Source organism: Algibacter lectus, from assembly GCF_004368925.1.
GTDB classification, from domain to species: domain Bacteria; phylum Bacteroidota; class Bacteroidia; order Flavobacteriales; family Flavobacteriaceae; genus Algibacter; species Algibacter lectus.
Genome location: NZ_SORL01000008.1, coordinates 115,343 through 173,013, shown reverse-complemented (window position 1 = coordinate 173,013; position 57,671 = coordinate 115,343). Strand labels below are relative to the sequence as shown.

At 33.8% G+C, this 57,671-nt stretch carries 52 protein-coding genes and 2 tRNA genes (2 of these 54 running past the window's edge); 18 read left to right on the top strand and 36 right to left on the bottom strand.

Going from position 1 to position 57,671, the window contains the following annotated elements:
* The 3 genes from DFQ06_RS09230 to DFQ06_RS09220 all read right to left on the bottom strand — a co-directional run.
* Positions 1–675, bottom strand: partial view of a DUF7849 domain-containing protein gene (locus DFQ06_RS09230; RefSeq protein ID WP_133967372.1) — the start only. 1,278 nt of this gene lie to the left of the window's left edge; the window shows 675 of its 1,953 coding nt (coding positions 1–675); the start codon lies at positions 673–675; the stop codon falls past the left edge of the window.
* 324 nt (positions 676–999) lie between these two features.
* Complete coding sequence (locus DFQ06_RS09225) at positions 1,000–1,977, bottom strand: hypothetical protein (protein WP_133967370.1); 978 nt, start codon at positions 1,975–1,977, stop codon at positions 1,000–1,002.
* 83 nt (positions 1,978–2,060) lie between these two features.
* A complete protein-coding gene (locus tag DFQ06_RS09220) occupies positions 2,061–2,504 on the bottom strand; it encodes a hypothetical protein (protein WP_133967367.1) in 444 nt (147 codons plus the stop codon).
* A gap of 143 nt (positions 2,505–2,647) precedes the next feature.
* Here DFQ06_RS09220 and DFQ06_RS09215 point away from each other — a divergent pair, with 143 nt between their 5' ends.
* The 10 genes from DFQ06_RS09215 (at position 2,648) to DFQ06_RS09170 (ending at position 9,254) form a co-directional block, all read left to right on the top strand.
* Positions 2,648–3,229 carry an RNA polymerase sigma factor gene (locus DFQ06_RS09215; protein WP_133967365.1) on the top strand — a complete coding sequence of 194 codons (582 nt, stop codon included), beginning with the start codon at positions 2,648–2,650 and terminating at the stop codon, positions 3,227–3,229.
* 5 nt (positions 3,230–3,234) lie between these two features.
* The gene (locus DFQ06_RS09210; RefSeq protein ID WP_042502546.1) at positions 3,235–3,984 is read left to right on the top strand and encodes a tetratricopeptide repeat protein; all 750 of its coding nucleotides are present in this window, start codon (positions 3,235–3,237) and stop codon (positions 3,982–3,984) included.
* A gap of 123 nt (positions 3,985–4,107) precedes the next feature.
* On the top strand, positions 4,108–4,875 hold the full coding sequence (locus DFQ06_RS09205) for a TatD family hydrolase (RefSeq protein WP_042496538.1): 768 nt from the start codon (positions 4,108–4,110) through the stop codon (positions 4,873–4,875).
* A 4-nt stretch (positions 4,876–4,879) separates the two neighbouring features.
* Positions 4,880–5,902, top strand: coding sequence for an asparaginase (locus DFQ06_RS09200; RefSeq protein WP_133967363.1), 1,023 nt, complete (start codon positions 4,880–4,882; stop codon positions 5,900–5,902).
* A 75-nt stretch (positions 5,903–5,977) separates the two neighbouring features.
* A tRNA-Ser gene (locus DFQ06_RS09195) sits at positions 5,978–6,065 on the top strand.
* Positions 6,066–6,140: 75 nt separating this feature from the next.
* On the top strand, positions 6,141–6,914 hold the full coding sequence (locus DFQ06_RS09190; protein ID WP_042496544.1) for a MotA/TolQ/ExbB proton channel family protein: 774 nt from the start codon (positions 6,141–6,143) through the stop codon (positions 6,912–6,914).
* A gap of 21 nt (positions 6,915–6,935) precedes the next feature.
* Positions 6,936–7,355: a hypothetical protein gene (locus DFQ06_RS09185; protein WP_042496547.1), complete on the top strand. Its 420-nt coding sequence runs from the start codon at positions 6,936–6,938 to the stop codon at positions 7,353–7,355.
* A gap of 3 nt (positions 7,356–7,358) precedes the next feature.
* The gene (locus tag DFQ06_RS09180; RefSeq protein WP_042502548.1) at positions 7,359–7,949 is read left to right on the top strand and encodes an ExbD/TolR family protein; all 591 of its coding nucleotides are present in this window, start codon (positions 7,359–7,361) and stop codon (positions 7,947–7,949) included.
* A gap of 18 nt (positions 7,950–7,967) precedes the next feature.
* Positions 7,968–8,441: an ExbD/TolR family protein gene (locus DFQ06_RS09175; RefSeq protein ID WP_042502551.1), complete on the top strand. Its 474-nt coding sequence runs from the start codon at positions 7,968–7,970 to the stop codon at positions 8,439–8,441.
* Between the two features lie 108 nt (positions 8,442–8,549).
* Positions 8,550–9,254: a porin family protein gene (locus DFQ06_RS09170; protein WP_042502553.1), complete on the top strand. Its 705-nt coding sequence runs from the start codon at positions 8,550–8,552 to the stop codon at positions 9,252–9,254.
* Positions 9,255–9,410: 156 nt separating this feature from the next.
* Here DFQ06_RS09170 and DFQ06_RS09165 read toward each other — a convergent pair whose 3' ends face one another.
* The 12 genes from DFQ06_RS09165 to DFQ06_RS09110 form a co-directional block, all read right to left on the bottom strand.
* Positions 9,411–10,016, bottom strand: a complete 606-nt coding sequence (locus DFQ06_RS09165) for a hypothetical protein (protein WP_042502555.1) — start codon at positions 10,014–10,016, stop codon at positions 9,411–9,413.
* Positions 10,016–11,473: an RNA polymerase factor sigma-54 gene (rpoN, locus tag DFQ06_RS09160; protein ID WP_042496551.1), complete on the bottom strand. Its 1,458-nt coding sequence runs from the start codon at positions 11,471–11,473 to the stop codon at positions 10,016–10,018. The genes DFQ06_RS09165 and rpoN overlap by 1 nt, the downstream gene beginning before the upstream one ends.
* Before the next feature lie 144 nt (positions 11,474–11,617).
* A complete protein-coding gene (gene asnS / locus DFQ06_RS09155) occupies positions 11,618–13,051 on the bottom strand; it encodes an asparagine--tRNA ligase (RefSeq protein WP_074936953.1) in 1,434 nt (477 codons plus the stop codon).
* 114 nt (positions 13,052–13,165) lie between these two features.
* A complete protein-coding gene (locus DFQ06_RS09150) occupies positions 13,166–15,562 on the bottom strand; it encodes an efflux RND transporter permease subunit (protein WP_042502559.1) in 2,397 nt (798 codons plus the stop codon).
* A gap of 47 nt (positions 15,563–15,609) precedes the next feature.
* On the bottom strand, positions 15,610–16,878 hold the full coding sequence (locus tag DFQ06_RS09145) for a hypothetical protein (protein WP_133967361.1): 1,269 nt from the start codon (positions 16,876–16,878) through the stop codon (positions 15,610–15,612).
* A 79-nt stretch (positions 16,879–16,957) separates the two neighbouring features.
* Positions 16,958–17,512 (bottom strand): ribosome recycling factor, encoded by a 555-nt coding sequence (gene frr, locus DFQ06_RS09140; RefSeq protein ID WP_042496558.1) that lies wholly within the window; start codon positions 17,510–17,512, stop codon positions 16,958–16,960.
* 49 nt (positions 17,513–17,561) lie between these two features.
* The gene (gene pyrH, locus DFQ06_RS09135; protein WP_042502563.1) at positions 17,562–18,269 is read right to left on the bottom strand and encodes a UMP kinase; all 708 of its coding nucleotides are present in this window, start codon (positions 18,267–18,269) and stop codon (positions 17,562–17,564) included.
* A 599-nt stretch (positions 18,270–18,868) separates the two neighbouring features.
* Complete coding sequence (gene tsf, locus DFQ06_RS09130; protein ID WP_042496562.1) at positions 18,869–19,843, bottom strand: translation elongation factor Ts; 975 nt, start codon at positions 19,841–19,843, stop codon at positions 18,869–18,871.
* An 86-nt stretch (positions 19,844–19,929) separates the two neighbouring features.
* On the bottom strand, positions 19,930–20,706 hold the full coding sequence (gene rpsB / locus DFQ06_RS09125) for a 30S ribosomal protein S2 (protein ID WP_042496565.1): 777 nt from the start codon (positions 20,704–20,706) through the stop codon (positions 19,930–19,932).
* 190 nt (positions 20,707–20,896) lie between these two features.
* The gene (gene rpsI, locus DFQ06_RS09120; protein WP_042496568.1) at positions 20,897–21,283 is read right to left on the bottom strand and encodes a 30S ribosomal protein S9; all 387 of its coding nucleotides are present in this window, start codon (positions 21,281–21,283) and stop codon (positions 20,897–20,899) included.
* Position 21,284: 1 nt separating this feature from the next.
* The gene (gene rplM / locus DFQ06_RS09115; RefSeq protein WP_042496570.1) at positions 21,285–21,740 is read right to left on the bottom strand and encodes a 50S ribosomal protein L13; all 456 of its coding nucleotides are present in this window, start codon (positions 21,738–21,740) and stop codon (positions 21,285–21,287) included.
* 212 nt (positions 21,741–21,952) lie between these two features.
* Entirely contained in the window at positions 21,953–22,855 is a 903-nt protein-coding gene (locus DFQ06_RS09110; RefSeq protein WP_133967359.1) for a hypothetical protein, read from the bottom strand.
* A gap of 229 nt (positions 22,856–23,084) precedes the next feature.
* Between DFQ06_RS09110 and DFQ06_RS09105 the strand changes: the two genes are divergently transcribed.
* The 4 genes from DFQ06_RS09105 (at position 23,085) to DFQ06_RS09090 (ending at position 28,715) form a co-directional block, all read left to right on the top strand.
* Positions 23,085–24,716, top strand: a complete 1,632-nt coding sequence (locus DFQ06_RS09105; RefSeq protein WP_133967357.1) for an ABC-F family ATP-binding cassette domain-containing protein — start codon at positions 23,085–23,087, stop codon at positions 24,714–24,716.
* A gap of 299 nt (positions 24,717–25,015) precedes the next feature.
* Positions 25,016–25,705, top strand: coding sequence for a hypothetical protein (locus tag DFQ06_RS09100; protein WP_133967355.1), 690 nt, complete (start codon positions 25,016–25,018; stop codon positions 25,703–25,705).
* Positions 25,706–25,881: 176 nt separating this feature from the next.
* Entirely contained in the window at positions 25,882–27,834 is a 1,953-nt protein-coding gene (locus tag DFQ06_RS09095) for a YgiQ family radical SAM protein (RefSeq protein WP_074936967.1), read from the top strand.
* Positions 27,835–27,908: 74 nt separating this feature from the next.
* Positions 27,909–28,715, top strand: coding sequence for a tryptophan-rich sensory protein (locus DFQ06_RS09090; protein WP_133967353.1), 807 nt, complete (start codon positions 27,909–27,911; stop codon positions 28,713–28,715).
* An 11-nt stretch (positions 28,716–28,726) separates the two neighbouring features.
* Here DFQ06_RS09090 and DFQ06_RS19415 read toward each other — a convergent pair whose 3' ends face one another.
* The 4 genes from DFQ06_RS19415 to polA all read right to left on the bottom strand — a co-directional run bounded on the left by DFQ06_RS19415 (position 28,727) and on the right by polA (position 35,775).
* Positions 28,727–28,873: a hypothetical protein gene (locus DFQ06_RS19415; protein WP_159140056.1), complete on the bottom strand. Its 147-nt coding sequence runs from the start codon at positions 28,871–28,873 to the stop codon at positions 28,727–28,729.
* Positions 28,874–28,969: 96 nt separating this feature from the next.
* Positions 28,970–32,428 carry a DUF3427 domain-containing protein gene (locus DFQ06_RS09085; protein WP_133967351.1) on the bottom strand — a complete coding sequence of 1,153 codons (3,459 nt, stop codon included), beginning with the start codon at positions 32,426–32,428 and terminating at the stop codon, positions 28,970–28,972.
* The gene (locus DFQ06_RS09080) at positions 32,421–32,819 is read right to left on the bottom strand and encodes a (deoxy)nucleoside triphosphate pyrophosphohydrolase (RefSeq protein ID WP_133967349.1); all 399 of its coding nucleotides are present in this window, start codon (positions 32,817–32,819) and stop codon (positions 32,421–32,423) included. Before DFQ06_RS09080 ends, DFQ06_RS09085 begins: the two co-directional genes overlap by 8 nt.
* A 112-nt stretch (positions 32,820–32,931) precedes the next feature.
* Positions 32,932–35,775 carry a DNA polymerase I gene (polA, locus tag DFQ06_RS09075; RefSeq protein ID WP_133967347.1) on the bottom strand — a complete coding sequence of 948 codons (2,844 nt, stop codon included), beginning with the start codon at positions 35,773–35,775 and terminating at the stop codon, positions 32,932–32,934.
* Positions 35,776–36,054: 279 nt separating this feature from the next.
* Here polA and DFQ06_RS09070 point away from each other — a divergent pair, with 279 nt between their 5' ends.
* Both DFQ06_RS09070 and DFQ06_RS09065 read left to right on the top strand, forming a co-directional pair.
* Positions 36,055–37,290 (top strand): metallophosphoesterase, encoded by a 1,236-nt coding sequence (locus DFQ06_RS09070; RefSeq protein WP_133967992.1) that lies wholly within the window; start codon positions 36,055–36,057, stop codon positions 37,288–37,290.
* A gap of 121 nt (positions 37,291–37,411) precedes the next feature.
* Positions 37,412–37,708 carry a thioredoxin family protein gene (locus DFQ06_RS09065; protein WP_042496585.1) on the top strand — a complete coding sequence of 99 codons (297 nt, stop codon included), beginning with the start codon at positions 37,412–37,414 and terminating at the stop codon, positions 37,706–37,708.
* 33 nt (positions 37,709–37,741) lie between these two features.
* Here the strand turns inward: DFQ06_RS09065 and DFQ06_RS09060 are convergent, their stop codons facing one another.
* Positions 37,742–38,170 carry a YybH family protein gene (locus tag DFQ06_RS09060; RefSeq protein WP_042496588.1) on the bottom strand — a complete coding sequence of 143 codons (429 nt, stop codon included), beginning with the start codon at positions 38,168–38,170 and terminating at the stop codon, positions 37,742–37,744.
* A gap of 323 nt (positions 38,171–38,493) precedes the next feature.
* Here DFQ06_RS09060 and DFQ06_RS09055 point away from each other — a divergent pair, with 323 nt between their 5' ends.
* Positions 38,494–38,772, top strand: coding sequence for a hypothetical protein (locus tag DFQ06_RS09055; protein ID WP_042502581.1), 279 nt, complete (start codon positions 38,494–38,496; stop codon positions 38,770–38,772).
* A gap of 21 nt (positions 38,773–38,793) precedes the next feature.
* On the opposite strand, the gene DFQ06_RS09050 is transcribed toward DFQ06_RS09055, so the two are convergent.
* From DFQ06_RS09050 to DFQ06_RS09000, 11 genes are all read right to left on the bottom strand, one after another.
* Positions 38,794–39,894, bottom strand: coding sequence for a DUF4407 domain-containing protein (locus tag DFQ06_RS09050; RefSeq protein ID WP_133967345.1), 1,101 nt, complete (start codon positions 39,892–39,894; stop codon positions 38,794–38,796).
* Between the two features lie 127 nt (positions 39,895–40,021).
* Positions 40,022–40,549: a T9SS type A sorting domain-containing protein gene (locus tag DFQ06_RS09045; RefSeq protein WP_159140055.1), complete on the bottom strand. Its 528-nt coding sequence runs from the start codon at positions 40,547–40,549 to the stop codon at positions 40,022–40,024.
* Positions 40,515–41,549, bottom strand: coding sequence for a hypothetical protein (locus DFQ06_RS09040; protein WP_133967341.1), 1,035 nt, complete (start codon positions 41,547–41,549; stop codon positions 40,515–40,517). Before DFQ06_RS09040 ends, DFQ06_RS09045 begins: the two co-directional genes overlap by 35 nt.
* A gap of 27 nt (positions 41,550–41,576) precedes the next feature.
* Entirely contained in the window at positions 41,577–42,722 is a 1,146-nt protein-coding gene (locus tag DFQ06_RS09035) for a cytochrome-c peroxidase (RefSeq protein WP_133967339.1), read from the bottom strand.
* A gap of 2 nt (positions 42,723–42,724) precedes the next feature.
* Positions 42,725–44,203, bottom strand: coding sequence for a hypothetical protein (locus DFQ06_RS09030; protein ID WP_133967337.1), 1,479 nt, complete (start codon positions 44,201–44,203; stop codon positions 42,725–42,727).
* Positions 44,190–45,668: a RagB/SusD family nutrient uptake outer membrane protein gene (locus DFQ06_RS09025; protein WP_133967335.1), complete on the bottom strand. Its 1,479-nt coding sequence runs from the start codon at positions 45,666–45,668 to the stop codon at positions 44,190–44,192. The genes DFQ06_RS09030 and DFQ06_RS09025 overlap by 14 nt, the downstream gene beginning before the upstream one ends.
* Before the next feature lie 4 nt (positions 45,669–45,672).
* The gene (locus DFQ06_RS09020) at positions 45,673–49,032 is read right to left on the bottom strand and encodes a SusC/RagA family TonB-linked outer membrane protein (RefSeq protein ID WP_133967333.1); all 3,360 of its coding nucleotides are present in this window, start codon (positions 49,030–49,032) and stop codon (positions 45,673–45,675) included.
* Between the two features lie 3 nt (positions 49,033–49,035).
* Positions 49,036–50,145 carry a FecR domain-containing protein gene (locus DFQ06_RS09015; protein ID WP_133967331.1) on the bottom strand — a complete coding sequence of 370 codons (1,110 nt, stop codon included), beginning with the start codon at positions 50,143–50,145 and terminating at the stop codon, positions 49,036–49,038.
* A gap of 221 nt (positions 50,146–50,366) precedes the next feature.
* Positions 50,367–51,014: an RNA polymerase sigma-70 factor gene (locus DFQ06_RS09010; RefSeq protein WP_235833532.1), complete on the bottom strand. Its 648-nt coding sequence runs from the start codon at positions 51,012–51,014 to the stop codon at positions 50,367–50,369.
* Between the two features lie 57 nt (positions 51,015–51,071).
* On the bottom strand, positions 51,072–51,938 hold the full coding sequence (locus DFQ06_RS09005; RefSeq protein WP_133967329.1) for a DMT family transporter: 867 nt from the start codon (positions 51,936–51,938) through the stop codon (positions 51,072–51,074).
* 298 nt (positions 51,939–52,236) lie between these two features.
* On the bottom strand, positions 52,237–53,625 hold the full coding sequence (locus tag DFQ06_RS09000) for a dipeptidase (protein ID WP_133967327.1): 1,389 nt from the start codon (positions 53,623–53,625) through the stop codon (positions 52,237–52,239).
* A 103-nt stretch (positions 53,626–53,728) separates the two neighbouring features.
* On the opposite strand from DFQ06_RS09000, the gene DFQ06_RS08995 reads away from it, so the two are divergent.
* A tRNA-Leu gene (locus tag DFQ06_RS08995) sits at positions 53,729–53,810 on the top strand.
* Positions 53,811–54,596: 786 nt separating this feature from the next.
* Here DFQ06_RS08995 and DFQ06_RS19410 read toward each other — a convergent pair.
* The 5 genes from DFQ06_RS19410 to DFQ06_RS08980 all read right to left on the bottom strand — a co-directional run.
* Positions 54,597–54,737: a hypothetical protein gene (locus DFQ06_RS19410; RefSeq protein ID WP_159140054.1), complete on the bottom strand. Its 141-nt coding sequence runs from the start codon at positions 54,735–54,737 to the stop codon at positions 54,597–54,599.
* Positions 54,727–54,876 carry a hypothetical protein gene (locus tag DFQ06_RS19405; RefSeq protein ID WP_159140053.1) on the bottom strand — a complete coding sequence of 50 codons (150 nt, stop codon included), beginning with the start codon at positions 54,874–54,876 and terminating at the stop codon, positions 54,727–54,729. The genes DFQ06_RS19410 and DFQ06_RS19405 overlap by 11 nt, the downstream gene beginning before the upstream one ends.
* 1 nt (position 54,877) lies before the next feature.
* A complete protein-coding gene (locus DFQ06_RS08990) occupies positions 54,878–55,552 on the bottom strand; it encodes a hypothetical protein (RefSeq protein ID WP_133967325.1) in 675 nt (224 codons plus the stop codon).
* Positions 55,553–55,953: 401 nt separating this feature from the next.
* Positions 55,954–57,387, bottom strand: a complete 1,434-nt coding sequence (locus tag DFQ06_RS08985) for a hypothetical protein (RefSeq protein ID WP_133967323.1) — start codon at positions 57,385–57,387, stop codon at positions 55,954–55,956.
* Between the two features lie 10 nt (positions 57,388–57,397).
* Positions 57,398–57,671: the 3' portion of a helix-turn-helix domain-containing protein gene (locus DFQ06_RS08980; RefSeq protein WP_133967321.1), read on the bottom strand. It continues 14 nt past the right edge of the window; the window shows 274 of its 288 coding nt (coding positions 15–288); the start codon falls outside the window, past its right edge; it ends in the stop codon at positions 57,398–57,400.

Sequence of the window (57,671 nt, the reverse complement as noted above, 5' to 3'; positions counted from 1 at the left end):
ATCTTGTTCTACATTTCTAAAATTTGTGATTTCGCTATTTGAAGATGCTAAATAGGTGTTATTGTTTTCAACGTTTTTGGTGTAAGCAAAAGCATCGGTTGATATGTTTTTTTCGTTATGATGTAGTCTAGTTTCTGTTAACTCGAAATTATCAGCTTTGTATTTATGTTCATTATAAAACAGATATATTTTTCCGTTGGTAGTATAGTTTTTTATGTTTTTGTAGCTTAAAATAGTTACAATTTCTTCTTCAGGAACTGGCTCTCTATTTCTTTTAAGCGTGAAATCGTCTTCCATAGAAGCTTCATCTTGATAATCATCGGTAATAGAGGTGATGTTTATTTTTTTTGGACGTGTTGTTGGTGGTTTTCCGGTGTCGTAATTATTGGTTGCCCAAAGTTTTACTTCATATTCACCTTTCTTTTTATAGGTGTGCCTTGCTTCGGGATCTGTGCTGTATGTGCCATCTCCCATTTCCCAGTAATGGGTGTAAAAGGCTTTTGGAGCACCAGCTATTTGTGTTAAAGCAGGTGTTTCTGGTGTTAATAAAACGGAGTTGTTGGTAACGTTTGCTTTAATTGTAGCGGTTCTAGTAATGGTGTCGGTAATGTGTTGTTGACCAAGAATAAATAAAGGGAAGACTATTGTTAAAAGTAGGAAGCTGTATTTTTTCATAGTACCATTTAGTTAATATGCTTATAAATATACAAAAGAGAATGTCGATAAAAATTATAAAGTGTTTTTAAGGTCTTTTTTACTTAAAAAAGTGCGTGTAGATTACAACTAGGTTTGCCCAGAGTATAACTACAATACAGATTATTAATATTTTTAAAAAGAGATTCTTCTTCATACTATTATATCAAATAGAAATACTTTTTGTTACCCTATATAAGTGGCTTTTTTTCAAATTAAAAACCCAGAAACAAAAGTTTCTGGGTTAAAAATTAGGTTAGGTCTGTCTCGTTTTGAGTAGACGAGCACAGTGGGGCAAAAAAGGTGTTATGGTAGTGCGTTAATAATAGCTGCAAGTTGTGCTTGTGTTACGGTTGTAGTTTCACTTTCGGTAATAGTGATAATGCCATTTTCTACTATGGTTGCGGCTTGTACGGCGTATTTCCAGTTGCCAGCATCTTCGCTTACAAAAATAACATGACATTCTAATCCAACAGGAATTTGTCCGTAATGTTCGCTAAATAACCCTGTACTAGCATCGTAAGTATCTAAGTTTGCTAATGCAGCAGGTTCGCCATCGTAAGATAAATATACACTGCTATTGGTGTTGTCGTAACCTTCTGGAACAGCAACTAAAATGGTTGTTTTTTCTCTTGGGTCGTTGTAAAAACGATCTACATTAGTCCAACCAAAGTCGCCAATAAAAGCATAGTAATTGGTGTGTTCTGCAAATACACCACGTTCATCACCATTTTCATTTTGGGCTTCTTCCCAAACTAAATCACCATTGTCGTCAATATTTCCGTCCCATAAAATCATGTCTGGATCAATATCTCCCGTTAAATTAGCAGGAATCCCTAATTGGATGGTGCCATTTAGTTGTAAATCTGCACCGTTTTGTGCGGCATTTATAAAAAACTCACCACCAGAAATTAGTAACGCTTTGTTACCGTCTGCCATAAGTCCCATAGTAGGTTTGTTGGTAACTAGCATGTTGGCTCTGTCAAATAATTCAACAAATTCTAAATCTATGGTGCCAGTAATAGGGTTTCCGTTTAAGGTTAAATTAGCTGTGTTGAGGCTAATATCTACCCCGTTTTCTGAAGTTAAAGTTATCGATCCATCGGCGGCATCAAACTGAAATGTTTGTGTTAAGCCTTTCAAGGCGTCGTCTTGTATATTTCTAAACTCGGCAGCGGTTGCTGGAATTATAATTTCAGTATCGTTTTCTTCTTTTGTTGAACAGCTTGTAAAAACTAAAGCTGATATAACTAAAGCGCCTAAAATGTATTTTAAATTTTTCATGATTATTGGGTTTTAATATGTTCTTCACTTTTATATAAACAGGGCACTTGTTTTGTTACCTTGTTTTTGGTTCTAATTTTAATTTATGGTTGTGGTTGGCTCATTATTAATTTTTCTACAATAACATCTCCAGAGGCTACAAGAGCAATCATTTTTTGTGCATAAGCTTCACTAGATGAGTATCCTTTTGCTGTTCCGCTTGTAGTTTTAACTTCCCAAAAGTAATTTCTGTTTGTAGCGTTGTTTAAGTCGGCTTCTAGCATAAAATAGCTTGTAATTTTTTTGTTTTTCACCACCTCTCCGCTACTCGAATAAGAAATCATTCGCTTTGCGTTTTCAAAACTTAAAGCTGTTCCAGAGTAAGTCCCTTTGTTCGTTTTAACTTCCCAATCAAAAATTTGTGCAATATTGTTTGCTGTGTTAGCATAAATTTCTGTTGCTGAGTTAAGGTTTGTTTTTTCATTAGTAGCATTCATATTTAATATTGATAATACTACGGTTCCGATAATTAAAATTGAATTTGTCATAAGTTCTAAATGTTTATTGTTGTTATTATTAGTTTTAAAATTGTTAGTCAATTTGACTGTTACACCCTTATATCAAAACCATTTTAAAATTGTTACCCTTTTTTTTGAAAGTTTTTTTACATTAGTAGCAAATACAAGGGGTAATGAGTGAAAAAAAAATACACGAAGACCAAAAATATATTGATGGCTTATTAAAAAACAATAGTTTTATTATACAAGCCATCTACGATAAATTTGTGCCAAAAGTGGTTAATTATATTAAGCAGAATAGTGGTAGTCGCGATCAGGCTCAGGATGTTGTGCAAGACACACTGGTTACTATTTATAACCAAGCAAGCGAAAAAGGTTTGAAATTAACCTGCCCTTTTGATGCTTATTTCTTCTTGTTATGTAAACGGAAGTGGCTCAATGTTTTGAAAAAAACATCGAATAAAGAGGTAACAATTAACGAAGAGGTTTTATCTAAAGGAGATGAGGCTCAAGAACTAGCATTTGAAACCTCGGTATTTGGAGAAAAACAAGCTTTATTTGCCGAAATGTTGGAAAAACTAGGTAATGCATGTCAAGATTTGTTAAAAGCTACTTTCAAAATAAAATCGATGGAAGAAGTTGCAGCAAGTTTAAATGTAACCTACGCCTATGCACGTAAAAAGAAATCGTTGTGCATTGGTAAACTAACCGAGTTGGTTCGTGAGTCTCCCAAATTTAACCAGTTTAACAATTAACCATCATGGAAAAAGAAAATTATATACAATTTGAAGAATATCTTGCGGGCAGCCTAAATCAAGTAGAGCTCGAGGTGTTCGAGAATAAATTAAAAACGGATAGCGCTTTCGCGGAAGCGTTTCAAACCTATAAAAATTTGTCTCATTATTTAAGTGATAAGTTTGGGAATGAAACCGAATCGGAAGCTTTTAAAGAGAATTTAAAAAGTATATCAAGTAAATATTTTATTCAAAAAGACGAAGCTGTTTCCGTAGAAAAAACGAGTAAAAAATCGTTCAAATTCTATAAATATGCCATTGCTGCTTGTGTGATTGTAATGTTTGGGGTTTTTACTTTTGGTGAGTTCTCAAACCCATCTTATGGCGACTTTAATAATTACGATACTATAAGTTTAACAGTTAGAGGCGAAAATGACGATTTATTAAAAACGGCCGAAAACGCCTTTAATTCTAAAGATTTCGCTTCCGCGGAAAAAGCTTTTGCCCAGTTAATTCAAATAGATCCAAGCAATGCCGAGTTAAACTTATACAGTGCTATTAGTAATATTGAGTTGAGTGATTATGATAAGGCAGATGAATTGTTAACTGAAATCGCTAATGAAAATTCAGCATATAAAAATAAAGCCATTTGGTATTTAGCCTTAAGTAAATTAAAACAAGAAGATGTTTTGGCATGTATAGATATTTTAAAAACAATACCTGAAGATGCTGAAGATTATGAGCGTGCGCAGAAATTGCTAAATAAATTAGATTAACAACAACGCTTAAAAATAAGTTAGAATACAATAGACCTGTGAAGTTTATGCTTTGCAGGTCTTTTTTGTTAATCTAATTGATAAATACCTCGGCAAATTTAAATACTTCATTATTTTTACAGAATGATTATTACAGATACGCATACCCATTTATACAGTGAAGCTTTTGATGACGATAGAAGCGAGATGATAAACCGAGCAATAGAGCAAGGTGTTACTAGGTTTTTTATACCAGCTATAGACTCTACGTATACTAAAGCGATGCTTCAGTTAGAGAAAGATTATCCAGAAAACATGTTTTTAATGTCTGGTTTGCATCCAACACATGTAAAGGAAAACTACAAAGAGGAGTTAGACCATATAGAGCACATGCTTGCTACACATAAATTTTATGCTGTAGGCGAAATTGGCATCGATTTATATTGGGATAAAACAACTTTAGATATTCAAAAAGTGGCATTTAAGCATCAAATACAATTAGCAAAACAATATGGTTTACCCATTGTTATACATTGCAGAGAGGCCTTTGATGAAGTTTTTGAAGTTTTGGAAAGTGAAAAAGGAGACGATTTATTTGGAGTGTTCCATTGTTTCACCGGGAGCTTAGAGCAAGCGCATCAGGCTATTTCTTATAATATGAAATTAGGTGTTGGTGGTGTTTCAACTTTTAAAAACGGAAAAATAGATCAGTTTTTAAATGAAATAGATTTAAAACATATTGTTTTAGAAACCGATGCACCATATTTAGCACCAACACCATTTAGAGGAAAGCGCAACGAAAGTGCCTATATAATAAAGGTATTAGAAAAACTAGCAACTATTTATCAAATCTCAGAAGAAACGTTGGCTGAAATCACCACAGAAAATTCAAAATCCATTTTTAAAGTTTAATGTTATGAAACCAAACATACTCCTTATATATACAGGTGGCACCATTGGCATGGTAAAAGACTTTAAAACCGGTGCGCTAAAAGTATTCAATTTTAAAAATATTATAAAAAACATACCAGAGTTGCAGTTGTTAGATTGTAATATCGAAACGTTTTCTTTTGATGAACCTATTGACTCTAGTAATATGAATCCGAAGTATTGGGTTCAAATGGCAGAGGTTATCGAAGAAAAGTATAATGAATTTGATGGTTTTGTTGTACTTCATGGTAGTGATACTATGAGTTATACAGCATCTGCACTAAGTTTTATGCTAGAAAACCTAGCAAAACCAGTGATATTTACCGGTTCTCAATTGCCTATTGGCGATTTACGTACCGATGCTAAAGAGAATTTAATTACATCTATACAAGTGGCATCTTTACAAGAGGATGGTAAACCTTTAATAAAGGAGGTGTGTTTGTATTTTGAATATAAATTATATCGCGCCAATAGAACAACCAAAATTAATGCCGAGCATTTTCAGGCATTTGCATCCTTTAATTATCCAGACTTGGCCGAGTCGGGTGTGCATTTAAAAATAAACCATAAACATTTATATCAACCTAACGGAAGCAAAGCTTTGGAGGTTCATAAGAATTTAGATGAAAATATTGCATTAATTAAACTCTATCCTGGTATTTCTAAAGTCGTTTTAAAAAATATTTTTAAAACGCCCAATTTAAAAGCAGTTATCTTAGAAACCTACGGTTCTGGAAACTGTACTACCGAAATGTGGTTCATTAATATGTTAAAAAAGATCATTGAAAAAGGCATACATATTATAAATATTACCCAATGTTCGGGCGGAAGTGTCATGATGGGGCATTATGAGACCAGTGATATGTTAAAAAAAGCAGGTGTAATCTCCGGAAAAGACATAACAACCGAGGCTGCACTAGCTAAGTTAATGTATCTATTAGGAAAAAATGTAGAGGCTAAAAGCTTCAAAACCACCTATGAAACATCTTTAGTTGGAGAATTGACTTAAAATTAACTGTTAAAATTTTAGCGTTCAAAGTTTTTTTTGTTATTTCATCCCCAGAATAAAAGCTGTTAAAAAAAAAGAGAGGTGGCCGAGTGGTCGAAGGCGCACGCCTGGAAAGTGTGTATACCTCAAAAGGGTATCGAGGGTTCGAATCCCTTCCTCTCTGCTTAAATTTTTTTATTTTTAATTGCTTTTTTTTTATATCTTTAACACTTTAACTAATAAAATTAAGATCTAGATCATGAAAAGATTATTTTCTATCCTTGCCATTACTGTAATGGTGGCATTCGGAACTGCAAATGCAACAACAATTGCAAACACAAGTACAGCTGTAACGACTGTAACTACCACTTTAACTCAAGAAGATGAAGCTCCTGCGGCAGACGTTGGTTTTCATCAAGATTTGAAAAAACGTTTTATTGAAGGTGGTCCAGGATTTATGGGTATTGTATTATTATGTTTAATTCTTGGATTAGCAATTGCTATTGAGAGAATTATCTTTTTAAACTTATCATCTACAAACACTAAAAAATTAACGCAATCTGTAGAAGATGCTCTTGCATCTGGTGGTGTTGAAGCTGCTAAAGAAGTTTGTAGAAATACAAAAGGACCTATCGCATCTATTTACTACCAAGGTTTAGATAGAACTGATGAAGGTATCGAAGCTGCTGAGAAAGCTGTTGTAGCTTACGGTGGTGTTCAAATGGGACAATTAGAGAAAAACGTATCTTGGATTTCATTATTTATCGCTCTTGCACCAATGCTTGGTTTCATGGGTACGGTAATTGGTATGATTCAAGCCTTTGATAAAATTGAAGCTGCTGGTGATATGCAACCTTCTCTTGTTGCAGGTGGTATTAAAGTAGCACTTTTAACAACAGTATTTGGTTTAGTAGTGGCAATTATTCTTCAAATTTTTTACAATTACATTATTGCTAAAATTGATAGTATTGTTAACGATATGGAAGATGCTTCTATCACGTTAATGGATCTATTGATTAGACACAAAAAGTAATAATTTAAAACTGAAAAAATTATGAATACTCACAAAATAATAAAAATCGTAGCTTTTGCTCTCGCGATTCTTGGCTCTATATTTGCGCTGATGATCATGACTGGCTCTGAGGCTATGATTGATAACATACTTTATATTACCTATGCTGTACTAGGATTAGTAATAGCGTTAGTTGTAATATTTGTTTTGAAAGGTTTAGTTACTGGAGATATCAAAAAAACTTTGATGTCTGTAGGAGCCTTTTTAGCAATCATTTTTATAAGCTACGGCTTGTCATCTGGTACAGATTTAGATCTACAACCATTCAATGACAAAGGTCTTGGTATTACCGAAGGTATTTCTAAAAACGTAGGTGCTGGTTTATATGCATTTTATGTTTTAGCAGTTATAGCAATTGGATCAATGCTATTCGGTGGTGTGAAAAAAATATTAAATAAATAAATTATGGCAAAAAGAGCAGCACCAGAAGTTAATGCAGGCTCAATGGCCGACATTGCTTTCTTATTATTAATATTTTTCTTAGTAACAACAACTATTGAAACAGATTCTGGTATTAACAGAAAGCTGCCTCCAATGGAAGAACAAACAGATCCACCTGTTATTAAGCAAAAAAATATTTTTACAGTTATTGTAAATAAGAATGATGATTTATTAGTTGAAGATGAACCGATGCAACTTAAAGATTTACGTAAAGCAGCCATTGCTTTTTTAGATAATGGCGGTGATAAATCTTGTGATTATTGTAAAGGTCCAAGAGATCCTGAGTCTTCGGATAATCCAGACAAAGCGATCATTTCTTTAGCTAATGATAGAGAAACTACTTATAAAACTTATATTGCTGTACAGAATGAATTAGTAGCAGCATATAACGATTTAAGAAACGCGAGAGCCCAAGCACAATTCGGTATGTCATTCGTTGAGATGGAAGCAAATCAAAAGGATGTAAACTGGCCGGGGAATAAAGAAGCTTTAAAGAAGAAGATAGATCAGATTAAAGCTGAGTATCCTCAAAAGCTATCGGAAGTACAGAAATAATTTAACATTTATAAAAACATGTCTAAATTTAAAAAGAAAAAAAGTGGCGATATGCCTGCGGTTAATACGGCGTCTTTACCAGATATTGTATTTATGTTATTATTCTTTTTCATGGTAGCCACAGTAATGAGGCAAAATACTTTAATGATTGAAAATAATTTACCATTTGCTGATCAAGTTGAAAAACTAGATAAAAAAGATTTGGTAATGTACATTTATGCTGGTAAACCAAGTGAGAACTATAGACAATATGGAAACGAGTCAAGAATTCAATTGAATGACAAGTTTGCTGATGTTAAAGAAATTGCTGCGTTTATTAATGCAGAACGCGCCTCCAAAAGAGAGGAATTAGTACCATATTTAACTACAGCCTTAAAAGTTGATAGTGATGCTAATATGGGATTAATTGGTGACATTAAACAAGAACTTCGTAAAGTTAATGCTCTAAAAATAAACTATACCACTAAAAAGGGTAGTGTTGTTGGAAGGTAAATTTTACACTCTTAATTTTATAGTAAAAGGCGTTTTGATATACTCAAAACGCCTTTTACTTTTATATAATAGTAGCAATTGGTAACTTACCATAATATAATTTTCAAAATGAGAAGAATTAAATATGTAATCATCATACTGTTTTGTGCGACTTCTTGTTTGTGTTTTTCACAAAATGAAGAGGTTGTTGAGACCGAAGTTGATAGTAAGTATAAAGAAGATCAATTTTATTTTGGTGTTACTTATAATTTATTAGGTTCAAGACCAACCGATGTAAAGCAAAGTGGCTTTTCTACAGGGTTTCATTTAGGTTTTATAAAGGATATGCCAATAAATGCTGCAAGAAACAAAGCTATTGGTTTAGGTATTGGTCTTTCTGCAAATTCATATAACCAAAACCTTCTTATTCAAAAAGATGATGGAGGTGTAGTTAGTTACAGCGTAATTGACGATGCCGATACATTTACTAAAAATAGGTTTTCTAGTAACTTTATAGAGGTGCCTTTAGAGTTTAGATGGCGAACATCTTCAGCTACCAGCTATGATTTTTGGCGTATTTATGCCGGTTTTAAGTTCAGTTATATGTTATCGCATGCCGCAAAGTATAATGGGGATCTAGGAAGCTTTAAATACACTGATATCTCAGACTTTAATAAGCTTGAATATGGCTTAACGTTAAGCACCGGGTATAATACTTGGAATTTACATTTGTACTATGCCTTAAGTCCTGTCTTTTCTAAGGAGGCTAAGCTTGATGGAGAAAGTATGGATATGCACGCTATTAAAGTAGGCTTAATGTTTTATGTGTTGTAATTTGAACTCTCTTGGGCTTCAAATAAGAGATATAAATTGTTTAATGTAGTGATCTGAAGGGGAATGGTTAGAATCAAGGCATAGTCGGTTACTTAAATCGTCAAAGTAAATTAATTGTTGTTTCGAAAACCAAAGAAGGTTCAAGTATATATTAATCTACATCCAGAAATTAATCAGCAATAGCTGCGGAATTAATCCAACAAAAAAACCAAAAATCAATTCTTTAGAGGTGTGCGCATTTAAGTGTAATCTAGATGTAGCTACAGCACCCATGGCTAAGGCGACAAAAGCAAGAGTGCCAGTAATATTTATACCAAACTGCACGCCTATAGCTATAAAGAACATGAATAACCCCGAAATACCAATCATGTGTATACTTGCTTTAAATTTAAAAATAGCGAGCGTTAAACAAGCCATATTCGAAATTAGTATACCAATAAAGAAGTAATACAGTTCTAGCGACTGCGTTGCTGTTATTACGCGTTTAATTACTAAAATAGTAATAAAGCAATTTAAAGCCAACGGGTAAATACGTTCCCTTGTAGTTTTAAGATGAATAGTTTGCGCCTTTCCTAAAGTTCTGAGTAAAAAGAACATTAAAATAGGTAGTATAATGGTAAGTATTAATAATGAAATAAGCTTAGCATGTAAAATTTGCTCCGCTATAAAACGCGGCGAGATATAATAATAATATGCCACGCCAATAATAGGCATCAATAAAGGATGAAAAATATATGAAATGCTCTTAAGTAACTTATCCATTATATTTTTTTACGTAATCGAGCGACAGGAATATCTAGTTGTTCTCTATATTTAGCTACTGTTCTTCTAGCAATTGGATATCCTTTTTCTTTTAAAATTGACGCTAAAGTTTCATCTGTTAAAGGCTTCTTCTTATTTTCTTCTTCAATTACCGTTTCTAGAATTTTTTTAATTTCGCGAGTTGAAACATCTTCACCTTGATCATTCTTCATGGATTCCGAAAAGAATTCCTTAATCAGTTTTGTTCCATAAGGTGTGTCAACATATTTGCTATTGGCAACACGTGAAACTGTGGAAACGTCCATTGAAATTTCGTCGGCAATATCTTTTAAAATCATGGGTTTCAAATTACGCTCATCACCAGTTAAAAAGTACTCGCTTTGGTAATGCATAATTGAACTCATGGTAACAAATAGGGTCTGTTGGCGCTGTTTTATAGCTTCAATAAACCATTTTGCTGCATCTAATTTTTGTTTTATAAAAACAACAGCATCTTTTTGAGATTTCGATTTGTCTTTAGATTCCTTGTATCCTGTAAGCATATTGTTGTACTCTCTAGAAACATGAAGCTCCGGAGCGTTACGTCCGTTTAAGGTAAGCTCAAGTTCTCCATCAACAATTTTAATAGCAAAATCAGGTACTACGTGTTCAACAATACGGTTATTCCCGGCATAAGATCCACCAGGTTTAGGATTTAAATGTTCAATTTCTTTTATGGCATCTTTTAATTGTTCTTCAGTAATATTGAATTTCTGAAGTAATTTTTTATAATGCTTTTTGGTAAATTGGTCGAAAGCAGAATCTATAATGTCTATAGCTAATTCTGTATCGGGTGTTTTATCTTTGCGGTGTAATTGAATACTTAAACACTCTTGAAGGTTTCTAGCTCCAACACCTGCTGGGTCTAATTGATGTACAATTTTTAAAACCTTTTCAATATTTTCCTCTTCGGTGTATACGTTTTGTGTAAAAGCTAAATCGTCCATAATATCGCTTAACTCTCTACGTATATAGCCGCTTTCATCAACGCTACCAACTAAGAATTCGGCAATGTCTCGTTCTTCTTCCGATAATCTGTAGGTGTTTAATTGATTAATTAAGTGTTGCGTAAATGAAGTTCCCGCTGCATAAGGCATCGTTTTTTCTTCATCGTCGGCACTGTAATTATTGGCTTGGGTGCGGTAATCTGGAATTTCATCATCACTTAAGTATTCATCAACATTAATGTCTTCTGCACTTATAGAATCATTATCATTAATATCATCAGAATTATCTAAATCAGAATCGTAGTCACTATCGTTTTCTTCTTTACCGCCTTCTAGTGCTGGGTTTTCTTCTAATTCTTGTTTTAAACGTTGCTCAAAAGCTTGCGTAGGCAATTGTATCAGTTTCATTAACTGAATTTGCTGCGGCGACAGTTTTTGCGAGAGTTTAAATTGTAAATATTGCTTAAGCATGATTTTTATTAAGATTGAATGGGCAACTAAATATAATGATAAGTAATAAACAAATCAAAGGTTTAGATTAGTTAGTCCTAATCAAAGATAAATAAAAGCATGAATAATCGCCAAGTATAAGCGGAATTATCAAGTTAAATTTTATTAAAACTCTGCGTTTTGAGGTGTTCTTGGAAAAGGAATTACGTCTCTAATATTACCCATACCGGTTGCAAACATCACTAAACGCTCGAAACCTAAACCAAAACCAGAGTGTACAGCTGTTCCGTATTTACGTAAATCCATGTACCACCAAAGGTCTTCTTCTGGAATGTCTATGGCTGCCATTCTTTGTTTTAAGATATCTAAACGCTCTTCACGTTGTGCTCCACCAACAATTTCGCCAATACCAGGGAAAAGAATATCCATAGCACGTACGGTTTTACCATCGTCATTTAAACGCATGTAAAAGGCTTTGATATCTGCTGGGTAATCAAATAAAATAACAGGACATTTAAAGTGTTTTTCAACTAAAAAACGTTCATGTTCACTTTGTAAATCCATTCCCCATTCTTCAACTAAATATTTGAATTTCTTCTTTTTATTTGGTTTAGAATTTCTTAAAATATCAATAGCTTCCGTGTAACTAACACGTTTGAAGTTGTTTTCTGTTACAAAGTTTAATTTTTCAATTAAACTCATATCACTACGTTCAGCTTGAGGTTTTACTTTTTCTTCGTCTAATAGACGTTTTTCTAAAAACTCTAAATCTTCACGATTATGTTCTAAAACATGAGTGATTACAGATTTCATAAAGTCTTCAGCAAGATCCATATTGCCTGCTAAATCCATAAAAGCCACTTCTGGCTCTATCATCCAGAATTCGGCTAAATGTCTTGATGTATTAGAGTTTTCAGCTCTAAAAGTAGGTCCAAAAGTATATACTTTACCTAACGACATGGCGTAAGTTTCAGCTTCTAATTGGCCAGATACGGTTAAGTTAGTTTCCTTTCCGAAGAAATCTTTAGTATAATCTACTTTGCCATCTTCAGTTAAAGGTAAATTTTTATTGTCTAAACTAGAGACTTTAAACATTTCTCCAGCACCTTCTGCATCACTACCTGTAATGATAGGCGCATGCATGTAGTAAAATCCGTTTTCGTTAAAATATTTATGGATAGCGAAAGATAATGATGAGCGTAAACGCATTACAGCACTAAACGTATTAGTTCTGGTGCGTAAATGAGCATTTTCTCTTAAAAACTCAAAAGAGTGTTTTTTAGGTTGAATAGGGTAGGTTTCCGGATCGGAATCTCCTAGAACTTCTAAATGTTTTACCTGAATTTCAACTTTTTGACCTTTACCTTGGCTTTCTACTAATTCTCCTTTTACATGTATTGCGGCACCTGTGGTTACGCGTTTTAAAAGGGCTTCATCAAAGTTTTCAAAATCTACAACACATTGTATATTATTTATTGTTGAACCATCATTTAAGGCAATAAAGCGATTTGCTCTAAAGGTTCTAACCCAGCCTTTTATTTCAACTTCAAGTAAAGAAGTGTTTTGCGATAGTAATTCTGAAACTGTAGGTGATTGCATAGAAACTAATTTTGAACTGTAAATATAATGGTTTCAGTACTTAAAATTCAAATAATAAATTCTAAAAATTATGAAAATTTTGAATTTATAGCTAATTGTTGTTTTAAAGTGTAATTAAAACTCCTCTTTGTCGTCTTCTTCAGGGATAATGTTAATCGACGGTTCGCGTAACACTTCTTTATTAGCAATACTACGCTCTAAAGAAAGTAATAAAGACGGTAGTAATAATAAATTAGAAAGCATTGCAAAAAGTAGAGTTGCAGAAACTAGAGCACCAAGCGCTACTGTACCACCAAAGCTCGAAATTGTAAATACCGAAAATCCAAAGAATAACACAATAGATGTGTAGAACATACTTACTCCTGTTTCGCGTAAAGCCCCATAAACCGAAGTTTTAATTTTCCAATTATTGGCTTGCAATTCTTGACGGTATTTTGCTAAGAAGTGAATTGTATCGTCTACAGAAATACCAAAAGCAATACTAAACACTAATATGGTAGATGGTTTTATTGGTACGCCTAAATACCCCATTAAACCAGCCGTTATTACTAATGGTAGTAAGTTTGGAATTAATGAAATAAGAATCATTTTTCCCGAACGGAACATATATGCCATAAATAAGGCGATAAGTAAAATGGCTAATGATAAAGAAATGGCTAAGTTTTTAACCAAATATTTTGTTCCTTTTTGGAAAACTAGAGCCTTCCCAGTCATGGTTACTGTGTAACGTTCTTTAGGAAAAACTTTATTTATTTTAGTTTGAAGATCTTCTTGGATACGTTCCATTCTATCGGTACCAACATCTTTAATAAAGGTGGTGATACGTGCGTATTGGCCTGTGCTATCAACAAAATTACTTAGCAAGTCATTACTTGAAGTTGAATTTTTAGCATAGCTTAAAATAAAACTATTTTCTTGTGAAGTTGGTAGCTGATAAAACTTGGTATTACCATTATAATAAGCTTGTTTGGAGTATTTAACTAACCCTACTACAGATATCGGTTTTGATAATTCTGGAGTTTCTAAAATCAAATCTTCCAGCTCGTTCATGCGTTTTAGAGTCGATAGTTTCATAACGCCTTTTTTGCGCTTAGTATCTATCATAATTTCTAATGGCATAATACCATTGAACTCACTTTCAAAGAAACGGATATCGTTAACAAATTCCGATTCTTGAGGCATATCTTCAATTAAACTACCCGAAATTTTTATTTGATAAACACCAATAATACTTAGTACAAGTAGTATTACCGAGGTAATGTAAATGGCAATACGTTTTTGTCTTACCATACGCTCCATCCAGTTTACAAAACCACCAATCCACCTTTTATTTAGGTGTTCTAAATGACGGTCTTTTGGATAAGGTAGAAATGAATATATAATTGGAATAATAAGAATACACAATATAAAAATTGACAAAATACTTAGCGAAGCTACTAAGCCAAACTCTTTAAGTAGCTTACTTTCCGTAAGAATGAATGTTGCGAAACCACAAGCTGTAGTAACGTTTGTCATTAAAGTAGCGTTACCAATTTTGGTAATTACACGTTGTAAAGATTTGGCTTTATTACCATGTAGCTTAACTTCGTGTTGGTATTTGTTAATAAGGAAAATACAATTGGGAATCCCAATAACAATAATTAACGGCGGAATTAAAGCTGTTAAAACTGTAATTTCATAATTTAATAAACCAATAATTCCTAAGGTCCACATAACACCAATACACACCACAATAAGGGATATAAAAGTGGCACGGAAAGATCTAAAGAAGAAAAAGAATATTATAGAAGTAACTAGTAGAGCTGCTCCAATAAACAAGCCTATTTCGTCAACAATATTAGTTGAGTTTAAGGTTCTAATGTATGGCATACCGGAGATACGCACATCTAAATCGTATTTGGCTTCGAAGGCTTCCACTCTAGGAATTAAAACATCCATTACAAAATCTTTTCGAGCCGAAGTATTTACAATAGCCTTGTTCATGTAAATGGCCGATCGAATTGTTTTCGTGTCTTTGTTGAATAAGAAATTATCGTAAAATGGATATTTTTTGAAAAGATCGTTCTCCAAAACCTCAATTTGAGCCATTGAAGTTATAGAATCTTTTATAAAAGGTTCTAAGATGAACTTTTCATTTTCGGTATCTTTTACTAATTTTTGAAGTTCTTTTATGGAAATTACCGATTCTACAGCGTCTGATGAATTCTTGAAACTTTCCGTTAAGTTGTTCCAAGCATTGAGTTTTTCAACAGTAAAAAGAGTAGAATCTTTTACACCTAGCACAATTAAATTACCCTCTTCTCCAAAAACATCTAGAAAATCGTTGTAAATAATATTAACTTCATGATCGTCAGGAAGTAAGTTTGCCTCGGTATAGGTAAACCTCATATTATCCCATTGCTGGCTGAAGAAAATTGTTGTAGCCAGAATAGCTACAAGTATAATAATTTTATTGCGTAAAATAACTCTAGCAATAACGTCCCAAAAGTCCTTTGTAAAAAGTTTAAGCATGCTCTATTTAAAAGATGCGCAAAGGTAGAAAAAAGCAGCAGATTACCTCATAAAGAGACGTTAAATGTAAACTTAAAAGCTACATTGTCACCAATTTCGGGCAAGTGGTAGGCGCCATAGCGATAGGTGAAGCTTAAACCAAAACCAAATAATAATTTATTAAGTTCGAAACCCGATTCCGTATATCCTTTTTCTAAGGAGCCAAAAGGAACACCTTCGTGGCGTTCAGGGTTATTCATGTCTCCAATAGCATAACGTGTTATTAATACCATTTGTGGTTTGTAACGTTCGGAAATATTAAAAGGTGTTAAGTAATGTTTAAATTGAAAAGTAGCGAACCTATCGGAAAAGAATTCGTTAAAAAACATGGTTTCAAAACTGTTTAAACCGGCAACCGAAAAACGTTGCAAAATAGTTTCTTTTGTAATATTGTTGGGGTAGGCGTGGTACAAATGAGTTAATGGTGTATCGCCACCAGAAATACCAGAAACTACAGTAATTCTAGAATGTGCAGCCTTGGGGTCTCCTATTTGGTAAATGCTTCTAAAATCTAATTTCGAAAAGTTGAAATCACCTTTTATAATATTTTTAAAACTTTTGGTGTATTGCAGCGTAAATTTAGGGAAGCCGTCTTTTGTTTGTTTTACACCGTCTTTGGTAGATTCGAACTTACTAAACGGACTCCATTGTAATGCTGTTTTTGCCGAACTAATATCGAAGTTATTGTAAACATCGCCGTTAAGGTTGAAGCCGTAAGCATAGGTTGGGTCTATTTTACTGATAGAAAACTCCGTTTCACTTACAATTTTTGGTGTAAACTCATGCTCTAGCGAAATGAGTTTGGTAATGTGTTTATGAAACAAATCGATGTTAAGCAATCGCGGTTCGAAAAACTGAAAGAAACGGTTGTCTGTTAAAAACTTAGTGCTTCCTGTTTCTTGTAAATCATCGGTGTAAGATAAATTAATCCAAGTATTTGTGGCTTCCGATACTCTAAAACCACCACCTAAACTGTATTTAAATCTACGATCTCTAAAACCATAAACAAGATAGGTGTTTGCTCGGTATTTTTCTGAAAAAGCTTTGTTAGTTTCTGCACCTAAACCAGTTCTTACTCCTTCGTATTGGTTGTATTTTACTAAATATCTTAAATCAAAATTAAAATATTTTGTTGGAAAAAAACCGTTACCCAATGATTTTACAAAGGCTTTCTTTTTAATAGAATCTTGTGCGGGTTCTGTAGTACCTTCATTTTCTATTTGCGCATTTAGTGCGACCGAGAATAAAATAAATAAAAACAGAATACAATGTTTCATCTAGAGAGAAAGGAGTAAAGTGATAAAAAAAGCGACAAATTTGCCGCTTTATATTTTTTAAACTGAAATAAAACTATAATTACACAGTCATGATTTCCTTTTCTTTTGCTTCGAAAAGTTCATCCACTTTTTTAACGTGCTTATCCGTTATTTGTTGTACGTCTATTTCAGCATTCTTTTTTAAATCTTCCGATACATCGTCATTTTTCTTAATATCGTTGTTGGCATCTTTACGAGCCGTACGGATACTTACTTTAGCATCTTCAGCCTCAGCTTTAGCTTGTTTTGCTAAATCTCTACGACGCTCTTCTGTTAAAGGTGGTACGTTTATAATAATAACGTCTCCATTATTCATTGGGTTAAAACCTAGGTTTGCATAAGCAATACCACGCTCAATTTCTTGTAGCATGTTTTTCTCCCATGGTTGTACCGTTATAGTTCTACCATCTGGTGTGTTTATATTGGCTACTTGACCAATTGGTGTTTGTGAGCCGTAATAGTTAACCATTACGCTCCCTAGCATTGCAGGGCTAGCTTTACCAGCTCTAATATTTACAAATTGTTTTTCAAGATGCTTAAGGGCGTTATCCATTGCTTCTTGTGTGCTGTCTAATATAAATTGAATGTCTTCCATTGTTTTTTACTTTAATATGGTTTTGCTATTTCAAAAATTGCGCCAAATTTTAAAGGTTTACTTCAGTACCTATTTTTTCACCAGCAACAACTTTAAGTAAATTACCTGGTTTATTCATATCGAAAACAATAATTGGTAATTTGTTTTCTTGGCTTAAAGTAAATGCAGTTGTATCCATTACCTTTAGGCCTTTGCGTAATACATCATCAAAAGTAATATTATCGAATTTTACAGCTTTAGAGTCTTTTTCAGGATCTACATTGTAAATACCATCTACACGTGTTCCCTTTAAAATGACATCGGCTTCTATTTCAATAGCTCTTAAAACGGCTGCAGAATCTGTTGTAAAATACGGATTTCCTGTTCCACCTCCAAAAATAACAACACGCCCTTTTTCTAGGTGGCGCATAGCTTTTCTTCTAATAAAAGGTTCGGCTACTTCGTTTATTTTAATAGCAGTTTGCAATCTTGTTGGTATATCGGCATCTTCCAAAGCACCTTGTAAAGCTAATCCGTTAATTACTGTGGCTAGCATACCCATGTAATCACCTTGAACACGATCCATACCTTTACTAGCTCCAGCAACACCTCTAAAAATGTTTCCACCTCCAATAACTACGGCTACTTGTACGCCTTGGTCTGTAATGGTTTTAATGTCTTGTGCGTATTCGGCTAGACGTTCTGGGTCTATACCGTATTGACGTTCACCCATTAAGGCTTCGCCTGAAAGTTTTAAAAGTATTCTTTTATATTTCATTTTATGAATTATGAGATGTTCGCTTAAGCGGAAACAAAAGTTTAGCAAAGCTACATAAATTTTTTATTTTTTTGAATTTATTACGCAGAATACCAAACGGTAATTTAAATATCTTTAAAATGTTTTGGGCGGGTTTTTATGAAAAATAAAAACCGAGCTATCCACTATATCTTTTTAAAATATAAGGATCGTGATAGATATATGGGTTTTATCTCCGCAATTTTGTTTTTGTTGTAGTTTTCTACTTAATTGTTTTAAAAAGGATGCCGTTTCTATCTCTCCCGCGTGTATTTGCCGAGTACAGTTATATGGCTAATGTGTAAAGGTTAATTAGTAATAATAATATTTAAAAGGTAATCGTCATGCATGCATAATGTTGTAGTAGTTTTTGTGTAAACGGAAATGAATATCACTGGTTTCTATTATGAGAATTCTCGTTGTCCTCGGAATGGCGGGTATGAGATTGTATATTTTTTTAAATTTTTCGGTTGAGATATAGATCAGAGTTCAATTTAAAGCATAAAAAAACCACTACATCTAAAAAAAAGAGTAGTGGTTTTTATGTTTTATTTCCGTGTAAACGAAAATTGAATAATTAATTATCCAACAGATACACGTTTGAAATCTGTAATTTCAACTTCGCCGTAAGATGCAACGTATTTTGCAACGTTAGATTTTTCGTCTTTAATGAAATTTTGATCTAATAAACATTTTTCTTGGTCTAATGTTGTGTTGTCAGAAACGAAACGCTCCATTTTACCAGGTAAAATTCTATCCCAGATTTGTTCTGGTTTTCCTTCAGCTTTTAATTCCTCTTTAGCAGCTTCTTCAGCTTTAGCTAAAACTTCTGGAGTTAATTGAGCCATAGAAATAAATTGAGGTACGTTTTTAAGTGTTTTACCTAAACGACCTAACTCGATATTATCTTTTTCAATAACAGCAATTCTTGCTTCAGTTTCTGATGCTACAAAAGCAGGATCAAAATCTTTGTAAGATAATGTGCTTGCTCCCATTGAAGCTACTTGCATAGCTACATCTTTAACTAAAGTATCAGCGTTATCAACTTTTGCAGATAAACCAACTAATGCAGCAATTTTGTTGATGTGAACGTAAGTTCCAACAAATGGTGCTTGTAATTTTTCAAAACTAGTAATATCTAGTTTTTCACCAATTACACCAGTTTGCTCAATTAATTTGTCAGCAACAGTCATTCCTCCAAAATCAGCAGCTAAAAAAGCTTCTTTAGAATCTACTGTTAAAGCAATATCAGCTAATTGGTTAGCTAAAGCTAAAAAGTTTTCGTTTTTACCAACAAAATCAGTTTCACAACCTAAAACAATAGCAACACCTTCAGTTTGGTCTGCATTAATTTTAGAAACAGCAGCACCTTCAGAAGAGTCTCTATCGGCTCTTTTTTCAGCTACTTTTTGTCCTTTTTTACGTAAAACTTCGATTGCTTTATCGAAATCGCCTTCCGCTTCAACTAAAGCTTTTTTGCAGTCCATCATTCCTGCGCCAGTAGCTTGTCTTAATTTGTTTACTTCAGCGGCTGTAATTTTTACTGTAGTACTCATAGTTATTAGAATTTAAAAAAGTCGTTCAATATATTTTCAACAAAGAAAAGTACTAAACGACTTATTTGTGTTTTGTTAATGTTATTTTATTCTTCTTCTTCAGCAGATGCTTTTGGTGCTGGTGCAGCTTTTGCTTTTGGAGTTTCCTCTTTTGCAGATGCAGCAGCATCTTTATCAGCTTTACGCTCAGCTAATCCTTCAGATATTGCAGAAGTTACGTGAGATAAAATTTTATCAATCGATTTAGAAGCATCGTCATTTGCAGGGATAACGTAATCCACTTGGCGTGGATCAGAGTTTGTATCAACCATTGCAAAAATTGGAATGTTTAATTTTTGTGCTTCTTTAATCGCGATATGCTCACGCTTAATATCTACAACAAATAAAGCTCCAGGTAAACGAGTCATATCAGTAATAGAACCTAAGTTTTTTTCTAACTTAGCTCTTAAACGATCTACTTGTAAACGCTCTTTTTTAGATAACGTTAAAAACGTACCATCTTTCTTCATTCTATCAATAGTAGCCATTTTTTTAACAGCTTTTCTAATAGTAACAAAGTTAGTTAACATTCCACCAGGCCATCTTTCAGTGATGTAAGGCATGTTAATAGATCCCGCTTTTTCAGCAACGATATCTTTAGCTTGTTTTTTTGTTGCAACAAATAAAATTTTACGACCAGAGTTAGCGATTTTTGCTAATGCTTCTCCAGCTTCATCAATTTTAGCTGCTGTTTTGTATAAGTTGATAATATGGATACCGTTACGTTCCATATATACGTAAGGCGCCATGTTTGGGTCCCACTTACGTGTAAGGTGTCCGAAATGCACACCTGCTTCAAGTAATTCTTTTACTTCTACTGCCATTTTGTAATAATAGTTTACGTTCTGTTGAATTAGCAATGTTCCATTTCGCTTTACGCTTTTGGCTTCATTTAGATGCTAAACTAAATCCTATTTGTTTTAAATATAATAGGACAACAATAACTTGTTTTTTTATTTTGTTTGAAATGATACCAGGCATCTGAAAAACAGATCCTGAACCATGTCCAGGATATTAACGTTTCGAGAATTGGAATTTCTTACGCGCTTTTTTCTGACCGAATTTCTTACGTTCAACCATTCTAGGGTCTCTAGTTAATAAACCTTCTGGCTTTAAGATTAATCTGTTCTCAGCATCTAACTCACACATTGCGCGAGAAATTGCTAAACGAACAGCCTCAGCTTGTCCAGTAATACCACCTCCATATACATTTACTGTAATATCAAAGTTGCTGTCATTGTTAGTCAAAACTAAAGGCTGATTTACCTTGTACTGTAAAGTCGCTGTAGGGAAATAGTTAGTTAAGTCTTTTTTATTAATCGTAATGTTTCCTGTTCCTGTAGAAACATAAGCACGAGCAACAGCCGTCTTTCTACGGCCAATTTTGTGAATTACTTCCATGTTATTTAAATTCTTCTAGATTAATTACAGCTGGTTTTTGAGCTTCATGTTTATGAGCTGTTCCAACAACAACGGTAAGATTACGGAATAACTCAGCACCTAATTTGTTTTTAGGTAGCATTCCTTTAACTGATTTTTCTACTACTCTTGCAGGATCTTTTCCAAACAATTCTGTAGCAGTTAAACTTCTTTGACCTCCTGGATACCCAGTGTGACGAATGTACGTTTTATCGTTCCATTTGTTACCAGATAAACTGATTTTTTCTGCGTTGATAACAATTACGTTATCACCACAATCAACGTGAGGTGTGAAGTTTGGCTTGTGTTTACCTCTTAAAAGTTTTGCAACTTTAGAAGCTAAACGACCAAGTGCTTGTCCTTCAGCGTCAACTAAAACCCACTGCTTATCTGCAGTTGCTTTGTTAGCTGAAATCGTTTTGTAGCTTAATGTGTCCACGTTTTTAATTTATTTTTATTAAACATTCCTCTCTTAAAAAGAGTTTGCAAATTTACGATTATATATTTGATTACCAAATAGTGTGGTTATATTCTTTTAATAAAATTAAAAGTATTGATATTTAGGGGTTTAACCTATGGTAATATTTGTTAACTAAAAAAGCCAGATAAGTATGTTTTATCTGGCTTTTTTAATTGAAGCGTACTTTAAGTTTATTTACCTAAACCTATTATAAGTCCACCAGAATAGTAAGTGCCTTTACCAATGTTTCTACCGCTAACTACAGTACCAGAACCAAGACTAACACCAATAGTTTTAGTAATTGGAGCATAAAGGTTTAAACCAACTCTAGAAAAACTTACTTTAGTTTCAGGGAAGTTACCAGCAAAGTTTGGCGAGTTAATATCTAAGCTGCCATTACTTTTTTGAGCATCAAACCAAGCATCTGCATAAAATGATTTTCCTGCGTATCCTAATTTAATTTGTGCGTTAACACTATTTGGTACATCAAATTTAGCACCATCACCTAAGCCTAAATTATTATCAGCTTCTCCTCTCATAGAGTGACCAACAAATGCATTTCCGAAGAAACCAGAGTTGTTATTATATTGTAAACCTAATTTTGTGTCAATAGACGACGCACCGTTACCGAGAGAAAGTATTCCTGTAGGTTCGTAATCAAAAGCATAAGATCCTCCTACTGCTACAACAAATGTAGTTGTACCATTTTTATGTTGTGTTACAAATGGTGCCCATTTTACCAATAAGCTTACATCTTGTAGGTTAGATTGTTCTGTAGTCCCGTTTACAGGATCTGCAACGCCTTGTCCTTCAGAGTCAATATAAGGTAGGTTTGCAATTACAGTAAGGTTATCTGTAATACCATAATTAGCATATACATTGTATATGTTCTGGTCAATTTGGTTGTGTGCAGGTACAGCATCTACTTCATCAAGGCCTAAATAGAATTTCTCATAAGTAGCAAAGGTGTAAGAAACAGCAATGTTTGCTTCTCCTTTTTTGTTAAAAAATCCGTCAGGGTTAATTTGAGCTTGTGTGTTTTGTATCGCAATACTGAACACGGTAATTAAAGTTAAAAATAATTTAGTTTTCATAGCATTCTTTTTTTTTGATTATTGGGATTATAGGACGATTTGAATAACTATTCATTACAAAGTATATGTTAAGTTTTATTTTACGTTTGTAAGTTTTTAGAATGTTTTTTTGTGTAAATCATTTGTTTTTATGTTGTTAGGTGAAGGGCTTTAATTCAATAAATTTTGAAATTATTATGTTTTCTAATGAATCTCTTTTGTTAGTTTTGCGCATTCTTATACATATAATATGATTTCAGTTGATAATTTAGCCGTAGAATTTAGTGGAACCACGCTGTTTAGTGATGTATCGTTTACTATTAATGAAAATGATAAAATTGCCTTAATGGGGAAAAATGGTGCTGGAAAATCAACCATGATGAAAATTATTGCTGGTGTGCAGAAATCTACTCGCGGACATGTACGTTGCCCAAAAGAAGCTATTATTGCTTATTTACCACAGCATTTATTAACTGAAGATGACACTACCGTTTTCGATGAAGCTTCTAAAGCGTTTAGCCACGTGTACACCATGCGTGACGAAATGGAAGGTTTAAATAAACAATTGGAAACACGTACAGATTACGAATCGGACGAGTACATGAAAATTATTGAGCGTGTATCCGATTTAGGTGAAAAATATTATGCTCTAGAAGATGTAAATTATGATGCTGAAGTTGAAAAAGCATTAAAAGGTTTAGGTTTTAAGCAGGAAGATTTTACCAGAAACACCAACGAATTTAGTGGTGGATGGCGTATGCGTATAGAATTGGCTAAAATTTTATTACAGAAACCGGACCTTATATTGTTAGATGAGCCTACCAACCACATCGATATCGAATCTGTAATTTGGTTAGAAGATTTTTTACTGAACAAAGCTAAAGCCGTAGTTGTTATATCTCACGATAAAGCCTTTATTGATAATATTACAAACCGCACCATAGAAGTCACTATGGGGCGCATTTACGATTATAAAGCCAACTACACACATTACTTGCAATTGCGAGAAGATAGGCGTGCACATCAAATAAAGGCTTACCAAGAACAACAACGTTTTATTGCCGATAACCAAGCGTTTATAGATCGTTTTAAGGGTACGTTTTCTAAAACCAATCAAGTAACATCGCGTGAGCGTATGTTGGAAAAATTAGAAATTATTGAAGTGGATGATATTGATACATCGGCTTTAAAATTACGTTTTCCAAAAACGCAGCGTTCTGGCGATTATCCGGTTACGGTTAAAGATGTTTCAAAATCTTACGGCGAGCATGTGGTATTTAATAATGCTAATATGTCTATTGCACGTGGTGAAAAAGTATGTTTTGTAGGTCGAAATGGTGAAGGTAAATCTACCATGATTAAAGCTATTTTAGGCGAAATTGATGTAGAAGGTGAATGTAGCTTAGGGCATAATGTAAAGGTTGGGTACTTTGCCCAAAACCAAGCCGCTTTGTTAGACGAAGAATTAACCATTTTTCAAACCGTAGACGAGGTCGCTAAAGGCGATGTGCGTACACAAATTAAAAATATTTTAGGTCGTTTTATGTTTAAAGGCGATGATATCGATAAAAAAGTAAGTGTGCTTTCTGGTGGCGAAAAAACAAGATTAGCCATGGTGAAACTTTTGCTAGAACCGGTTAACTTGCTTATTCTCGATGAACCTACAAATCACTTAGATTTAAAATCGAAAGATGTTTTAAAAGAAGCATTACAAGATTTTGATGGCACGCTTATTCTGGTGTCGCATGATAGAGATTTTCTACAAGGGTTATCAAACAAAGTATTCGAATTTAAAGAAAAACGTGTTATTGAACATTTTGAAACAATTGACGATTTCTTGGTTAGAAACAGGATAGAAAGCCTAAAAGCTATCGATTTGTAGTTCTGTTTATCTTATTTTATAGTTATTTCGTCTAAAGGCAAAATTCAGTTTTCTTGTCTTTTAAGTCGATTAACCTAATTTTTTATTGCTTCATCTAAAAAAAAAGGTTTTACTTCTAAACCATTTTTTCAAGTTTCCTTTTCAAATTATCTTTGCAGTATAATTATAGCATATCTGCAACGATTAGGTGGTAATACTCTTAATTCAATAATTTGACAGCATGTTATGGTTTAAAGATTAAGATAATCCCCCTCAAGATCTAAGAATTTAAAAGGAAGTTCAACCAGAAACTTAACGTTATGAACAAAATATTAATCGCTTTTGCGCTATTTACATTCGGTTTAAATGCACAAAGTAAACTGCAACCCAACATACACGCCTCTTTAAATTTAGGGCAAACTATTACAGATAATACATTAGGTTTAAGAGATTCTAAATACGTTATCAATAAGGTGCTTTTGTATAATAAAGAAACTTCAGAACAACGCGTATATCAAAACCAAGCAAAAAGTATTGCCATCGATTTAGACCAAGTTAAAACAGGTGTATATACGGCAATGGTTTATGTAAATGGCGATGTTAAAGTGTTCAATTTAGATATTGTAGGTTTAAGTTCAAGCGAAAATTACGAAACTACCGAAGCGGCAGAAGTTGCTGTGCTTCAAGAAAAAAAGCCAACGGTAGAAGAAGTTGTTGAAGTTCCTGAAGCTCCAGTAGAAGTTAAAGATAAAAAAATTAAGTTTTATCGTGTAGAATCTACCGTAGCATTTAAGTATAGTTCTAGTAAATACAATGTGTTTACAGAAAAACGTAAAGATGCTTTAATTAGAAAAAACGAGCTAGATTTAACAACACGTATCGGAAAGAAAAACACGTTAGTTGTTTACGCCGTATACTTAGATCGTAGCGAGGAGATGATTTATGATACAGGAGCAGTAAAAGATTTTAATAAAACACTACCTGCTGGTAACGAGTTGTCTTCTTTATAGATTAAATTGATGTGTTTTAAGCAGGCCAACTTAGGCTTAAGCTATAATTCATGTCTAGAACTGCAAGTTCAACATCCACAATACAAACCAACGAATAGCACCCAACCCTTGGGGAACGCCCAAATTAATTGAGTTATCATGTTTAGGCGGCTATTTTTGCTTATTTTTGCAGCGTTATGCAAGATTTAAAACTTTCGGATTGGTTACCTACCACAAACAAAGAGGTGAAAATACGCGGATGGGAAGCGCTAGACGTTATCTTATTTAGTGGCGATGCTTATGTAGATCATCCAACTTTTGGGCCTGCAGTTATTGGGCGTATGCTAGAGAGTTTTGGTTTGCGTGTCGCTATTGTACCGCAACCCAATGTAAACGATAATCTTCAGGATTTTGTAAAAATGGGACAACCAAAAATGTTTTTTGGTGTTACAGGTGGTTGTATGGACCCCATGATTAGCAATTATAACGCGAATAAAAAACGTCGTGATAAGGATGCTTATACACCAAATGGTGATATTGGGTTTCGTCCGGATTACGCAACAACCGTTTATTCTAAAATTTTAAAGGAAAAATGGCCAGATACTCCAGTTTTAATTGGTGGTATTGAGGCGTCGTTACGTCGTGTTACACATTACGATTATTGGAGCGATAAGTTACTACCTTCTATTTTAGAAACTTCAAAAGCCGATATGTTGGTTTACGGTATGGGCGAACAACCTTTGCGCGAAGTGGTGCGTTTGTTAGAAAAAGGTGTGCCTTTTAAAAGTATAAATACGGTATTACAAACGGCTGTACTTTTAGATGAAGGTGAAAAAATACCAAAAAACAGTAATTGGGAAGATGTTGAAATAGCCTCGCACGAGGTTTGTTTAAAGGATAAGAAAAAATACGCATCTAACTTTAAAGTGATAGAGCAGGAGTCTAACAAATTGGCAGCGCGACGTATTTTTCAGAAAATTGGAGATAAAACTTTGATGATTAATCCGCCATATCCAACCATGACGGAAAGTGAGATTGATGCCTCTTTCGATTATCCATATACACGATTACCACATCCAAAATATAATAAACGTGGGCCTATTCCGGCTTTCGAAATGATAAAGTTTTCCATTAACATTCACCGTGGATGTTTTGGAGGCTGTAGTTTCTGTACCATATCGGCACACCAAGGAAAATTTATTGCATCGCGTAGTAAAGAGTCTATTTTAAAAGAAGTAGATACGGTGGCTAATATGCCAGATTTTAAAGGGTATTTGTCTGATATTGGTGGGCCAAGTGCCAACATGTATCAAATGAAAGGGAAAGTGCAATCTATTTGCGACAAGTGTGTGGCGCCTAGTTGTATTTCGCCAGTAATTTGTAGCAATTTAGATACGTCTCACAAGCCTTTAACCGAATTGTATCAGGCTGTTGATAGTCATCCGAAAGTAAAAAAATCATTTATTGGTTCGGGAATTCGCCACGATATGTTGGTACCAGAATTTAATAAAAATGCCGACCCGAAGGAGTTAGATGATTATACTGAAGAGGTGATGACGAAGCATGTTTCCGGACGACTTAAAGTAGCGCCAGAACATACTAGTGATCCGGTATTGAAACTAATGCGTAAACCATCGTTTTCTTATTTCCATAAGTTTAAAGAGCGTTTCGATAAAATTAATATTGCTAAAGGTTTAAAACTTCAGTTAATCCCTTATTTTATATCGAATCATCCGGCTTGTGAAGTAGAAGATATGGCAAACCTAGCTGCCGAAACTAAAGATATGGGTTTCCAGTTAGAGCAAGTACAAGGGTTTACTCCAACACCAATGACGGTGGCTACGGTAATTTATTACAGTGGTTACCATCCATACACGCTTAAAAAAGTAAATACGCCTATTACTAGAAAAGAGAAAGACGAACAACACCGTTTTTTCTTCTGGTATAAAGATGAAAATAAAGACTGGATTAAAAAGACTTTAAACAAATTAGGGCGTCAAGATTTACTAAAAGTGTTACTACCCGAAAAAACAGAGAAGTGGCGTAAAAACACACCAACTGGTGATGCTAAACATACCTTTGATGATGCTGTGCCGTTTAATAAGCGTAAAAACAAAGCGAAGTTTAAAAGTAAGAAGAAGCGTCGTTAATTTATTGGTTTAGAAACCGTAGAATTTATGCACACAGTATTTCCTAATCGTTTTATTTTTGTTATATTATTACAATGAAAAAACAATTACAAATAATTAACGGAGTCGCTTTTGTGTGTGTTATTGTAATGAACTATTTGTCTAACACAGGTTTATTAAATAACACCACCATAGGAGAAGTTTCTAAAGATTATAACACCTTATTTACTCCCGCAGGTTATGCGTTTTCCATTTGGGGAATAATCTATTTACTCTTGTTAGGGTTTATTGTTTACCAAGGTCGCAGTCTATTTGTAAAAGTTAGAAACGACGATTTTATTTTAAAAACAGGTTGGTGGTTTCTAATCTCTTGCATTGCTAATTGTGCTTGGATTGTAACCTGGATTTACGGTTACACCTTAATATCTTCCATATTTATCTTTATCATTCTATTTGCGTTATTACAAATTGTGCTTAAAAACAGCATGGAATTGGTAGACGAGCCAATTTCTGTTATTCTGTTTTTATGGTGGCCCTTTGTAATTTATAGTGGCTGGATTACCGTGGCTAGTATTGCAAACGTATCGGCCGTTTTAGTAAAATACAATTGGGATGGTTTCGGTTTATCGCCAACATTTTGGACTATCGCATTAATAGGTATTGCGACCATAATAAACTTAATGGTAACCTGGAAACGAAACATGCGCGAGTTTGCACTTGTTGGTGCTTGGGCTTTAATTGCTATTTATGTAGCTAATAGCGACGCCAATACCATTGTAGCTTATACTGCAGGAGTTGCTGCTGCTATTTTGATTATAAGCAGCTCTACGCATGCCTTTATTAACCGAGAAACAAACCCTGCGATTAAGTGTAAGGAGTATTTAGATGCTAGGAAAAACTAAAGCCTAGCGTTCTACTTTTTTAATTTTTTATGAGTTTTCCCTTTTCTTGTGGCTACAGCATGTGCTAACACAGCCACTTCTATAAGTAGAATTGCAATTTTAGCTTTTTTACTCTTTGTTAATGTACTTGTAAGTCCTAATACTTTTGTAATGATCATAAATTTATCTTTTTAAGAACAAATTATGGATAAAGTTCATTGTTGAATGACTTGATAAATATTTATTTTGACTGGATTGAGGGGCTTTGTTTTTTGTTATTCATTTAAAACCTTTACAAATTCTCCGATTACTCTCATTTCTTTAGAGCTCTCTTCATCAAGAATTATGTTTTTAAAACTTTTATCATAGGAATTCGGTTTAAGTATGATTGAATTATGACGATAGCTTTCCTCTGTGATTGTTTTTTCACTTGAATAGGTTTTTACAGTAAAAGAGGAATTGAAATCAGGGTCAAAATAATCTCTATTTTCTATTAATAAAATTTTTCCACTACGAGAGCCTGTTACATTTTTTTTGAATATACATATTGAGTTATTTGGAATAGTCTTATTCATTGACTCGCCTATTACTCTACATGCGAAATAATCATCAGAAGAATATCTTTCTTGTACAGGAATTAGGTTGTATTCTTTTTCATTCTGCATTATACTAAAATCACCTGCTGCTGCATGAAAATTGTATAATGGAATTGTGTGATTAGATTCTATTATGGTTTCTGGAATATCCATTTCAAGTTGAATAGCATTGTTTTCTGTTAGCTTTGGGATGACTGCTTTTTTAATTTTTGAACCTGGATTTTCTTCCAAATATTTATACATAGAATCAGGTACTGGGTTTTCTAAATCAAAACGAATTTTGACTACAGAAACTTTTTTCCCACTATCACTATTCATTTCTGTTTGTTCAACGCTCTTTTTTTGAGGTTTAATATCCCCCATAAAGTAGAAGTCAGTGCCTTCATCGTTATTCTTCTTGATAAAAAGAGGAAGTCGAATTGCACCATTATTACCTAGGATAGATTGGACATCTTTACTTTCTGTTTTTCTGTTGGATTTTGACATCCAATCGAATTCCTTCTGATTCACAAATTCGTCTTCATATTTAGTAGATTCAGAGATATCTTCTTCTTTATGATAATTCACGAATATTGGACAATATTTATTATCGGGACTCACTAAGTAGCCACCCACATTTTGAGCAACTGGATTTTCAGAAAAATTTAAAATCCTAAAAACATCTTTTCTCGAGTACTTTCTATATAAATGAAATCCATTATTCCATTTGTTCGTGTCAAAGTTTTTGTTGAAATTATAAATTGAATATTCTATTGTATCTAATAAAAAATATTTGAAATTAGAATCGTTTAAAAGTGTTTTAAATTCATTTTTTAATGAGAATATGTTATTTTCTAATTTCAGAATGTTCAAATTATAAATATCTTTAACAGATACCAATTTTCCATCTTTTTTCTCTCTGATAAACTCAAAATTAATATTAGAAACACATGAATTAATAGTCGCTTCTGATATATTATAGTTGTATTTATCTCTAATTTCAGTTTTTAGTGTTTTAACGTTATAGACCCCAGAAGCTATTGTTTCTTTAAGTATAATTGATTCTTCTACTCTTTTAGAATTATTTATTTCTTTTGAAAATAATTCTAAAAGTTTTATTTGTATTTCACTTAAAGTTGAACCGAAATCCTTTTCGGTTTTACTTAAAAAGTTAAAATATGACTTTGAGTGATTAACATATAAATATGGGTCTCTTGAATCATTTATAACAAAGTCCATCATCATCGGAATACGTCCAATTCGACTTTTTAAATTATTATAATCGATTTTTAAATCGGCTAACAATTTCATTTTTGCAGAATCAATTGAAGCATAGATTCTTTCTTTAGTAATTTCGTCAAAATTAATTGTTGACTCACCTGGAATCATAGTACTACCTTCTGAAATCAACTTTCTTATTTTGTCTTTATTGAATGAGGTGTCACCATACAAAGCTATTGGTATTAAATAATTGTTTTTATAGTTACCAATAAAATCAATAATAGTTAAATAATATTTGTTGTTTGTCTTTCTTAATCCTCTCCCTAATTGCTGTATAAATATTATTGCAGATTGGGTTGGGCGAATCATTATGACCTGATTTATTTTTGGTATATCAATTCCCTCATTAAAAATATCAACAGTAAATATGTAATCTAATTTTATAGATAAATCTTCACTTTCTAATAGTTCTATGGCTTTTGTTCTATCGTCTTCAGAACTATCTCCAGTTAGAGCAACTGTTTTGTAACCTCTTTGATTAAATTTCTCTGATAATTCTTTAGCTTCATTTTTTTTGGAACAAAAAATCAAACCCCTTGTTATTCCATTATCAGAACCATAAAACTCAATTTTAGAAATAATTTTATTGACTCTTTCATCAGCCGTTAAAAGTCTGAAATCTGATTCATTTTCGAGGATTTCATCATTAACTGATAAATCAGTTACGCCATAGTAATGAAAAGGAATAAGCATATTCTCTTCCATAGCTTTATTAAGTCTAATCTCATAAGCTATATTATGGTCAAACAAACTGTAAATGTCTTTGGCGTCTGTTCTATCAGGTGTTGCAGTCATACCAAGAAGAAAGCTTGGATTGAAATATTCTATTAGTCTTATATACGAATCTGCTCCTGAACGATGAGACTCATCGATAATAATATAATCGAAAAAATCTTTATCAAATTGTTCTAAATGATTTGATTTTGAAATTGTTTGAACAGTAGAAAATACAAAATCCTTATCTAGTTCTCTTTGGTTTCCAGAATATAAGCCCATGGTTTTAGACTTTCCAAAAATAGTTGTAAAGGTTTCCATTGCTTTTTTTGCAATGTTTAATCTATGTACTACAAATAATAGTTTTTTAGGATTGAAAGCTTTAGCGTCGAAAGCAGCTAAATATGTTTTACCTGTTCCTGTTGCAGAAATTATTAAAGCTTTGTTGTTTTCATCTTTTCTTAAGTTTTCTAGGTTTCCTAATGCTTCTATTTGCATTGAGTTCGGCGCAATTTCTACATTAAGTTTTTCAGATAATTCTTCTTCGGTTTTTTTGTGAACTAGAAATTGCTTTTTGTAAATTTCTTCATATTTTTCAATATAAGTTTCATTTACAATTTCACCTATCTTAAAATCATCTTGAAATTCATTAATCACTTTATCTACTATAGAACTTGAGTTTCTTGCAGAAACCTTCATATTCCATTCTTTATTGGTAGATAAAGCAGAGGAAGTTAAGTTGCTACTTCCTATAATTAAATTGTAGTATTCAGAGTGTTTAAAAATGTAACCTTTCGAATGTGAGTTTTCTTTAGTTATTATTTTTAATTCAATGTTTGAAAATTGTGAAAGTCTTTTTAGGGCTTCCGGCTGTGTGAAATTTAGATATTGAGAAACAAGAATTTTTCCTTTAACTCCTTTTTCTTCAAGGGTTTTAAGAGTATTTATTAAAGTGGCAACACCACTTGTTGTAACAAAAGCAACAGATATAAAAAAGCTCTCGCAGTTTTCTAATTCTTTAATAATTGTTGATAGAACTTTCTTTCGAGGAATTTTTCTGTTTACTAGTAACTCCGGTTGATAAAGGGCATCAGAATCTAATGATTTGTCGATGAATCCTGTTAGTAAACTATCTTTAAAATTATCATTAAATAATTTATTCATTCTCAATTAATCTATTAACTATTGGAATGTCTGCTTCTGCCCAATCAAGTTTTTCTAAGTTTTTCACAGTTAACCATTCAGAAGAAATATGCTCATTCAATCGAATATTCTTTGTCTCAGAATAACATTTGAAACTATGCATTGTTAATTCAAAATCAGGATATTCATGAATAACAGTTTCAAATAAATTATCAATCTTAATTGGATAAAAATTTAATTCCTCAATAAGTTCTCTTCGTAAAGCTTCTTCTTTTGATTCTCCTTTTTCAATTTTTCCTCCAGGAAACTCAAATTTTTCTGAAATATAACTTAGCTTGTTTTTGGGTCTTTGCACACAAAAAATTTCATTCTTATAATATATTATTGCTGCTACAACTTCAACTTTCTTCATTTTAAAACTCTATCCTTTTTATTTAAAAACCTAGAAAATCTGTTTCAAAAATAAACTAAGAGGATTAATTTATTTTACGGTTTTCCTCATTTCGACTAAAATAAATTAATAATTAATGCGCCTCCAACCAGTTCAACCCAGTATCAATTTCAACATCTAGTGGCACTTCTAATGTGTAAGCATTTTCCATTTCGGTTTTTACTAAGGTTTTAATGCTTTCAAGTTCTGGTTTGTACACATCGAAAACCAATTCATCATGTACCTGTAGGAGCATTTTGGTTTTAAAATCGCCAGCATTAAGTTTATTAAAAATATTAATCATGGCAATTTTAATAATATCGGCAGCAGAACCTTGTATAGGCGCGTTTACGGCATTACGTTCTGCGGCACCACGTACTACGCCATTTCTAGAATTAATATCTTTTAAATAACGACGACGCCCTAAAACGGTTTGTACATAACCATTATCGCGTGCAAAATCGACTTGCTCGCTCATGTATGCACGTAGTTTTGGGTAAGTTTCATAATAGGTGTCAATAAGTTCTTTAGCTTCCCCTCGCGATAAATCGGTTTGGTTGCTTAACCCAAAGGCAGACACGCCATAGATAATCCCGAAGTTTACGGTTTTAGCGTTGCTACGTTGCTCGCGTGTTACTTCATCTAAAGGCACATTAAATACTTTCGATGCGGTAGAGGCGTGAATATCTTCACCGTTTTTAAAGGCAGAAATCATGGTTTCTTCTTCACTTAAAGCGGCAATAATACGTAATTCTATTTGGCTGTAATCGGCAGCTAATAGCGTGTACTCTTCACTTCTTGGCACAAAGGCTTTACGCACTTGGCGACCACGCTCGGTACGGATTGGTATATTCTGTAAGTTGGGATTGTTACTACTTAAACGGCCTGTAGCGGCAACGGTTTGCATGTAATCGGTATGTACACGGCCTGTAGATGGTTCTACTTGTAGCGGTAAGGCATCGACGTAAGTACTTTTCAGTTTTGCTAAACCACGATAATCTAGAATATTTTGAATTATAGCATGATCTTTAGCGAGGTAAGATAAAATATCTTCGCCTGTAGCATACTGTCCTGTTTTGGTTTTTTTAGGTTTATCTACCAGTTTTAGTTTTTCAAAAAGCACGATACCTAATTGTTTTGGCGAGGCAATATTAAACTCTTCGCCAGCGGCTTCGTAAATGCTTTTTTCTAAAGTTTCAATATCGTTATTTAAAGCTTCGGCTAAAGAATTAAGGAAATCTTTATCAAGATTAATCCCTTCTAATTCCATTGCGGCAAGCACACGAAGTAACGGGATTTCAATCTCATCGAATAATTTTTGAGTATTGGCTTCGCCGAGTTCGTTTGTAAAATGTTCTTTGAGTTGCAGGGTAATATCGGCATCTTCAACAGCGTATTCCGTTTGTTTTTCCAGAGGCACATCGCGCATAGATAATTGGTTTTTTCCTTTTTTACCAATAAGCTCGGTAATGGAAATTGGCGTGTAGTTTAAATAGGTTTCGGCCAAGATATCCATATTGTGGCGCATATCTGGATTAATAAGATAATGGGCCAGCATGGTATCAAAAAGTTTACCGCGGACTTCAATATTATATTTTGCAAGAACTTTAATGTCGTATTTTAAATTCTGACCAATTTTCTCGATGCTTTCGCTTTCAAAAAACGGACGCACCTGCTCGATAAGGGCTTGGGCTTCGGTTTTATCTTCCGGAAATGGTAAATAGAATCCTTTTCCTGTTTCCCATGAAAATGAAATACCAACCAGTTCTGCGGTTAGCGGGTTTAAGCCTGTGGTTTCGGTATCAAAACACACCGATGTTTGACTCATTAAATTTTTGAGAAACAATTTTGTGCCCATACCTTCGGCCACACTTTGGTAAAAATGCGAGGTGTTTTCGGCTGTTTTTCGGGTATGCTCGGTAACGACTTCGGTTACGTTTGCCGGATCGCCACCAAATAGCGAAAATTGACCTGCACCAGCCGAAGCTTCTTCTTTTGGTGTGGCTTTGTTTTCGGTTGATTTAGTTGCCGTTTCGGTAGAAGCATCTTCCGTTTTAACGGCAAAGGTTTTGGTGAAATTATCGATAAGGCGTCTAAACTCCAACTCTTCGAAAATTTCTGTAACTTTCGGGATATCGGGTTGATCTAATTCGAAATCTTTCGCATTAAATTCCACCGGAACATCCAGCATAATGGTTGCTAATTTTTTAGAAAGTAAACCGAGTTCTTTATTGGCTTCAATTTTCTCCTTCATTTTACCTTTTAGCTCGTGGGTATGTTCAAAAAGGTTTTCCATAGACCCATAAGCGGCCAAGAATTTTTTAGCTGTTTTTTCGCCAACGCCTGGTAATCCTGGAATATTATCACTGGCATCACCCATCATACCAAGAAAATCGATAACTTGTAAGGGGTCGGTAACTTCAAACTTTTTCTGTACTTCGGGTATGCCCCAAGTTTCGTATCCGCCACCAAAAACAGGACGATACATAAATATATTTTCGCTAACCAATTGCGCAAAATCTTTATCTGGAGTTACCATAAAAGTTTGGTAACCTTCTTTTTCGGCTTGTTTAGCTAGGGTACCAATAACATCATCGGCCTCGAAACCTGCTTTCACCATAATTGGGATGTGCATGGCTTTTAAAATCTCTTGGATAATAGGTACGGCAATTTTTATGGCTTCTGGAGTTTCATCTCTATTGGCTTTGTAAGCCTCGAACATTTCTACGCGGTCTGCACTACCACCTTTATCGAAACAAACGGCTAAATGGTCTGGTCGCTCACGTTTAATAACGTCTAAAAGTGAGTTCATAAATCCTAAAATAGCTGAGGTATCAGTGCCTTTAGAGTTTATTCTTGGGTTCTTTATAAAGGCATAGTAGCCACGGAAAATTAATGCAAAAGCATCAACTAGAAATACGCGTTTGTTATCGGACATTTTATAAATTTTGATAGAATTTCAAAACTACAAAAAGTTATGGTTATAATTTAAAGTTTGAATACTCTAAACGCATTAAAATGTTTTAGTCGAAAATTCTCGTTTTCATTTTAATTAAAACTTCAAGAATTATTTTGAAACTCTAGATAATAACGTCGCATTTTGTCAATAAAATATTGGTGGTTTGTTTTAAATGAAGACTCTTAACAATTCGTTAAAACCATTTGCTATGGCAAGCATTAATTGGTAATACCATTATCTTTGATGAAAAAAGAGCATATGCTACGTTGGATTATATTTTTAGCTGTTTTCCTTATTGCCGATTATTACGCCTTTCAGGCCTTTAAAACGGTGGTTAAAAACAACTGGATACATCTACTATATTGGGTAATTACGGTATTAATTATTGGCAATTTTGTGTTTCAATTTTATGGCTTTAGTCGTCGTAATGGCCTTACACATGCGCACTCGTATGCGGTTGGACTTTTTATAGCGCTTTTAGTGCCAAAAATGGTGCTGGTTTTAGGTGTGTTTTTTGAAGATGTTTTTCGAGTGCCACAAGCTATTTATCGTTATTTTACGGTAGGCGAAGCTGCAAAAGGAAACTACTTTGCATCGCGTCGCCAGTTTATAAGTAAAGTTGCTTTAGGCGTAGCTGCCATTCCCTTGGCTTCTATAATTTACGGTATTTATAAAGGACGGTATAATTATAAAGTTTTAAAATATACATTACATTTTGAAGATTTACCAGCTGCTTTTGATGGTTATAAACTAACGCAGATTAGTGATATCCATTCTGGAAGTTTCGATAATATGGAAAAGGTGAAATATGCTGTAGATTTGATTAACGAACAGGATAGTGATGTGATTTTATTTACTGGTGATATTGTCAATAATAAAGCTGAAGAATTGGTGCCTTACAAAACGGTTTTTGATAAATTGAAAGCTAAAGATGGCTTGTACTCTGTATTAGGGAATCACGATTATGGCGATTATGTTAATTGGGAATCGGATGAAGCGAAACACCAAAACCTTGAAGATTTAAAGGCTTTACAAAAAGAAATAGGGTTTAACCTTTTACTGAACGAAAGTAAATATCTTGAAAAAAATGGTGAACGTATTGCTTTAGTGGGTGTTGAAAACTGGGGTGCTGGTGGTTTTAAAACTGCAGGCGATTTGCACAAAGCAGCCGCTACTATTGATAAAAACGATTTTAAAATTTTAATGAGTCACGATCCATCACACTGGGAGAAAAAGGTGATTGACGATGATTATCATTATCATTTAACGCTAAGCGGACACACACACGGTATGCAATTTGGAATTGAAATTCCGGGTTGGTTTAAATGGAGTCCGGTAAAATGGCGCTATAAATATTGGGCCGGTATTTACAAAGAAATGGGACAGTATATAAACGTAAACCGTGGTTTTGGTTATTTAGCTTTCCCGGGACGTATTGGTATTTGGCCAGAAATAACGGTAATAGAACTTAAGAAAGGTGCCGAACCGGTTTAAACAGCCTTTGTTGTTGCTGTTTATCTTAAATTGTTTATATTTATAATAATCAAATAGAATTTTTAATCACGATTTTCTATCCAATTAGAAAACTATTAAATAGACAAAAAAACTTTATAATATGTCAAAATTTGGGGAACTTATCGATGTTAATATACCTGTACTGCTAGATTTTTTTGCAGAGGAGAGTGAGCCATCTAAAGCGATGCACGACGTTTTACACGATGTAGCAGCTGCCTTGGGCGATAAAGCTAAGGTGATAAAAATTGATGTCGAAAAAAACCAAGAATTAACAGAGGCGTTACGCGTAAAAGGCCTGCCAACTTTAATTGTTTATAAAGATGGAGAAATGAAATGGCGCCATACCGGAACGCAAGATGCAAATGCACTTATTAGTATTATAGAAGAATATTTGTAATAAGTAAGGTGATACTTTGCTGTTTTGGCAAGTTTAGCACGAGGTGTCTGCAACAATTTTCCACTCGCCATTGATGCGCTTGAAAATAAGCATGAAAATACCGTCTGCATTGCCAACTTCTCGCTTTAAGTGAAACTCACCAAGTACATAATAAGCATCTGCACTTATTTTAGTGATGTCGTTTATTTTAAAGCTTAAAGTCCCCGTATGATCTTTGGTTGGATAGCTTTTTTCGTAACGATCAAAAGTGTCTTCCCAACCGTAAGTGATGCCGTTTTTACCGTAAAATTTTAGAGAATCGCTTTTCCAGTAGCCTTCCATATAGCCATCTAAGTCATGCTTAGACCAAGCAATACGCTGTGCTTTTAAAACTTTATTAATGGCTTTTATATCTTTTTCTTCGTTTTGTGAATAGCTATTAAAAGCTGAAATAAGACAGATGAGTAGAACGAGTTTTTTCATGTTGCAATTTATATAAAAATTTTGATACCAAATCTATGCCGAAATTAAAACGGGAATGGAAAATGGGTTTATGATAATGAAATTTAGTTAAAGTACTAACAAGAGGTTCGAGTTCTTGCTGTATTTGGATGTTTTTGTTTTAGAATGATGTTTTAAGTAGGTTGTTCATCGGTTAAATTGACACGTAATTATTTTTCGTCCAAGGATGAATTCTTTTAATCGAAAAAATTCTTCGAGTAACTCTTTAATAATATACTTTTAACTCATAATCAATTGATTATGTTTTCCTCAGATTTATTGTCTAACTAAAAAATTAACTTATTATGGAATTACGTATTACAAACTGCAACAACTTTTTCAAAATTAAAGGTGAACTAAATAAAAAGAGTTTATCTGTATTTAAAAATGAATTTCAAGATATTTTTAACCGTTTAAGTACACTTACCATCAGTATAGAAGATGTTAAAAGTATGGATCGTCACGGTGTAAAAGCTTTAACAGAATTACATAACGAAGCCGTAGCCAAAAATAAAAGTATGGCTATTATTGGTTTTGGTAGTAAAGATTTATACAATCATTTTAAATCCAATGCGGCTGCATAATGTCTTGTATTAGGCCACAAACTATAAAATGTTCTTTTGATGTTTGAAAAAAGCATCGGCTTGTAATTGCATAAGCTCTCTAGTTTTTTTGCGTTTATAGGTATAAAGTTCATCTTCGGTTTTTAAATCGGCATATACACGGTCGTTAATGGCGTTATCTGTTTTTAGTAAGGCTTCTCGTTGATTTTTATTTTGAAGAACATGGGTTTTAATAGCCATTTCTAAATCTTCTAATTTAAAATCGTAAGGCCCTTTTGGCGATAATAGTTTCGCGAAAATGGGTGAAGTTTCAATAGCTAAAAATAACAAGAATATAAAAAAGGATGGCATCCATGATAGGGTGCCTAGAGCGTTTACACGCGCCATTAATCCATCAAAATTATTAATTACAGGTTGCGTAGTGTCAACCTGTAATTGGTAATTTGTTTTTAGTGTAGCAATCTGTTGCTCTAAATCTGCTTTTTTCTCTTTATTTTCTAATTTTAATTGCTGAAGTTCGGCAAGTAAAGCATCGTGCTTTTCTCTTTTTTCTTTATAAACAGGGCCTTTGCCTAAGTGATTAGTTCCTGCTGTGCCTTCGGCCTCTGAGATGTAAGTATTGTAAAGCGCATTAACCTCAACTTCTTTATTGATAACCTTGCTTTCTAGAGTTGTTATGTCTGTTTCTAGAGCAGTTATTTCTGGATTAAATTGTGCTAATATTTGATTTTGATTGGCTAAGGTTAAATCGTTTTTCTGTTCTAATAAAACCTGATTAATTTCTTTTTCAAAAATCTTTAATTCTAAAGGCTTAGAAATGACAATGGCTATAATTACAGCAAGCATAATTCTTGGTGTAGCTTGGAGTAACTCGTCTAAAAAGCGACCGGTTTTCTTGATTGTAGAAACTATGTAACGGTCTAAATTAAAAATAAGTAATCCCCAAATAAAACCGAAGCCAATGGCAGCGTAGTAATTGTCGAAAACAGTGTAGAGTGCATAACTGGCGGCTATAAAAGCCATGAGTGCAGTAAAAAAAACGGTTGCGCCAATGCCCGCATATTTATTTTGTTCACCCTTAGAGCATTGCTCTAGAATATCGGTGTCGGCGCCAGAGCAAATGATGAAGAATTGCTTTAGCATAATGTGATTGATTTTTGATTGATTGACTATTAGAACGTTAAAGCAGGTGTTTTGTTACAAAATTGTATAAAAAAAAGCCTCGAATTAACGAGGCTTTCAAAGTATGGAATAGATAATTTGCTATTAATTACTTTACCACAACCTTTTTTGTAATGCTACTTAGGTCTGTTTTTATATTTAATAAATACATGCCGCTTTTTAAATTCAATTCAATTTTTTCTGAAGAAATAAGTCCTTGAGCGACCTGTTTTCCTGTAATATCATGAATAGTATAATTTGTATTTACTAAACTTGATGGTACCATAACGTAATCTGAAGTAGGGTTTGGGTAGAGGCTAATTATTTCTGCTTTAGCATTAGCCACAGATAGTGTTGAAGGATCTAAACTGTAAAGTTCATTTCCTGTAGTTCCATTATCACCTTCAAAATAGAGAACATCTCCTAGCAACGTTATTTCATCTATATCTTTAATGGTAGCGTCTATTTGCGATACGGTTACACCATCAGTTCTAAATAAATATTTGTTTGAACTAGTAGAACTCGACCCGCTGTAATATAAATAACCGTTGTATGCTGCAAAATCACTAGGGTTATGGTCATTGTTACTCCCTGATATGTTGCTAATGTTTGTTACTGTATCTAATGTATGCTGCAAAATCACTAGGGTTATGGTCATTGTTACTCCCTGATATGTTGCTAATGTTTGTTACTGTATCTAAAGTTGGATTGTAAACATAAAGTTGGTCGCCGTTTGAGGCATCATCTCCTTCAAAAAACAATAGATTATTCCAAGCGTATAAATTTGCAATACCAGCAAGAGTAGATGCAGATGCTACAGCAAGAGTTCCAGCTGTGGTTCCATCGGTTTTCCATAGTGCGTTATCTGCTTCAAAATATAGTGTACTGCCCAATATAGTAAAGTTGCTAATACTTGAGTCTCCTGTTCCGGTATCGATATCTTTAATTAGCGAAAAAGTATCTGCCGTGGGGTTATATGCATATAGTTCATTTCCAACCGTAGCATCATCTGTAGAGTAATTCATGTACATGAAAATTTGATTGTTAAATACAATCATGCTTTGTAAAATCGATTCGAAACCCGAACCAACATCTGCAACTTGTACGGCATCATTTATACCATCCCATTGCACTAATTTATTAGCGGTTTCGGCTGAGGTACTTCCGGGTTGGCCACCTACTGTAAAATATGCTAAACCATCGAGTTCAACGAAACGTTGTGGTGCTTCGCCTGTAATGGAAGGCATGATATCTACTTTAGTAGTTCCTGCTTCAGTACCATCAGATGTCCATAATTCTGAACTTGTATCGAAAGCTGTGAAATAAAATTTGTTATTAAAAGAAAAGAGGTTGAAAGGGTTAGATCCAGATGAGCCAGTTTTTATGTCTTTAACAAAAGAGGTTCCTGTGCTGGTACCATCGGTAACCCAAAGTTCTTTTCCTAAATCAGCACCACCTGGTGTGTTTGAACCGTTGGAATCATCGGCTGCAAAAAATATTTGGCCATTATGCACAGTAAGGTTTGTAGGGCTAGAATTAGAAGATCCCGCGTCGTTAATTTCTTTAACTAATGTTACTTGGGCATTTGAAATTAAGGCGCCTAAAATGACGACAAGTGAGAGTAATTGTTTTTTCATAATTTAAAATTTTGAGTTAATAAAAATTTATTGAGGAAGTTGTGGTATTAATGTTCTACCTCGGCTAGAAGACAAGGTTTCCATGAAAGCGATTAAGGCTTCAATTTCATTTTTTTCTAGATCTAATTTTTTTAAGATCGGCGAGTTTGTAGGTATTAAAGAGTCGCGCCCTTTACCTAAGTATTTTTTCTGAACAACTGCAGGGTTGCCAAGGTTGTAAAATTGAACAACATCTAATAAACTAGGGAAGTGTCCATTATGCATCCAAGGGCCAGTTCTGGCAACTTCTCTTAATGTTGGAGTTCTAATTTTTCCAATATCATCCATGTTTTTGGTAACGTTGTAGCGACCAAAATCTTCATCTTTTGTTCCAAACAAGGTTTGTCCGTCGTTATGAAATTGGTTGTCAGAGAAGTAAGGTGTGTTGTGGCAATTGATACATCTTCCTTTTGTACGGAATACATGCAGTCCTAACACCTCTTGATTGTTAAGTTTTGTAGAATCGCCTTCAACAAACTTATCGAACCTTGTTTTGTAACTGTTTACGGTACGTTCAAAGGTTGCTATGGCAAATTGAATACGTTCTAATGAAATGGTGTCATTTCCAAAGGCTGCTTCAAACAAGGGTTTGTAACCTTCTATTTCGGCTATTTTATCAACGGCAATATTGAGTTTTTCGTTCATCTCTAAAGGATCTCCAATAGGAAACCTGGCTTGGTCTTCTAAGCTAGAAGCGCGACCATCCCAAAAGAGGCTGTGCGCAAAACCAGAATTTAAAATAGTCATAGAATTTCGCGCTCCAGTTTGACGATCGTGACCAAAAGAACGCGTGGAATTATCCGTCCATGCTAATTCTGGGTTATGGCAAGACGCACATGCTATTTGTCCGCTAACAGATAGTCTTGGGTCGAAAAAGAGTGTTTTACCGAGTTTAGATTTTTCTTGACTAAACGGGTTGTATTCTGGATGTTGTAATTTGGGTAAAGCGCCAATATCTTTAAAAGTTTCTTTGTTTACTGTACTATCTAAATCTGGCGCAGGCCATTTAGTAATATCTCCACTAGAGTAAATTGCTTTTAAGTCTGCAATATTGGTGTATTCGTTTTTATGTTCTGTTTTGCATGAACATATAAAAACACAAATAAATAAGGGTAAAATTAGGTTGTTTCTCATGGTTATTCTAGTATGTATTCTGTAATGCAGTTGTTAGTGGTTAAATCTTCGGGGTCGGTATAACTGCTAGTGTTGTATAAGCGGTATTCTGAAGTGATTGTACCTCCGAAAATGGCGTCGTTAGTCAGGTTTAGTTGAAATTTAAGTTCGAAAATACCTGGGCTTACTTCTTCGTAAGTACCTTCACCTGAAATAGCAAAAGAAAAACTTTCGTCACTTTTGTTAGAAATGGTTAAAAATTGAGGGATTATTAAAATAGAACCGTTAGTTGTGCTTGTTCCGTTTTCTGGGAAAAACTCTATAGCAGGTGTGGTATTAAATCCAGGAGAGTTTGCTCTACTTGTGCTCTCGTTACTAAAGTATCTTTTTAAGTTGAATGCATTTGTAGTGGTGGTTGCAATAGGGCTATCGAAACCAATTTGAAAGGCATGATGGTAAATGTCGTCTAGCGGATCGGCGGTACCATTATCACTATAAAGTACAGCGTTAGGGTTTGTAGATTCTACAACAATAGGGTAGGTGAAAGCAAAAGTAGATTGCCAAACGCATTCGCCATCTTCATTAAAATCGTTCCAATGCTCTATGTAGGTGCGATAAAATGAATCTGATAAATTGTAGAAATTCGCTGCTATATTAACAGTAACATCACGATCAGACTTAATAGGCTTTACAATTTGTAGTGTACTATTTCCGGTGGTTGTGTAGTTTTCGCTATCTATAAGTGTAATAATGGTTTGGTATAATACATCATCATTTTCAATAGATTCATTTAAAGTAATTCTGTAGTTTATAGTCGAAGTGTTTTCTCCTATATCTAATGGCTCAATGCTATAATCGAAGCCGTTTAAAAATTTAAAAATATTTGAGGTTTCAATTTCCGAAGGAAGATATCCGTTAGGGAAATTTACGGTAAAGTCTATTTGTTCACCTGCTGCACCTGTAATTTCAATTCTGTTTTCTAGAAATGTATAGGTGGTTGTAATAGGTTCTAAATTAATAGTGAATTCTGTATTAGTTTCGTTTGAATTTAAGTTACCTAAATTTATCGAAGTGTCTGATACCGATTCTAGGTTTAAAATGATGCTTTCTTCACTAGACCATCGTTTATTAAAGTTGATATAAATAGTATCTGTTAATTGATTGTTTTGAAACGAAACTTGGTTTACCGGACTGATAGTAAACAAGTCTTCATTAGAGGAAGATGCAACGCTGTAATTTACAGTTACTTCGTTTTCTAAGGTGTAAGATGTTAGAGTTACAGGTACTTTTAAAGTATTAACACTTGTGTTTGTATAGCTAACGCTTGGTATAATAGCACTGCTTACTTGTGGGTATTCTAATGGTTCGTTATTACTGTTTGTTAAAAAATTAAACCGAACATAACTAGGCACGTTATCGACTGTGTTATCATCATTTTTAGAGCATGAAAACATCATGGTAAAAACGGTTGCTATGGCTAATATGGTTTTAGTATGTGTCATTTTGCTGTAAATTAGAGTTAAGTTCGATGTTGCTATCTGGAATTGGAAGTATATATTTTCCTGAAGGATAATTTAAATTGCATGTTTGCGATACGCAGTCTGCACCTCTTACAATATTTTTTTGAAATCTCGCTAAATCGAATAAATATTGAGCTTCAAAACACATTTCTTTTCGGCGTTCTAATAAAAGTGCATCCTCTAAATTGGTGGTCTCCGTTAATAGTGTGGCATTTGCTCGGTTTCTTAATATATTGATGTCGTCTTTACAATCTTCTAGGTTTTCAAGTCCTAATGATGCTTCGGCTCTTATTAAATACATTTCACTTAATCTGATGGCTACAAAGCCTGGGTTATCTTGAAATTTTTTGGTGAAATAATAGGGGCGATCTTCTAATTCACCATCAATTAAGGTTGGTAAATTGGTTTCAAGAAAAAGTTGTCCTCGCAAATCGTTAGTTTCAAAAAGGTTTAGTAAATCTTCCGAAGCGACGTAGTCTGCATAATCTGCTGTTGAGGTAAAACCATAAGAACTCGATAGTGAGCCACCAACTGTACCGCCAGTATCCCGCGGAATTGAAAATTCTAGCAATACTTCAGAAATTGGTAAGTCTGTTTTTTTCCATTCTGCTATATAATCTTCCGAAGGTGTTAGTGTTTTTCCAGAATTCAGAATCACTTCATTTGCCAAATCGTAAGCATTTTGCCAATCGTATTTAGAAACGTAAACTCGAGCAAGTAAAGCTTGAGTGCTTATTTTATTAAAATAAGAATACGTTGGGCCATCTAAAAGTAAGGTGTTGGAGTAGTTGTTTATTGCCGAAGTTAAATCGTCAATAATTAAATCGTAGGTTGTTGCTAAGGTTTCTCTAGATGGGTACGTAATGCCGTTGGTTAAGGTTGTTTTGCTGTATACAAGTCCTAAATGACTAGCATCTGCAGTAAAACCATAATTTTGCGCATATACTTGCGATAATATAAAGTGAACATAAGCTCTAATGGTTAAGGCTTCGGCTCTTATTTGATTTTTTATATTCTCATTAGAATCTGTTAGTGCATCCACATATTCTAGAATAAGATTTGTTTGATTTATAATATCGTAGCTGTCATCATAAAACCCGTCTAAATTACTGTCATCTGCTAAATCTGTAAAGTTGTAAACGTTTTCTATATTAAAAGGTACCGTAATTTGCCCCGTATTATTACCCGTTTCTGTTGGTGTAAAGGTGATATTGCCAGCTTGCATATCGGCGTAAGTGGCATAGCGCTCGCCTCTCACGTTGGCTTCTAAATCATGATAAGCACCATTTAGTGCGGTTACCACACCATCTGTAGTGTCTAATAATTCTGTGATAGATGTTTGAGACCCTGGTTCTTGTTCTAAAAAGCTACTGCAATTAAAGCAAGTTAGTAGCAAAGCTATTAGGGTGTGTTTGGAAAATTGCTTGAGTTGTTTTGTTTGTATCATCACCTTAAAATTTTGCGTTTAATCCTATTGAAATTGTTCTGGCTTGTGGGTAGCTAAATCTAAATTCACTAATACCGTTTCTGCCATTCAGGCTTTTTTCCTTATACCAATAAAGTACATTAGATACATCGGTATAGATAGATAATGCATCTAAAAAACTAACGCTATTTTGCGGAAAGCTATAGTTTAAATTCACGTTACTTATTCTTAAAGACGTAGCGTCGTATAGGTACTTATCGTAATTAGAAATGGTTGGGTTGTTACTGGTTACAATTGGGTTTAGAGCAACATCGCCTTGGTTTCTCCAGTAATCATAAGCGTTAACCGATAGGTTTCTGTTTGAAGTAATATTGTATTTGGCAATAAGTTCATCTTCTGCTAAATAATCACCTCCTATTTGAAAGCTTCCTCGAATAGATAAACTTAAGTTATTATTGAAGGTAAATGTGTTGTTGAAACCACCGTATGCGTCGGGCTGATAATCTCCAATAGGAACCCAATCGGCACTGTTAAATAAGCTATTGTAAGTTACGGCGTCGTAAATTTCGCCATCTTTTTTAAGTAAATCACGCCCTGTAGCAGGATCGATACCTGCCCATTTAATACCCCAAATAGTAGAAGTACTATAGCCTACTTTTTGTGCCAATGCAATTTCTGAAGTTGAAAACTCACTTCCTAAACCTTTAAGCTCTGTAACTTCACTTTGTAGTGTAGAAATGTTGAATGAAGTGGTCCATTTAAAATTTTCGTTTTGAAACCATTTAAAACTTGTTGATAGTTCTAGCCCTTTATTGTACATGCTTGCAGCGTTAATTTGGATGGAGCTATAGCCTGTTTCAGAAGGTATGTTTCTACTTGTAATAAGGTCTTTAATATCGTCGTAATAATATTCAAGCGTAACGCTAACCGTGTTTAAAAAGTTAAAATTTAAGCCTGCATTAAATTTTTTGTTCTTTTCCCAACTCAGTTCGCCGTTAGGAGCTGCAGATGGGTAGGCGATGTTTAAATTGTTATAGCCATTATCATCAATGGTGTATAAGCCTTTAGAACGGTAAGAGCCTATTCTAGAGTTTCCTGTAGTTCCGTAGCTTAATTTAAGTTTTAATAAATCTACCCAATTATTGGTGTTTAAAAAATTCTCGTTAGATAAAATCCAACTTACACCAGCACCTCCTGTGTAGGCCACATTAGTATCGTCTCCAAAAACAGAACTTTGGTCTCGCCTAAAATTTGCGAGAATAAAGTAGCGTTTTTTGTAATTGTAATTAAGTTGTGAAAAGAGTGATACTTTAGAGTTATTGCTAATATCCGAACTATAGGTTTGGTTGCCTGTAGATTCATCGTCAGTCGTTGAGGGATCATCATCTTGAACCGCATCGGTAACGCCGTTTATAATATTGGGGTTTACAAAGCCACGACCAGAAGCATAATCGAGGTCGACATTTTCTTCTGTAAGTTCAACACCAAAAATACCATCGAAAGCGCTGTTTTCGGTTATTTGTTTGTTATAAAGCGCTCGTGTTTGCCAGTTCCATTTATTGGTGTGTCTGTTGTTTATTAAGCGACGACCATAATTAGGGTACGATGTGCCATTTAGTATAAAACTACCATTAAATTGACCGCTTTCATTTTCTCCAGAAAAATAACGGTCTTGTTCCTTATCTCTGTAAGAAAGACCAAAAAGAGACGATATGTTTAAGTCTTTTGTAATATGATAAGTAGCTTGTAAGCTTCCTAGCATACCGTAACTATTAGAAGTGTTTTTGTTTTGATCAATGGCTGCCAATGGGTTTCCTAAGCCGGTAACACCAACGTCAGCATATGATCCGTCTTCGTTATAAGGCGATAGGGTTGGTGCGAAAGCATAGCTGTAATAAATATTAGGGGCATCTTTTGCAACGTAGCTCGGACTTAAAGATAAATTGATGTCTAATTTTTTATGACGATACCCTAAGTTAATACTCGCGTTTAGTTGTTCATTAGTATTCCCTTTTTGAGGTTCGTCTATTTTTTTATAGGTTAAACTCGTACGGTATGAAAAGGCTTCCGAAGCTCCAGATACGCTAAAGTTATATTTATTATAAACGCCTGTGCCATTTAGTAAGTTAAACCAATCGGTGTCTACGCCGTTGTAAGGTGTTGGTGTGTATCCAATGGTTGTGTTTTTTAAGTATTCATTTCTCAGTTCGTGGTATTGAGAGCCACTTAAATATTCAATTTGATTAATTGCAGATGAAATTCCTAATTGTGATGAAAACCCAAATTTAGCTGAGCCTTTTTTTCCTTTTTTTGTGGTAATTAAAATAACACCATTGGCGGCATCGGCACCATAAATACTAACGGCAGCGGCATCTTTTAGAACCGTGAAACTTTCAATGTTTTCGGGAGAAATTTGGGATAATGGATTCGATAAATCTTCGGAAGAACTTCCGTTAGCATCAAAAAAGTTGTTGTCTATAGCCATTTCTTCGGCCATAATAACACCATCAATAATAATAAGCGGTTGTGTTGATGTTCCGTATACAGCACCGTTTAAAGGTGTTAAACTACCTTGTCCGCGAATGTTGATACTTACCGGCCCGCCTATTCCAGATGTATTTTCAATATAAACACCGGCTATTTGCCCGTCTACCATTTTATCAATACTTTCCGAAGCCTGATCTACCGCAATATTTTTAGCATTAAGCGTTTCTATACTTCCAACAATTTCTTCTCTAAGTGTTTTTGTTCCGTAAGATGATGTAATAACCACCTGGTCGAGTTCATCAGCAGCTTCCTTTAAGTAAAACGCAAATTTAGATTTATCTCCAACGACCTGAGTAATGGTTTGCATGCCTAAATAATGTGCCTCAAGTTCTATGCTGTTGAGGTTGTTGCCTTGTAATCGATAAGTGAACTCACCATTAAAATTGGTTATAGCACCTCGTTTGGTGCCTTTTATTAATACTGTAGCACCAGGTAAGGGAAGGTTGTCGGGGCTAGTATAAACAACTCCAGATATTAACCTTTGCTCTGTGTTTTTAGTGACGGTAGGAGTGTAAGTTATTTGTTTTTCAACCAGAAGTATTTGGTTGTTTTTTATAACGTAGGTGAGTTCTGTGTTTTCTAGCAATTTGTTTAATGCTATTTCTAGACTTACGTTGCTCACATTTAGGCTTACCTTTTTGTTGAGGTCTATTTTGTTTGCATTATAAATAGAGCGGTATGTAGATTGTTGCTCTATTAATTTTAAAACCGATCCAAAAGGTTGCTCTGTGGCGTTAATTGAAATGGTATTAGATTGTGCGTTAGCACTGTTGCAAAGCAAAATAATTCCAAAGGCGAGAATTAGTACTTTTACATGTTGGTTCAAAAAATGCTTCATCTATTAATTGTTGCTAATTATTATTTGGTTGTCTTCTATGCTGTAATCAAAATATGTATCGAACTTTAGTAAATCCAATATGTCGGCTAGGCTCGATGTTTTGAAGTTTATTGTTCCACTAAATTCTTGAGCTTCTAGTAAGCTGTTGTTATTAATTATTTTTACATTAAAAGAGCGTTCTAACTTTTTGGAAAAAGAGCTAAAATGTGCTGAATCAAGAATAATTTCTCCATGTATCCAGGCGGTATACAAATGTGTGTTTACTTGTTTTAAGTTAAAAACCTTAGATGCAGGGTTCCATGTTGCTTTATGGTTAGGTGTTATTAAGGCGTTGTTATTGCTGTTGTTTAGATTGTAAACTTGAACCGATCCTTCTACTAAAACACATGAGGTTGTTGAGTTTTCTGGATAAGCATTTACATTAAATTTCGTACCTAAAACTTTTACTGCTATATCGTTTATGTTAACTATAAAAGGATTTGCCTTGTCTTCTTTAACTTCAAAAAAAGCTTCACCAGTTAAATACACTAAGCGGTTACTGTTGTTGCTAAATTGTTTTGGGTATTTAAAGGTAGTTCCGGAGTTTAAGTACACTTTTGTGCCATCGGATAATGTGACTTTAAATGTTTTGCCTAACGGAATATTTAAAGTGTGATACTCGATAGGAGCTGATGTTTTTGATGTTTTATATATAATTTCGTTATTATTTTGTTCAGCAATAACTTCTCCCGATTGGTCTGTAACATGTTGGATCAAGGAGTCTAGTTTAATACTGCTGCCTTCAATTTCTAAAACAATAGTGTTGTTTGGTTCTGGGGTTTGGTTAGTGTTAATCCATACCAATCTACCGATAGCTATGAATAGAACTAAAACGGCAGCATACTTAATCCATACTTTATATTTAGTAGGTTTTGCTTTGGGTATTTTATTTTGAAGCGCTTTCCATGCTAAGTCTTTGTCTGTATTGGAAACTTCGGTTAATGCCCATGCTTTTTTTAAGGCTATAAATTCCTTTTTGTTAGCTTCGGACGCATCAATCCACTCAAAAATTAATTCAACTTCTTTTTCAGTGGCATTGCCATTTAAATATTTAGTTATTAAATTCGAAATCATGATGTGCTAATTTTATTTGGTTTTTTTAGTTGGTACTACAATAATGAGTACACGCCAATATTTAAAAACCCTAAAAAATAAAATTATTCTTATTTAGACTTATTAAAAATAATTGCAAAAGTATAATAATTATTGACTTTACTGGATGGTAGACAGATAAATATTTGATGCTTTAAAAGGAAGTAAATGTGATGTCGCTTAAAGCGGAATACTAGTTTTGTTTAGTGTTTAGATAGGATAAGCGTAATAAGAACTAGAGGAAGGTAATCGGATAAATTTAATCTTAAAATTTTCAAAGCTTTGGTCATGTGAGCTTCAACAGTTTTTACGGTAACATCTAATTCGTTGGCTATATCTTGGTTTTTTTTGTTTTCGAAGCGTTTTTTTAAGAATATCACTTTTGTTTTTTCAGGTAGGTTTTCAATAGATTTTGAGATTAAGTCTTCTAATTCCGATAAAGCTAAGGTGTCGAAACTCATAGAATTTAAAATATCGAAATCTAATTCTCGTTCTTTTTCATTTAATGTTTTACTCTTATATCGTTCTTTAACCTGGTTGTGTCTAATAGCGTTTAAGCATTTAGATTTGGCATAGGTATATAAAAAAGACTCTACGCCACTAACTTTTTCAATTTTACCTTTATTGAGCCATAGGTTTAAAAAGGCATCTTGAGTTATGCCCGAAGATTGGGGTTTATCGTAAATAAATTGAATGCAAAACCCTAAAATATGACTATAATATTTATTAAAGAAATACTCAAAAGCCTTCTCGTTACCCGATTTTAGGTTTTTAAAGTTGAGTAATTCGGTTTTGCTATAATCGTGCATTGAGAGCTGTAAAGAGACACTTTGTTTAAAAGTGATGAACACCAAAAATACAATTTTTAAGAAAACAAGCACTATGGACTGATAAAGTGTGCTATTTTATTAAGAATTAGCCTTTCTAGATCGAATACTTTCGATAACAACCGTAGCCAAAATTAAGGCGCCACCTATAAAAGTATTTATGGTAGGTATTTCGTTTAAAAAGAAAAATGCGATTATAATACCACATATAGGTTGTGCGCTACCAATGATACTTGCGGTACTTACTGAAAAATGTTTTAAGCTACCAATAAATAACGAATGACCAATGGCTGTAGTTACTAAACCTAAAATAATAAGATAGGGGAATTGGGTTTGCAAATTACTAATATCCATGGTGAACATAACAGGAATAAGTATTATGGCAACTATTATGGCTTGCTGCGTCATAAGTACGGTCCCGTTATAATTATCTACATGGCCTTTTAAAATAAGGTTTCTTAAAGCGTAGCATAAGGCTGAAAATATACCGTAAAGAATTCCTTTTAGGTGCGTATTTTCTAGGTTTAAATCTGGCGCTAATATATAGACGCCTAGTAAAACCATGAAACCTAATAGTATGTGTATTGGGTTTAATTTCGATTTAGTAAAAAAAGGTTCGAGTAATGCGGTTATTACCGGAAATGTAAACATGGCAAGCATGCCTATGGCAACGTTAGATAATTTTAATGCATAAAAGTAGGTTACCCAATGCAGTGCTAAAAGTGAAGCGCCTAAAATTATGGTAGGGGCATCTTTTTTTGATTTTATTTTGATGCTGAATTTTTTATACCAACATAACGCGAATAGAAATACTGCGGCTATCGCGCTGCGTCCCCATATAATTACGGGTGTCGGCAAGTCTATAAATTTACCTAATGTGCCAGATGTGCTAATAAGTAATGTGGCTAAAGCGAGTAGAAATAAATGATTGTTGTGTTGGTTTTTCATTTGTGTGTGTTGCAAATATGCTACTTACTTTGTTTGGATTACTAATTGTGCAGGATTGGTGCACGTTAGGGATTGAGGCTTTGTTGAAGCTCTTTTTGCACGAGCTTATATTGTCTTAATTAAGATGAAACTTGGTTTGACCTTTGTGAAAAATAAATAGAACTGAACTTGGTGTGCAAAAAAGCGACTGCCGAAATATTTATATTCATGACTTCTTTAATTTAAAATAAGAATGTACGAATAAAGCCCGACCATAACCTCGCCCTTAAAAGCGAGGTTGTGGTAACGCCCAAATTATTTATTTTGAAAACTCGGTGAAATATTTATAGAATAACGGAATGGTTTCTATGCCTTTTAAGTAGTTCCAAACTCCGAAATGTTCGTTTGGTGAGTGTATGGCATCGCTGTCTAAACCAAAGCCCATGAGTATGGTTTTACTTTTTAATTCTTGTTCGAATAGTGCAACAATTGGTATGCTACCGCCGCTACGTTGTGGTATTGGCGCTTTGCCAAAAGTGTCTTGGTAGGCATGGCTTGCGGCTTTGTAACCTATGCTATCTATTGGTGTTACGTAGCCTTGGCCACCGTGATGTGGTGTTACTTTTACGGTTACGCCTTGGGGTGCAATACTCTCGAAATGAGTTTTGAAAAGTTGTGTGATGTTTTCCCAATCTTGGTTTGGTACTAAGCGCATAGATATTTTGGCGTAAGCTTTACTGGCTATTACAGTTTTTGCGCCTTCACCAGTGTAGCCACCCCAGATACCGTTAACATCTAGTGTTGGGCGTATAGCGTTGCGCTCGTTTGTGGTGTAACCTGTTTCGCCATAAACAGCGTTGATGTCTAATGCTTTTTTGTAATTTTCTAAACTGAAAGGTGCTTTTGCCATTTGGGCGCGCTCTTCTGTTGAGAGATCTTCTACGTTATCGTAAAAACCAGGAATGGTGATGTGATTGTCTTCGTCGTGAAGTGAGGCAATCATTTTTGTTAAAATATTGATTGGGTTGGCGACCGCGCCACCGTAAAGTCCGGAGTGTAAATCGCGATTCGGACCCGTAACTTCGACTTCTACATAACTTAAGCCGCGTAAACCTGTGGTTATTGATGGCACATCGTTAGCAATCATTCCGGTGTCGGAAATTAGAATAACGTCGTTTTTAAGTTTATTGTGGTTGTTTTTTACAAAGGTGGCTAGGTTAGCGCTGCCAACTTCTTCTTCGCCTTCTATCATGAATTTTACGTTGCATGGCAGTTGGTTAGTGGAAGTCATAAATTCCATAGCTTTTACATGCATGTACATTTGGCCTTTATCGTCGCAAGCACCACGTGCAAAAATAGCACCGTCGGGGTGTTTTTCTGTTTTTTTAATAACGGGTTCAAATGGAGGTGAATCCCAAAGATTTATTGGATCTGGCGGTTGTACATCGTAATGCCCATAAACAAGTACAGTTGGCAGGTTTTTATCTATTATTTTTTGTCCGTAAACAATAGGGTAGCCATCTGTCTCGCAAATTTCTACGTTATCGCATCCTGCTTGTTCTAATCTTAGTTTTACAGCATCGGCTGTTTTTAATACATCGGTTTTGTATGCGGAGTCTGCACTAATAGATGGAATTTTAAGGAGCTCGATGAGTTCGTCTAAAAATCTATTTTTGTGCTCTAATATGTAGTTTTGAATACTGTTCATGGGCTTGTTTTTCTTTATTTTATCAAAAGTATAAAAAAAAGAATGTTTTTTTAGTCAAAGAAGTTTGCAATTTGAAAATCTTGTTTATATTTGCAGTCCTTAAGCGGGCGTGGTGGAATTGGTAGACACGCTAGACTTAGGATCTAGTGCCTCACGGTGTGGGAGTTCGAGTCTCCCCGCCCGCACTTTTTGAAAGCCTATTTAGTTGATATTTAACTAGATAGGTTTTTTTTGTTCCTAAATTGTACTATAATTGTACTAAATAGGGTGGGCGGTGTGTATTATCATTTGCCGCTATACATTTTAAAATAGAATTGTTAATATCTTTTTTAAGATCTCGAATTAATAATTAAGAAGTATAATCTTATTTAGTGGCAAACTACAAAACAATAAATATTTTATTTGTTCCTGGTCCTGGTGCTGGTTATACATTAAACATATCAATACGATTATAGCCATTTTAAGCGTACTATATAACTATGTGATAAACTATATAAGTATTATGTATTAAGTGGATATAAAAGGCTGTAAGTACTTTGTGTGGTGGTGTTCATAATGTAGTAATACATAATTATAAGATCTAAACGCTTTATATATTGGCTGCTGTGGTGCTGTTCCTGCTGCGGTGCTTTGCTTATGGCTAATGGTTAATACTTCTTAGTAGATTACTTTAAATATAACTACTTGATAACGTGATAGTTAAAAAGGTACTTAGAAAAGTGCTTAATATTCCGCAATGTGTTCTGCTGCTGCGTTTTAAATTCACTCGGGGCATATTTCAACCTTGTTATATTGATAGTTATTTGTAATGATTATAAATAAGATTTGCTATTAAGAATAGTTATAAATAGTCTAGGGTTTACAAGGGTTTAACGCTGGGGTTTATTAAAATATAACAACTCAATATAACAAATGAAAAAAGCGCATACCATTAAGATACACGCCTTTAACAGACAAACAGAAAATACTAACTACCTTTTATAAAGTAACGCTATTAAATAGCCCTCAAAAGGTGTTAAATGTCCTTTTAACTTCCAACCCTTTTTTGCAGCTTCATTTATTGCCGCTTCAAGGTCTATGATACATGTATCTTTAATAATTTTAAACTTCATGTTTAATCATTTTTATTTCAAATAAACCGTTTTTATTTTTTACTACATCTCCAACCGGTAAAAAACCAAATTCAGCATTTTTAACCATTTGTACTTCTAATTCAGCGCGCGTATGTTCTTTTAGTTTTATTTCTTGCATCTTACTTAATGTTTAAAATTTGCTCATTATCCCACGTAATTTTATAATCTCGATCAATATCCTTTACCAGTTCACCTGCAATTTTTATTGTTGCTGCTGGGCTGTCTTTTTTCCGTTTACATAGCTTAACTTGATCTGTAGCAACGTCCATTGCTTCGTATTGCTTTTCATTTGTTAGATACAATTTAAACAGTTCAGGATTAACAGATACCTTATAGCTATCTTTTGAGATTTTAAGAAAGTCATCGAGGTTGTAAACCTTTTTGGTGGGTGCTTCTTTTAGCTTCTCTACTAAACTAGGATTTAAGCGGCCTGCTCTGCCTTCAATACCTTGCCAATAATCGTGGTTGTGAGTGTAAAAAGGATACTTAATATCTAGTAGCTTTTTGTAACGTGTTTCCATGTCTGCAAGTTTATTTGCATCAATGCCGCATAACTTTAAATATTCGTTATAATCTGCATCGGGGATAAATTTGTTTTTTTGCGTTTCGTGGTAGTTGGTGAAATGTTTAACAAATAAGCCGTTTTGTAAATCGCTTAGTTTTAAATTATGCTTTACTTTTTGTTTTGAAAGTTCATTTTTTGCTGCTTCCAGTATTTCCGGAACTAATTGTATATTTTTAATGAATCGTTGTTCATATTCTTGATCGTGTTGTAATAATTCTTTATTTCTCATTGTTATATTTTGCCTTAGGTAAGGACTTTATTTATGCCGCTCTTATTTTTACGGCTGTTATATTTTAATATGTTATTCGTATTGCTTATTAAGTGGCAAAAAGACAGGGATCGCGTATGTGCATTTTAATTGAATTTTATTTGAATAGTTACCTTGTTCTTACCTTGTATTTAATTTAGGTAACTGTTTTAATCCCTTATAAACATTAGTGTTTTTACTTTTAAGTTACCATAATTACCTTATTTTCATATACTATTATTACATACTATATATTATATTCTATCTCTTACACGTAATAATAAAAAAAAGGGTAACTATGGTAACTTTTTGTTTAAAAACCTTATAAACATTGGTGTTTTGTGAGTTGCTTAAATTAAAAGTTGGGTAACTATGCGGTAACTTTAGTTACCTAAATCACTTAATAAGTCTCTATTTTTTAATAAAAAGTATGTTTTATTGCCTGTTCGTTTTTCCTTAGTCATTTCTAAACCGTTGGTATTTGCGTATAATTCTAAATATTTAGAGGTGGTTCTGCTGTCCTTAACTTCCGTTCGATTTGCCACTTCACTCAACAAATACCATTTATCTAATTCAATAAGGCTGTCTATGACCTCAACAAATTTATTGCTGGTGCTATTAATTAGTAATTCAGTTTTAAGCTTAGGATTTATGTATTTTGTTAATCCATTTTTAAGGAATAGTTGCATACATTCAGCCATAACCTTGTAGAATTTTGAATATTCTTCTTTACTCCAATTCTTTCCAAAAAAATTATTTTTAAACACATGAATGGGCTTATGGTGTTCATTGAAGTAATTGTTGATAATGATAAGGTGTTGCCTGTCTCTGGAAGATCCTGAGTCTGATTTAATAGGTCTGTTTGTAGTTACAATAAACTTTGGGCTATGTTCATAATCAACCTCTTTAACATCTGCATATTTTCGCTCTATTGGTATTGTGCCATCTATTACTGGATAAAGATCTTCAAAATCAAAATTTGGCTTGACATCATTAAGCAAAACAATTTCAGTATTTTCCTTTATTTGCTGGAAGACAAACTTTTCTTTTAAGTCGCATTGCCTACCGTTAATGGTTACTATGTTTCTAAGTTCTTTAACCCCATTTATAGCGATGTTTTTACCTCCACGACCTTGACTACTGTTTGTTTCCTGTGAATTTGCATCACTAACAACAACACATTTAGCATTACTCTCGTCTTTATGTGTATTGGTGAGGAAGCCTAAAGCACTTAAAAGACTTTCAAGATGTTCTTGGTTATCAGTTATAAGTGTAAGAAATTTATAAAACTGTGAATCTTTACTTATGCTTTTTTCATTCCAATAACCGTTTATAATATTTTCTTTATAAATAAAGTTATTAGGTATGATCTTAGTCAGTTCGCTATATTCATAAAACGAAATTTCATTTGCTGTAATTACAACAAACCCATTAATAAAAAATAATATTCCTTTCCTTTTAATGTCTCTATATAGGGTTAATGTAGTTTCAGGAAACCCACCTATAACAGCTTTATTTTTAATTAGGATTGTTTCTCCTTGCTTATAAAAAGCATCAGTTAAAAGGTCGTTATTTTCTGTTTTAATTTCTTTTAATACTTCATTAAAAATATCGTTCGATTTTTTAACCGTAGCAATGTTCTCTTTTATTTTTAAAGTTTGTCCTTTGTAGTTGCGATACCCTTTATTTTTTAAGTAGATAGCGGTACCGTTTGAACTAATTTGATAACCTGTTTTTGTTTTGCGGAATAGTTTTTTTGTATCTTTAATAACTGCATCGTTATTCAAGATATTAGGGTTTTTGATTTGCTTTGTCATATCTAAAACCCTATTTTAATTCAACCATAGCCGCTTCAACTTCATCTAATTTGTAGTAAATTTTACCTCCTATTTGATGAGCTGTTAAAACACCCTTACAAGTCCAATTATGGAGCGTTCCAATACTAATTTGTAACCTTTCAGCCAGTTTTAACCGTGGTATGTAGTTTGGTTCTGCTGCTGGCGTTTGTAATGATAAACTTTGTTCTAGGGTTTCTACTTTTTGTAATAGGCTATCTACTTTTTGCAATAGACTATTAGGAATTTGAATTTGTAATGTTTGT

Bases quoted from the DNA above. Each gene is read 5' to 3' on its own strand.
- DFQ06_RS09225 (WP_133967370.1), bottom strand. From the start codon at position 1,977: ATGAAAAATTTAAAATACATTTTAGGCGCTTTAGTTATATCAGCTTTA.
- DFQ06_RS09220 (WP_133967367.1), bottom strand. From the start codon at position 2,504: ATGACAAATTCAATTTTAATTATCGGAACCGTAGTATTATCAATATTA.
- DFQ06_RS09215 (WP_133967365.1), top strand. From the start codon at position 2,648: ATGAGTGAAAAAAAAATACACGAAGACCAAAAATATATTGATGGCTTA.
- DFQ06_RS09210 (WP_042502546.1), top strand. From the start codon at position 3,235: ATGGAAAAAGAAAATTATATACAATTTGAAGAATATCTTGCGGGCAGC.
- DFQ06_RS09205 (WP_042496538.1), top strand. From the start codon at position 4,108: ATGATTATTACAGATACGCATACCCATTTATACAGTGAAGCTTTTGAT.
- DFQ06_RS09200 (WP_133967363.1), top strand. From the start codon at position 4,880: ATGAAACCAAACATACTCCTTATATATACAGGTGGCACCATTGGCATG.
- DFQ06_RS09190 (WP_042496544.1), top strand. From the start codon at position 6,141: ATGAAAAGATTATTTTCTATCCTTGCCATTACTGTAATGGTGGCATTC.
- DFQ06_RS09185 (WP_042496547.1), top strand. From the start codon at position 6,936: ATGAATACTCACAAAATAATAAAAATCGTAGCTTTTGCTCTCGCGATT.
- DFQ06_RS09180 (WP_042502548.1), top strand. From the start codon at position 7,359: ATGGCAAAAAGAGCAGCACCAGAAGTTAATGCAGGCTCAATGGCCGAC.
- DFQ06_RS09175 (WP_042502551.1), top strand. From the start codon at position 7,968: ATGTCTAAATTTAAAAAGAAAAAAAGTGGCGATATGCCTGCGGTTAAT.
- DFQ06_RS09170 (WP_042502553.1), top strand. From the start codon at position 8,550: ATGAGAAGAATTAAATATGTAATCATCATACTGTTTTGTGCGACTTCT.
- DFQ06_RS09165 (WP_042502555.1), bottom strand. From the start codon at position 10,016: ATGGATAAGTTACTTAAGAGCATTTCATATATTTTTCATCCTTTATTG.
- rpoN (WP_042496551.1), bottom strand. From the start codon at position 11,473: ATGCTTAAGCAATATTTACAATTTAAACTCTCGCAAAAACTGTCGCCG.
- asnS (WP_074936953.1), bottom strand. From the start codon at position 13,051: ATGCAATCACCTACAGTTTCAGAATTACTATCGCAAAACACTTCTTTA.
- DFQ06_RS09150 (WP_042502559.1), bottom strand. From the start codon at position 15,562: ATGCTTAAACTTTTTACAAAGGACTTTTGGGACGTTATTGCTAGAGTT.
- DFQ06_RS09145 (WP_133967361.1), bottom strand. From the start codon at position 16,878: ATGAAACATTGTATTCTGTTTTTATTTATTTTATTCTCGGTCGCACTA.
- frr (WP_042496558.1), bottom strand. From the start codon at position 17,512: ATGGAAGACATTCAATTTATATTAGACAGCACACAAGAAGCAATGGAT.
- pyrH (WP_042502563.1), bottom strand. From the start codon at position 18,269: ATGAAATATAAAAGAATACTTTTAAAACTTTCAGGCGAAGCCTTAATG.
- tsf (WP_042496562.1), bottom strand. From the start codon at position 19,843: ATGAGTACTACAGTAAAAATTACAGCCGCTGAAGTAAACAAATTAAGA.
- rpsB (WP_042496565.1), bottom strand. From the start codon at position 20,706: ATGGCAGTAGAAGTAAAAGAATTACTTGAAGCAGGTGTGCATTTCGGA.
- rpsI (WP_042496568.1), bottom strand. From the start codon at position 21,283: ATGGAAGTAATTCACAAAATTGGCCGTAGAAAGACGGCTGTTGCTCGT.
- DFQ06_RS09110 (WP_133967359.1), bottom strand. From the start codon at position 22,855: ATGAAAACTAAATTATTTTTAACTTTAATTACCGTGTTCAGTATTGCG.
- DFQ06_RS09105 (WP_133967357.1), top strand. From the start codon at position 23,085: ATGATTTCAGTTGATAATTTAGCCGTAGAATTTAGTGGAACCACGCTG.
- DFQ06_RS09100 (WP_133967355.1), top strand. From the start codon at position 25,016: ATGAACAAAATATTAATCGCTTTTGCGCTATTTACATTCGGTTTAAAT.
- DFQ06_RS09095 (WP_074936967.1), top strand. From the start codon at position 25,882: ATGCAAGATTTAAAACTTTCGGATTGGTTACCTACCACAAACAAAGAG.
- DFQ06_RS09090 (WP_133967353.1), top strand. From the start codon at position 27,909: ATGAAAAAACAATTACAAATAATTAACGGAGTCGCTTTTGTGTGTGTT.
- DFQ06_RS19415 (WP_159140056.1), bottom strand. From the start codon at position 28,873: ATGATCATTACAAAAGTATTAGGACTTACAAGTACATTAACAAAGAGT.
- DFQ06_RS09085 (WP_133967351.1), bottom strand. From the start codon at position 32,428: ATGAATAAATTATTTAATGATAATTTTAAAGATAGTTTACTAACAGGA.
- DFQ06_RS09080 (WP_133967349.1), bottom strand. From the start codon at position 32,819: ATGAAGAAAGTTGAAGTTGTAGCAGCAATAATATATTATAAGAATGAA.
- polA (WP_133967347.1), bottom strand. From the start codon at position 35,775: ATGTCCGATAACAAACGCGTATTTCTAGTTGATGCTTTTGCATTAATT.
- DFQ06_RS09070 (WP_133967992.1), top strand. From the start codon at position 36,055: ATGCTACGTTGGATTATATTTTTAGCTGTTTTCCTTATTGCCGATTAT.
- DFQ06_RS09065 (WP_042496585.1), top strand. From the start codon at position 37,412: ATGTCAAAATTTGGGGAACTTATCGATGTTAATATACCTGTACTGCTA.
- DFQ06_RS09060 (WP_042496588.1), bottom strand. From the start codon at position 38,170: ATGAAAAAACTCGTTCTACTCATCTGTCTTATTTCAGCTTTTAATAGC.
- DFQ06_RS09055 (WP_042502581.1), top strand. From the start codon at position 38,494: ATGGAATTACGTATTACAAACTGCAACAACTTTTTCAAAATTAAAGGT.
- DFQ06_RS09050 (WP_133967345.1), bottom strand. From the start codon at position 39,894: ATGCTAAAGCAATTCTTCATCATTTGCTCTGGCGCCGACACCGATATT.
- DFQ06_RS09040 (WP_133967341.1), bottom strand. From the start codon at position 41,549: ATGAAAAAACAATTACTCTCACTTGTCGTCATTTTAGGCGCCTTAATT.
- DFQ06_RS09035 (WP_133967339.1), bottom strand. From the start codon at position 42,722: ATGAGAAACAACCTAATTTTACCCTTATTTATTTGTGTTTTTATATGT.
- DFQ06_RS09030 (WP_133967337.1), bottom strand. From the start codon at position 44,203: ATGACACATACTAAAACCATATTAGCCATAGCAACCGTTTTTACCATG.
- DFQ06_RS09025 (WP_133967335.1), bottom strand. From the start codon at position 45,668: ATGATACAAACAAAACAACTCAAGCAATTTTCCAAACACACCCTAATA.
- DFQ06_RS09020 (WP_133967333.1), bottom strand. From the start codon at position 49,032: ATGAAGCATTTTTTGAACCAACATGTAAAAGTACTAATTCTCGCCTTT.
- DFQ06_RS09015 (WP_133967331.1), bottom strand. From the start codon at position 50,145: ATGATTTCGAATTTAATAACTAAATATTTAAATGGCAATGCCACTGAA.
- DFQ06_RS09005 (WP_133967329.1), bottom strand. From the start codon at position 51,938: ATGAAAAACCAACACAACAATCATTTATTTCTACTCGCTTTAGCCACA.
- DFQ06_RS09000 (WP_133967327.1), bottom strand. From the start codon at position 53,625: ATGAACAGTATTCAAAACTACATATTAGAGCACAAAAATAGATTTTTA.
- DFQ06_RS19410 (WP_159140054.1), bottom strand. From the start codon at position 54,737: ATGAAGTTTAAAATTATTAAAGATACATGTATCATAGACCTTGAAGCG.
- DFQ06_RS19405 (WP_159140053.1), bottom strand. From the start codon at position 54,876: ATGCAAGAAATAAAACTAAAAGAACATACGCGCGCTGAATTAGAAGTA.
- DFQ06_RS08990 (WP_133967325.1), bottom strand. From the start codon at position 55,552: ATGAGAAATAAAGAATTATTACAACACGATCAAGAATATGAACAACGA.
- DFQ06_RS08985 (WP_133967323.1), bottom strand. From the start codon at position 57,387: ATGACAAAGCAAATCAAAAACCCTAATATCTTGAATAACGATGCAGTT.